Source organism: Nonomuraea ferruginea (assembly GCF_039540635.1).
In the GTDB taxonomy this organism is placed as follows: Bacteria; Actinomycetota; Actinomycetes; order Streptosporangiales; family Streptosporangiaceae; genus Nonomuraea; species Nonomuraea ferruginea.
In genome coordinates this window covers 1-55548 of record NZ_BAABFD010000027.1, presented here as the reverse complement: position 1 = coordinate 55548, position 55548 = coordinate 1, and the positions used below count along the sequence as shown (strand labels likewise).

The 55548-nt window shown below is 72.1% G+C and carries 56 protein-coding genes (1 of these 56 only partly in view); 19 read left to right on the top strand and 37 right to left on the bottom strand.

Annotated elements, in window-relative coordinates; all coding sequences use genetic code 11:
* The 3 genes in view from ABD999_RS38260 to ABD999_RS38250 are tightly spaced (at most 8 nt apart) and all read left to right on the top strand, a layout consistent with a single transcriptional unit that may run on beyond the window.
* Positions 1-1095, top strand: partial view of a prolyl oligopeptidase family serine peptidase gene (locus ABD999_RS38260; RefSeq protein WP_271275577.1) — the 3' portion only. Its footprint begins 969 nt before the window's first position; only the last 1095 of its 2064 coding nucleotides appear in the window; its start codon lies beyond the left edge, outside the window; the stop codon is at positions 1093-1095.
* Between the two features lie 8 nt (positions 1096-1103).
* Positions 1104-1904: a helix-turn-helix domain-containing protein gene (locus ABD999_RS38255; protein ID WP_271275578.1), complete on the top strand. Its 801-nt coding sequence runs from the start codon at positions 1104-1106 to the stop codon at positions 1902-1904.
* A complete protein-coding gene (locus tag ABD999_RS38250; RefSeq protein ID WP_271275579.1) occupies positions 1901-2245 on the top strand; it encodes a VOC family protein in 345 nt (114 codons plus the stop codon). The genes ABD999_RS38255 and ABD999_RS38250 overlap by 4 nt, the downstream gene beginning before the upstream one ends.
* A gap of 238 nt (positions 2246-2483) precedes the next feature.
* On the opposite strand, the gene ABD999_RS38245 is transcribed toward ABD999_RS38250, so the two are convergent.
* The 9 genes from ABD999_RS38245 to purU form a co-directional block, all read right to left on the bottom strand.
* Positions 2484-3284, bottom strand: a complete 801-nt coding sequence (locus tag ABD999_RS38245) for a polyphosphate polymerase domain-containing protein (RefSeq protein WP_271275580.1) — start codon at positions 3282-3284, stop codon at positions 2484-2486.
* Entirely contained in the window at positions 3281-3826 is a 546-nt protein-coding gene (locus ABD999_RS38240) for a DUF4956 domain-containing protein (protein ID WP_271275582.1), read from the bottom strand. Before ABD999_RS38240 ends, ABD999_RS38245 begins: the two co-directional genes overlap by 4 nt.
* Positions 3827-3981: 155 nt before the next feature.
* The gene (locus ABD999_RS38235; RefSeq protein WP_271279718.1) at positions 3982-4560 is read right to left on the bottom strand and encodes a class F sortase; all 579 of its coding nucleotides are present in this window, start codon (positions 4558-4560) and stop codon (positions 3982-3984) included.
* 2 nt (positions 4561-4562) lie between these two features.
* Positions 4563-5144 carry a hypothetical protein gene (locus tag ABD999_RS38230; protein WP_271279717.1) on the bottom strand — a complete coding sequence of 194 codons (582 nt, stop codon included), beginning with the start codon at positions 5142-5144 and terminating at the stop codon, positions 4563-4565.
* Positions 5145-5239: 95 nt separating this feature from the next.
* Positions 5240-5914 (bottom strand): response regulator transcription factor, encoded by a 675-nt coding sequence (locus ABD999_RS38225; protein WP_271279716.1) that lies wholly within the window; start codon positions 5912-5914, stop codon positions 5240-5242.
* Positions 5911-7293 carry a sensor histidine kinase gene (locus tag ABD999_RS38220; protein WP_271279715.1) on the bottom strand — a complete coding sequence of 461 codons (1383 nt, stop codon included), beginning with the start codon at positions 7291-7293 and terminating at the stop codon, positions 5911-5913. Before ABD999_RS38220 ends, ABD999_RS38225 begins: the two co-directional genes overlap by 4 nt.
* A gap of 12 nt (positions 7294-7305) precedes the next feature.
* Positions 7306-7653, bottom strand: a complete 348-nt coding sequence (locus ABD999_RS38215) for a hypothetical protein (protein ID WP_345483140.1) — start codon at positions 7651-7653, stop codon at positions 7306-7308.
* A gap of 70 nt (positions 7654-7723) precedes the next feature.
* Complete coding sequence (locus tag ABD999_RS38210; protein WP_148029907.1) at positions 7724-8587, bottom strand: SDR family oxidoreductase; 864 nt, start codon at positions 8585-8587, stop codon at positions 7724-7726.
* Positions 8588-8628: 41 nt separating this feature from the next.
* Positions 8629-9480: a formyltetrahydrofolate deformylase gene (gene purU / locus ABD999_RS38205; RefSeq protein WP_148029906.1), complete on the bottom strand. Its 852-nt coding sequence runs from the start codon at positions 9478-9480 to the stop codon at positions 8629-8631.
* Between the two features lie 133 nt (positions 9481-9613).
* Between purU and ABD999_RS38200 the strand changes: the two genes are divergently transcribed.
* Together ABD999_RS38200 and ABD999_RS38195 are read left to right on the top strand one after the other, a co-directional pair.
* Positions 9614-10558 carry an inorganic phosphate transporter gene (locus tag ABD999_RS38200; RefSeq protein WP_271279713.1) on the top strand — a complete coding sequence of 315 codons (945 nt, stop codon included), beginning with the start codon at positions 9614-9616 and terminating at the stop codon, positions 10556-10558.
* On the top strand, positions 10555-11205 hold the full coding sequence (locus tag ABD999_RS38195) for a DUF47 domain-containing protein (RefSeq protein WP_261808368.1): 651 nt from the start codon (positions 10555-10557) through the stop codon (positions 11203-11205). Before ABD999_RS38200 ends, ABD999_RS38195 begins: the two co-directional genes overlap by 4 nt.
* A 61-nt stretch (positions 11206-11266) precedes the next feature.
* Here the strand turns inward: ABD999_RS38195 and ABD999_RS38190 are convergent, their stop codons facing one another.
* Complete coding sequence (locus tag ABD999_RS38190; RefSeq protein WP_148029904.1) at positions 11267-12151, bottom strand: TIGR03620 family F420-dependent LLM class oxidoreductase; 885 nt, start codon at positions 12149-12151, stop codon at positions 11267-11269.
* Between the two features lie 34 nt (positions 12152-12185).
* Here ABD999_RS38190 and ABD999_RS38185 point away from each other — a divergent pair, with 34 nt between their 5' ends.
* Both ABD999_RS38185 and ABD999_RS38180 read left to right on the top strand, forming a co-directional pair.
* The gene (locus tag ABD999_RS38185; RefSeq protein WP_271279712.1) at positions 12186-12539 is read left to right on the top strand and encodes an ArsR/SmtB family transcription factor; all 354 of its coding nucleotides are present in this window, start codon (positions 12186-12188) and stop codon (positions 12537-12539) included.
* On the top strand, positions 12536-12982 hold the full coding sequence (locus ABD999_RS38180; protein WP_271279711.1) for an NUDIX hydrolase: 447 nt from the start codon (positions 12536-12538) through the stop codon (positions 12980-12982). The genes ABD999_RS38185 and ABD999_RS38180 overlap by 4 nt, the downstream gene beginning before the upstream one ends.
* Before the next feature lie 53 nt (positions 12983-13035).
* On the opposite strand, the gene ABD999_RS38175 is transcribed toward ABD999_RS38180, so the two are convergent.
* Together ABD999_RS38175 and ABD999_RS38170 are read right to left on the bottom strand one after the other, a co-directional pair.
* Positions 13036-13812 carry a hypothetical protein gene (locus ABD999_RS38175; protein WP_148029901.1) on the bottom strand — a complete coding sequence of 259 codons (777 nt, stop codon included), beginning with the start codon at positions 13810-13812 and terminating at the stop codon, positions 13036-13038.
* A 49-nt stretch (positions 13813-13861) separates the two neighbouring features.
* The gene (locus ABD999_RS38170; RefSeq protein ID WP_271279710.1) at positions 13862-14491 is read right to left on the bottom strand and encodes a TetR/AcrR family transcriptional regulator; all 630 of its coding nucleotides are present in this window, start codon (positions 14489-14491) and stop codon (positions 13862-13864) included.
* 89 nt (positions 14492-14580) lie between these two features.
* Here ABD999_RS38170 and ABD999_RS38165 point away from each other — a divergent pair, with 89 nt between their 5' ends.
* Complete coding sequence (locus tag ABD999_RS38165) at positions 14581-15525, top strand: zinc-binding dehydrogenase (RefSeq protein ID WP_271279709.1); 945 nt, start codon at positions 14581-14583, stop codon at positions 15523-15525.
* A gap of 69 nt (positions 15526-15594) precedes the next feature.
* On the opposite strand, the gene ABD999_RS38160 is transcribed toward ABD999_RS38165, so the two are convergent.
* The 4 genes from ABD999_RS38160 to ABD999_RS38145 form a co-directional block, all read right to left on the bottom strand.
* Complete coding sequence (locus tag ABD999_RS38160; protein WP_271279708.1) at positions 15595-17301, bottom strand: tetratricopeptide repeat protein; 1707 nt, start codon at positions 17299-17301, stop codon at positions 15595-15597.
* Between the two features lie 193 nt (positions 17302-17494).
* Entirely contained in the window at positions 17495-18718 is a 1224-nt protein-coding gene (locus tag ABD999_RS38155; protein ID WP_271279707.1) for a DMT family transporter, read from the bottom strand.
* A 279-nt stretch (positions 18719-18997) separates the two neighbouring features.
* Positions 18998-19477, bottom strand: coding sequence for a GNAT family N-acetyltransferase (locus tag ABD999_RS38150; protein ID WP_271278058.1), 480 nt, complete (start codon positions 19475-19477; stop codon positions 18998-19000).
* Positions 19474-21015: an NsdA family TPR-like regulatory protein gene (locus tag ABD999_RS38145; protein ID WP_271278057.1), complete on the bottom strand. Its 1542-nt coding sequence runs from the start codon at positions 21013-21015 to the stop codon at positions 19474-19476. The genes ABD999_RS38150 and ABD999_RS38145 overlap by 4 nt, the downstream gene beginning before the upstream one ends.
* A gap of 306 nt (positions 21016-21321) precedes the next feature.
* Here ABD999_RS38145 and ABD999_RS38140 point away from each other — a divergent pair, with 306 nt between their 5' ends.
* The 4 genes from ABD999_RS38140 to ABD999_RS38125 all read left to right on the top strand — a co-directional run bounded on the left by ABD999_RS38140 (position 21322) and on the right by ABD999_RS38125 (position 24905).
* On the top strand, positions 21322-21600 hold the full coding sequence (locus tag ABD999_RS38140) for a hypothetical protein (RefSeq protein WP_271278056.1): 279 nt from the start codon (positions 21322-21324) through the stop codon (positions 21598-21600).
* 405 nt (positions 21601-22005) lie between these two features.
* The gene (locus ABD999_RS38135; RefSeq protein ID WP_271278055.1) at positions 22006-22983 is read left to right on the top strand and encodes a mechanosensitive ion channel family protein; all 978 of its coding nucleotides are present in this window, start codon (positions 22006-22008) and stop codon (positions 22981-22983) included.
* A 15-nt stretch (positions 22984-22998) separates the two neighbouring features.
* Entirely contained in the window at positions 22999-23379 is a 381-nt protein-coding gene (locus ABD999_RS38130) for a globin (RefSeq protein ID WP_148029894.1), read from the top strand.
* Between the two features lie 5 nt (positions 23380-23384).
* Entirely contained in the window at positions 23385-24905 is a 1521-nt protein-coding gene (locus ABD999_RS38125) for a glycoside hydrolase family 13 protein (protein WP_271278054.1), read from the top strand.
* On the opposite strand, the gene ABD999_RS38120 is transcribed toward ABD999_RS38125, so the two are convergent.
* Together ABD999_RS38120 and ABD999_RS38115 are read right to left on the bottom strand one after the other, a co-directional pair.
* Complete coding sequence (locus ABD999_RS38120) at positions 24898-26079, bottom strand: MFS transporter (protein WP_271278053.1); 1182 nt, start codon at positions 26077-26079, stop codon at positions 24898-24900. The two genes, ABD999_RS38125 and ABD999_RS38120, sit on opposite strands and share 8 nt — an antisense overlap.
* Positions 26076-26450 (bottom strand): acyl-CoA thioesterase, encoded by a 375-nt coding sequence (locus ABD999_RS38115; RefSeq protein WP_246640532.1) that lies wholly within the window; start codon positions 26448-26450, stop codon positions 26076-26078. Before ABD999_RS38115 ends, ABD999_RS38120 begins: the two co-directional genes overlap by 4 nt.
* A gap of 151 nt (positions 26451-26601) precedes the next feature.
* On the opposite strand from ABD999_RS38115, the gene ABD999_RS38110 reads away from it, so the two are divergent.
* Positions 26602-27507, top strand: a complete 906-nt coding sequence (locus ABD999_RS38110; RefSeq protein WP_148029891.1) for an SDR family oxidoreductase — start codon at positions 26602-26604, stop codon at positions 27505-27507.
* Here ABD999_RS38110 and ABD999_RS38105 read toward each other — a convergent pair.
* Positions 27494-28096: a TetR/AcrR family transcriptional regulator gene (locus ABD999_RS38105; protein WP_148029890.1), complete on the bottom strand. Its 603-nt coding sequence runs from the start codon at positions 28094-28096 to the stop codon at positions 27494-27496. The two genes, ABD999_RS38110 and ABD999_RS38105, sit on opposite strands and share 14 nt — an antisense overlap.
* 104 nt (positions 28097-28200) lie before the next feature.
* Here ABD999_RS38105 and ABD999_RS38100 point away from each other — a divergent pair, with 104 nt between their 5' ends.
* Complete coding sequence (locus ABD999_RS38100; protein WP_271278052.1) at positions 28201-29355, top strand: acyl-CoA dehydrogenase family protein; 1155 nt, start codon at positions 28201-28203, stop codon at positions 29353-29355.
* A gap of 42 nt (positions 29356-29397) precedes the next feature.
* Here ABD999_RS38100 and ABD999_RS38095 read toward each other — a convergent pair whose 3' ends face one another.
* From ABD999_RS38095 to ABD999_RS38030, 14 genes are all read right to left on the bottom strand, one after another.
* Positions 29398-30528, bottom strand: a complete 1131-nt coding sequence (locus ABD999_RS38095) for a thiolase C-terminal domain-containing protein (RefSeq protein ID WP_271278051.1) — start codon at positions 30526-30528, stop codon at positions 29398-29400.
* Positions 30525-30926, bottom strand: coding sequence for a Zn-ribbon domain-containing OB-fold protein (locus tag ABD999_RS38090; protein ID WP_271278050.1), 402 nt, complete (start codon positions 30924-30926; stop codon positions 30525-30527). The genes ABD999_RS38095 and ABD999_RS38090 overlap by 4 nt, the downstream gene beginning before the upstream one ends.
* A 56-nt stretch (positions 30927-30982) precedes the next feature.
* Positions 30983-31492: a VOC family protein gene (locus tag ABD999_RS38085; RefSeq protein WP_271278049.1), complete on the bottom strand. Its 510-nt coding sequence runs from the start codon at positions 31490-31492 to the stop codon at positions 30983-30985.
* Positions 31493-31612: 120 nt separating this feature from the next.
* Positions 31613-33277 (bottom strand): energy-dependent translational throttle protein EttA, encoded by a 1665-nt coding sequence (ettA, locus tag ABD999_RS38080; RefSeq protein ID WP_148029885.1) that lies wholly within the window; start codon positions 33275-33277, stop codon positions 31613-31615.
* A gap of 86 nt (positions 33278-33363) precedes the next feature.
* Positions 33364-34557: a GGDEF domain-containing protein gene (locus ABD999_RS38075; RefSeq protein WP_246640523.1), complete on the bottom strand. Its 1194-nt coding sequence runs from the start codon at positions 34555-34557 to the stop codon at positions 33364-33366.
* Positions 34558-35487: 930 nt separating this feature from the next.
* The gene (locus tag ABD999_RS38070) at positions 35488-36057 is read right to left on the bottom strand and encodes a single-stranded DNA-binding protein (protein WP_148029883.1); all 570 of its coding nucleotides are present in this window, start codon (positions 36055-36057) and stop codon (positions 35488-35490) included.
* A 129-nt stretch (positions 36058-36186) separates the two neighbouring features.
* Positions 36187-37812, bottom strand: coding sequence for a P-loop NTPase family protein (locus tag ABD999_RS38065; protein WP_271278048.1), 1626 nt, complete (start codon positions 37810-37812; stop codon positions 36187-36189).
* Positions 37809-40322, bottom strand: coding sequence for a dynamin family protein (locus tag ABD999_RS38060; RefSeq protein WP_271278047.1), 2514 nt, complete (start codon positions 40320-40322; stop codon positions 37809-37811). Before ABD999_RS38060 ends, ABD999_RS38065 begins: the two co-directional genes overlap by 4 nt.
* An 8-nt stretch (positions 40323-40330) precedes the next feature.
* The gene (gene cobA / locus ABD999_RS38055; RefSeq protein ID WP_148029881.1) at positions 40331-41563 is read right to left on the bottom strand and encodes a uroporphyrinogen-III C-methyltransferase; all 1233 of its coding nucleotides are present in this window, start codon (positions 41561-41563) and stop codon (positions 40331-40333) included.
* Positions 41564-41647: 84 nt separating this feature from the next.
* Positions 41648-42661 carry an agmatinase gene (gene speB / locus ABD999_RS38050; RefSeq protein ID WP_148029880.1) on the bottom strand — a complete coding sequence of 338 codons (1014 nt, stop codon included), beginning with the start codon at positions 42659-42661 and terminating at the stop codon, positions 41648-41650.
* Positions 42662-42698: 37 nt separating this feature from the next.
* Positions 42699-43787 (bottom strand): nicotinate-nucleotide--dimethylbenzimidazole phosphoribosyltransferase, encoded by a 1089-nt coding sequence (gene cobT, locus ABD999_RS38045; RefSeq protein ID WP_148029879.1) that lies wholly within the window; start codon positions 43785-43787, stop codon positions 42699-42701.
* 15 nt (positions 43788-43802) lie between these two features.
* Positions 43803-44651, bottom strand: a complete 849-nt coding sequence (locus tag ABD999_RS38040) for a sirohydrochlorin chelatase (RefSeq protein WP_148029878.1) — start codon at positions 44649-44651, stop codon at positions 43803-43805.
* Between the two features lie 68 nt (positions 44652-44719).
* Positions 44720-45895 (bottom strand): bifunctional cobalt-precorrin-7 (C(5))-methyltransferase/cobalt-precorrin-6B (C(15))-methyltransferase, encoded by a 1176-nt coding sequence (locus tag ABD999_RS38035; RefSeq protein ID WP_271278045.1) that lies wholly within the window; start codon positions 45893-45895, stop codon positions 44720-44722.
* Positions 45896-45958: 63 nt separating this feature from the next.
* The gene (locus tag ABD999_RS38030; protein WP_271278044.1) at positions 45959-47023 is read right to left on the bottom strand and encodes a GNAT family N-acetyltransferase; all 1065 of its coding nucleotides are present in this window, start codon (positions 47021-47023) and stop codon (positions 45959-45961) included.
* A 94-nt stretch (positions 47024-47117) separates the two neighbouring features.
* Here ABD999_RS38030 and ABD999_RS38025 point away from each other — a divergent pair, with 94 nt between their 5' ends.
* A complete protein-coding gene (locus ABD999_RS38025; protein ID WP_187281006.1) occupies positions 47118-47471 on the top strand; it encodes a DUF2795 domain-containing protein in 354 nt (117 codons plus the stop codon).
* A 6-nt stretch (positions 47472-47477) separates the two neighbouring features.
* Positions 47478-48488, top strand: coding sequence for a baeRF2 domain-containing protein (locus ABD999_RS38020; RefSeq protein ID WP_148029874.1), 1011 nt, complete (start codon positions 47478-47480; stop codon positions 48486-48488).
* On the opposite strand, the gene ABD999_RS38015 is transcribed toward ABD999_RS38020, so the two are convergent.
* From ABD999_RS38015 to ABD999_RS38005, 3 genes are read right to left on the bottom strand one after another with little or no spacing between them, the layout of a single operon-like run.
* Entirely contained in the window at positions 48478-49062 is a 585-nt protein-coding gene (locus ABD999_RS38015; protein WP_271278043.1) for a LutC/YkgG family protein, read from the bottom strand. The genes ABD999_RS38020 and ABD999_RS38015 overlap by 11 nt on opposite strands.
* The gene (locus ABD999_RS38010) at positions 49049-50449 is read right to left on the bottom strand and encodes a lactate utilization protein B (RefSeq protein WP_271278042.1); all 1401 of its coding nucleotides are present in this window, start codon (positions 50447-50449) and stop codon (positions 49049-49051) included. Before ABD999_RS38010 ends, ABD999_RS38015 begins: the two co-directional genes overlap by 14 nt.
* Positions 50446-51177 (bottom strand): (Fe-S)-binding protein, encoded by a 732-nt coding sequence (locus tag ABD999_RS38005; RefSeq protein ID WP_271278041.1) that lies wholly within the window; start codon positions 51175-51177, stop codon positions 50446-50448. Before ABD999_RS38005 ends, ABD999_RS38010 begins: the two co-directional genes overlap by 4 nt.
* Before the next feature lie 75 nt (positions 51178-51252).
* On the opposite strand from ABD999_RS38005, the gene ABD999_RS38000 reads away from it, so the two are divergent.
* Positions 51253-51939: a FadR/GntR family transcriptional regulator gene (locus tag ABD999_RS38000; protein WP_271278040.1), complete on the top strand. Its 687-nt coding sequence runs from the start codon at positions 51253-51255 to the stop codon at positions 51937-51939.
* A gap of 3 nt (positions 51940-51942) precedes the next feature.
* Here ABD999_RS38000 and ABD999_RS37995 read toward each other — a convergent pair whose 3' ends face one another.
* On the bottom strand, positions 51943-53367 hold the full coding sequence (locus ABD999_RS37995; protein WP_271278039.1) for a sulfatase family protein: 1425 nt from the start codon (positions 53365-53367) through the stop codon (positions 51943-51945).
* An 81-nt stretch (positions 53368-53448) separates the two neighbouring features.
* Between ABD999_RS37995 and ABD999_RS37990 the strand changes: the two genes are divergently transcribed.
* Together ABD999_RS37990 and ABD999_RS37985 are read left to right on the top strand one after the other, a co-directional pair.
* Complete coding sequence (locus ABD999_RS37990; RefSeq protein WP_148034354.1) at positions 53449-54450, top strand: LLM class F420-dependent oxidoreductase; 1002 nt, start codon at positions 53449-53451, stop codon at positions 54448-54450.
* A gap of 131 nt (positions 54451-54581) precedes the next feature.
* Positions 54582-55548: AAA family ATPase (locus ABD999_RS37985; RefSeq protein ID WP_345483138.1), on the top strand; the 967-nt coding region annotated here is incomplete at its 3' end.

Below are 55548 nucleotides of genomic sequence, written 5' to 3'. Positions count from 1 at the left end.
GACCCGGAGGCGGTGCTGTCCGACTTCGCGATCCTCGACGACCTCGACAGCCCGGTGATGCTGGTGGGCTGGACCCGCCACGCGATCAGCGAGATCACCGTGCACGACCTGGCGACGGGCGAGCGGATCGGCCAGGTGCCGACGCCCGGCCTGGGCAGCATCGGCGGCATCTCGGAGCGGCCGGAGGGCGGCCACGAGGCGTGGTTCGGCTACACCGACAACACCACCCCGCCGACCATCCAGCGCTATGACGCGCGCACGGGCGAGACCACGCTCTGGGCGGCCTCGCCGGGCGCGGTCGACGTGCCGGAGGTGCGCACCGAGCAGGTGGTCTACCGCTCCGGCGACGGCACCGACGTGCGCATGCTCATCATCTCGCCGGCCTCCGGCGAGGGCCCGCGCCCGACGATCCTCTACGGGTACGGCGGGTTCGGCATCTCGATGACCCCCGGCTACTCGGCGTCGATCCTGAGCTGGGTCGAGGCGGGCGGCGTGTACGCGATCGCCAACCTGCGCGGCGGCGGCGAGGAGGGCGAGGACTGGCACCGGGCGGGCATGCTCGCCCACAAGCAGAACGTGTTCGACGACTTCCACGCGGCGGCCGAGCACCTCATCGAGACCGGGGTGACCACGGCCGGGCAGCTCGGCATCTCGGGCGGCTCCAACGGCGGCCTGCTGGTGGGCGCGGCGCTCACCCAGCGCCCCGACCTCTACCGGGCCGTGGTGTGCTCGGCGCCGCTGCTCGACATGATCCGTTACGAGAAGTTCGGGCTGGGCGCGACCTGGAACGTCGAGTACGGTTCGGCCGACGATCCCGAGCAGTTCGGCTGGCTGCGCTCCTACTCGCCCTACCACCACGTCGAGGAGGGGGTGCGTTACCCCGCGACGCTGTTCACGGTGTTCCAGTCCGACACGCGGGTGCATCCGCTGCACGCGTGGAAGATGTGCGCCGCGCTGCAGCACGCCACCGCCGGCGACGGGCCGATCCTGCTGCGCAACGAGACCGAGGTGGGCCACGGCGCCCGCTCGATCAGCCGGACCGTCGACCTGTCGGCGGACACGCTCACGTTCATGGCCAGGCAGCTCGGCCTATAGTCGAAAGCATGAGCGAGCGGGGGCTGACCATGACCGGGTCGGCCCCCGGTCCTGCCCTGCGGCCGTACGTCCACCGCCTGGCCGCCTACCGCGAAGACCACGGCGGGCCGTTGACCCGGGCCGAGGCGGCGGTCACCGGCGGAGTGCTGATCCTGGGATTCGCCGCGCCGATGGAGGTGGACGGCGAGCGGCTGACCTCGTTCGGGGCGGGGCCGTCCGACCGGTTCACGCTCACCCGGATGACCAGGCCGACCGAGGGGGTCGAGGTCGCTCTGACCCCGTTCGGGGCCAGGCGGCTGTTCGGGATGCCGCTGCGGCTCCTGGTCAACCTGGCGGTGCCGGCGGAGGAGCTGCTCGGCCCGTGGGCGGTGGAGGCGGCCGGTCGGCTGGCCGCGGCGCCGTCCGCGCCTGAGCGGCTGGCGCTGGCCGAGCGGCTGCTCACCGAGCGGTTCGCCGCCGGGCCCGATCCCGATCCCGAGGTGCGGTGGGCGTGGGCGCGGCTGCTGGAGTCGGGCGGCGCGGTCCCGGTCGCGTCCCTGGCCGTGTCGCTGGAGCGCAGCCACCGCCACCTGGTGTCCCGCTTCCGCGACCAGGTCGGGCTGACGCCGAAGGCGGCGGCGCGGGTGATCCGCTTCCACCGGGCGGCGGCGCTGCTGCGCTCGGGCAGCGCGATCGCCGAGGCGGCGGCCGCGTGCGGCTTCTACGACCAGGCCCACATGAACCGCGAGTTCCGCACGCTCGCGGCGGTCACGCCCGGTCAGATTTCTCCAAGACCTCAAGCCGGCGGCCGTCCGACACTGGGCCCATGAAGGTTTACGCACTCGCCCGCTACCACGACTGCGCGGCCGCGGTCGACTTCCTCACCGGCGCCTTCGGCTTCGAGGTGCGCGAGCTGTCCAAGAACGACGAAGGCGTGGTCAGCCATGCCGAACTCCTGGTCGGCGACGACGTCATCATGCTCGGCCTGGGCAGCCCGGGCGGCCCGGGCGTCTACGTCGCGGTCGACGACGCCGACGCCCACCACGACCGTGCCAGGAAGGCCGGCGCCCGGATCACCATGGAGCTGGTGGACCAGCCGTACGGGTCGCGCGAGTACGCCGCCGCGGACCCGGAGGGCAACATCTGGTTCTTCGGCACCTATCGCCCGTGATCCGGCCCGGGGGCAGTGATCACGCATGCGCGTGCTCACCATGAACCTCCGGGCCCGCCACGGCGGCGGGGGACTTCGACGCCACGCCCGAGTCGGCGAGGAATACGTGCTGGTGCGCTGCGGGCCGCACGGCCCGCAGCTGCGGCTGGAGGCGTGCTTCCGGGAGTTCGACCGGTGTGGGCGAGCGATCACTTCGGGGTGGTGGCCGACTTCGGGAGGATGCCGTGGATCCGTGAGATCAGGTGGCCGGCGTTGCGTACCGTCCTCTGAAGTAGTGGCGCAGCACCCGGTGCCAGGGGTTGGCGCGGACGTCCAGCAGGGCGGCGACGCCGAGGCAGTACTTGCTGACGCTCACCGGGCGGACGCCCAGGCGGCGCAGCACGCGGTCGGCGGCGGCGTCGCCGTCGGCGGACTTCGACTCCAGCAGGACCCGGTCGCGCCGGGCCGGGAGCGCGCGCCGGCCGTCGTGGCAGACGAGACCGCTGTCGCAGGTCAGCCGCGCGGCACCGGACCGGTCGACCAGCGTGACCCGGCGGTAGTCGGTGGACAGCACCGGGCCGAGCGGCGCCGGGCGGGGCAGCCGCAGGCCGGTGGCCAGGGTGGTCGACAGGTAGTCGAGCGCCTCGGGGGTGAGCGCGTGCGCGGGCGCGCCGTCGTACGGGACGCGGTGCTTGTCGGTGCCGCCGCCCGCGTCCTTCAGCTTCACCTCCAGCCAGCGCCCGCCGCCGTCCAGGTACGTCCGCGTACGGATCTTGAAGCGGCGGCGGCGCTGCTGGCGGTGCTGACGGAACGTGAGCAGGTCCGGCGTGTCGAAGTAGGTGGAGGTGTAGCGGAACTGTCGCCGCCCGCCGATCTCCAGCACCCCGAACCGGTCCCCCAGCTCGCCGGCCAGGCGGGTCATGACCGAGGCGGGCACCAGATACTTGTGGTCCACCCGGGTCATCAGCTTGGCGCGGGCGCTGACCTCCTCCAGCGTGACCGGGTCCAGGCCGGCCGCCACCCCGGCGAGCAGGACTCCCGCGTCGGGCCACTCGGTCATCGCCACGCCTCCGTCCGCCGCTCCGCCGGGACCTCGTAGCGGACGTCCACCACGGTGACGTCCCGTACGTAGTCGACCTGGCTCACCACACACTGCAGCACCCGCCCGCCGAGCCGGCTCTCCAGGTCGGCGCGGAGCAGCGCGGGGTCGGTGTGCACCACGTCCAGCGTCACCAGCTGCTGATGGGTACGGCCCAGCAGGCGGGGATGGTCGGCCACGTACATCACCGCCAGCAGCACCACGTCGAGGAAGAGCGCGGTCAGCGGCCAGCTCGCGGCGATGCCGTTGACCAGGCCGAGCGCGATGGCGACGAAGTAGTACGCGATCTCCTGCTGGGTGATCTCCGAGGAGCGGAGCCGGATGATGGCCAGCACGCCGAACAGGCCGAAGCCGACCGCCAGGTCCACCCGCTGGACCAGCATGAGCGAGACCACGGCGAAGATGCCGGTGTTCAGCGCCACGTAGGCGAAGAGCAGGTCGCGCCGGTGGTGGCGGCGGTAGTACAGGCCGTACGCGAGCGTGACGATCGCGGCCAGGTCCATCGCGAGGGCGAGGAGCGTGGTCGGTCTCAAGAGGTCCTCCCGGGTCTTTCGCTGTCATGAACAGCGTCTCGCCCGGCGGTGAAGCGCCTGTGAGCCGATCGTGAGGACGTTCTCATCGAAGAAGTGCCGCCGGGGGCCCGGCGGCACTTCCGTTATCAGCGGGCGAACACCACGACGTTGTCGCGGTAGCTGCGGCGGGCGCGGTCGAACGTGCCGCCGCAGGTGATGAGGCGGAGCTGGGCGCCCTCGCCCGAGTTGTACACCTCGTCGGGCACGCGGTCCTTGGGGTAGCGGGCCAGGCGTGACACGGTGAAGGTGACGGTGCTGCCGTCCGCCCTGTCCACGTGCACGCGGGCGCCCTTGCGCAGGTCGCGCAGGCGGAAGAACACGGCGGGGCCCGTCCTGGAGTCGACGTGGCCGGCGATGACGGCCACGCCCCGCTCCCCGGGCTCGGGGCCGCCCTCGTGCCATCCCACCCGGTCGAACGGCTCGGGTGCGATCAGGCGGCCCGCCTTGTCCAGTTTGAGCGGGATCACCTTGGTCGAGACGCCGATGGACGGGATCCGCAACCGCACGGGGTTCGCCGCCTGCGGGACGACCGCACCGTCAAGGGCACCCGCCACCTGTGGGGCAGCCGCACCGGCCAGGGCACCCGCCGCTCGCGGGGCGCCGGGGGCGCACGCGACCGTCGCAACGAGAGCACCCGCCACCAGGGCGAGACTCCGGCGCCGCACGCTCACCGCCTGACCAGCCTGCGGCCGGCCCACGCGCCACCGGCGATCAGCACCGCTCCCGCGCCCGAGGCGAGCGCGAGCGGCAACGCCGCCCCCTCCTCCCCACCCATCACCAGCGCCGCCCCACCGGCCCCGGTCTCGACCCCACCGGTCGGCCGATCGTCATCATCGTCGGCCGCCCCTCCGGCGCCGGTGTCCACTCGGCCCTTCGGACGATCGTCATCGTCGTCGGCCACGCCACCGACCCCGGTATCCACCCCACCCCTCGGACGATCGTCGTCGTCGGCCGCCCCTCCGGCGCCGGTGTCCACCCTGCCCCTCGGACGATCGTCGTCATCATCGTCGTCGGCCACGCCACCGACCCCGGTATCCACCCCACCCCTCGGACGATCATCATCATCGTCGTCGGCCGCCCCACCGACCCCCGTCTCCACCCCACCCTTCGGACGGTCGTCATCGTCGGCGGTCGTTGTGACGGTTGACGGGGTGGTGGCGGTCGCCGGGGTGGCGAGGGTGGTGGCGGTGACGCCCATGCCCAGCACGATCCCGATGGCCGCGAGCGCGCGCCGCAGTTCCTGGCTCATCTCGTCCTCCTGGATTCCTCCGCACTCCCCGTGCGGACGACTCCAAGCCTGGGATCCACCGGTTGGCCCCCCGTGAGCACGTGATGAGAGTCCCTTCACCTAGGGGCGCCCTCGGCCTTCAGCCGGTAGCCGGTCCCCCGTACCGTCTCGATGCGGTCGGCGCCGAGCTTGCGGCGCAGGTAGCGCACGTACACGTCCACCACGTTCGAGCCCGGGTCGAAGTCGAACCCCCACACGTGGCTGAGCAACTGCTCCCGCGTCAGCACCTGGTCGGGATGGCGGCAGAACACCTCCGCGAGCGCGAACTCCCGCGTCGACAGATCCACCGACCGCTCCCCCACGTACGCGCGCCGGGTCCGCAGGTCGAGCGCGAGGTCGGCGACCCGCAGCACGGTCACCTCGGGGCTGCGGTCGGCGCGCAGCCGCAGCCGCACCCGCGCCAGCAGCTCCTCGAAGGCGAACGGCTTGGCGATGTAGTCGTCGGCCCCGCCCTCCAGCCCCGCCACCTTGTCGGTGACGCTGTCACGGGCCGTCAGGATGATCACGGGGATGCCGACCTTGGACTCCCTGAGCCGCCGCAGCACCGTGAACCCGTCGCTCAGCGGCAGCCCGATGTCCAGGATGAGCAGGTCGAACGCGCCGCTTCCCGCCATGTCGTAGGCGGCCAGGCCGTCGCTGACCACGGCGGTGACGAAGCCGTTGCCGCGCAGCCCTTTCTCCACGAAGGAGGCGATCCGCGCCTCGTCCTCGGCGATCAGGATCCGGTTCACCGCAACTCCCGCATCGGAATGGTCATCACGAAGCACGCCCCGCCTCCGGGGGCGTCCTCCACCTGGACGGTGCCGCCGTGGGCCTCGGCGATGGACCTGACGATGGCCAGGCCGAGCCCGGCGCCCTCGTGCGTACCGGAACGCTCGCCGGCGCGCATGAACCGCCGGAAGATCCGCTCCCGGTCGGCCGGCGGCACCCCCGGCCCGTCGTCGCGCACCCACAGCCGTACGAAGCCGTCCTGAACGGCGGAGCCGACGGCGATCTGGCCGTCGTCGGCGGTGTGGCGCACGGCGTTGGCCGCGAGCTGCATGAGCGCCTGCGTGAGCCGCTGCCGGTCGGCGGGGATGCGCGCCTCGGCGACCTCGTCGACCCGCCAGCGCCGTTCGCCGAGCGCCCGCGCCTTGGCGACGACGCTGACGGTCAGGTCGGCCAGCTCGACCTCGTCGATGTCGAGGAAGCCGGGCTGTTCGGCCTTGGCGAGCGTGAGCAGGTCGTCGACCATGCGGTTCATCCGGTCCAGCTCGTCGGTGACCAGGGCGAGGGTCTCGGCCCTGTCGTCGGGGTCGTCGCCCATCAGCTCCAGGTGGCCGCGGATCACCGTGATGGGGGTGCGCAGCTCGTGACCGGCGTCGTCGACGAAGTCCCGCTGCACGGCGAAGGCGTGCTCCAGCCGGTCGAGCATCCGGTTGAAGGTGCCGGCCAGCTCGGACACGTCGTCGTCGCCCGGCACGTCGAGCCGTCTGGTGAGGTCGGAGGAGCCGCTGATCCGTTCGGCGGTCTGCCCCACCAGCCGGATCGGCGCCAGCACCCGCCCCGCCACGAACCAGCCGGCCGCGCCGGCCAGCGCGAGCGCGGCCAGCGAGGCGAGGGCGAGCACGCGGATGGCGTTCAGCACCTCCTCGCGGTAGTGGTCGTAGAAGACGGCGATGACCAGCTGGCCCCGGCGGGCGTCGCCGTTCACCTGGACAGGGATGACGGCGTAGCGGACGGTGCCGGCGGCGCTCTCGGTCTCGCCGCTCGCCGGCTCGGTGACCCGCCCCAGACGCGCCACCAGCGCGTCGTCGGTGTCGAGCCGGGCCAGCGGCGGAATCCCGGTGATCTTGTGCGGCCGGTCATCGAGGATCGTGAAGAACGTCTCCCATTCGTCGGGCGGGTTGTAGGAGAGGTATCCGCTGAGCAAGGTGTCCACGTCCCGGACGTCGACGGCGGTCGCGGCGTAGCGGCGCAGCTTCTCCGCCTCGTTGCCGAACTCGGCGTCGATCCGGTCATCGATCAGGCGGTCGAGGATCGCCCAGGTCGCGAAGATCGCGATGAACAGGGCGAGGGAGACGACCGCGAGCATCCAGCCGACGATCCGGCCGCGCGCGGTCACCCGCATGCCGGCAAGCCGTCAGTCGTCGTCATCGTCGTCATCGTCGTCGTCATCGTCGTCGCCGCCCGGCCTGGGCGACGGGGGCCTGACCGGCTCGGCCTTCGTCTCGCGCGGCGACGGAGACGCTGACGGCGTCTTCTCGGCGGTGGCGGGCGTGGCCGTCTCAGCGGCGGCGGACGTCTCGGTCCCGGCGTCCGGCGTCGCGGCGCCGTCCCCGGTCTCCGTGCCCCCCGGCGGCTCGTTCGAGACCACGACGGGCCCGCCGAGCTCGGGGCCGCCGGCCGCGACCCGCATGAACCCGATCGTCACGGCCACGGCCACGAGCAGCCCGGCCAGGATGGCGAGGAGAGGTGCTCGGCTCTTCATACGCTCCAGCATGCCGGGACATGAGGAGAGAGACCTGAGTCTGAGATGAGAGAACTCTCATCTGACGTGGTCAGCCGGGCAGCGTCTCCCCGCCGATCGGGGCCAGCACCTCGCCGGTGTAGTACGACGACATCAGGTCCGAAGCGAAGAACACGTACGAAGGAGCGATCTCGTCGGGGTCGGCCGCCCGCTTCATCGGCACCTGCTTGCCGAACTGCTCGACCTTCTCCTCGGGGAAGGTGGCGGGGATGAGCGGTGTCCAGACCGGCCCAGGCGCCACCGCGTTGACCCTGATGCCCCGGTCGACCAGGTTCTGCGCCATCGCGTAGGTGAAGGCGTTGATCGCGCCCTTCGTCGCGGAGTAGTCGAGGAGTGTCTTGTTGCCGCGCAGGCCGTTGATCGAGGAGGTGTTGACGATGGCCGAGCCCTCCCCGAGGTGGGGCAGTGCGGCCTTGGTGACGCGGTAGTAGCTGTGGATGTTGACCGCGAACGTGTGCTCCCACTGCTCGTCGGTCAGCTCCTCCAGCGAGTCGACCGGCTGCTGATAGGCGACGTTGTTCACGACGACGTCCAGGCCGCCCAGCTCGGAGACGGCGCGCTCGACGACCTGGACGCAGTGGTCGCGGTCCGCCAGGTCGCCGGGGAGCAGCACGCAGCGCCGCCCTTCGGCCTCCACCAGCTTCCTGGTGTGGTCGGCGTCGTCGTGCTCGCTCAGGTAGGCGATCGCGACGTCGGCGCCCTCCTTGGCGAAGGCGACGGAGACGGCGCGCCCGATGCCGGAGTCGCCGCCGGTGACGAGCGCCCGTTTGCCGGACAGCAGGCCCCGGCCCTCGTAGCGGCGCATCTCGTCGCGTGGTTCCGGAGCCATCTCGCCGGTGCCGCCCGGGTACTGCTGGGTCTGCGGCGGTGGTGTGGAGTTCGGTTCTTCAGGCATGTCCAGCGCGTGCCCCGGCTGGGGCACGGCTAACACCGGGGTCAGCGGGGGAACACGATGGTCTTGTGGCCGTCGAGCAGGACCCGCTGCTCGGTGTGCCATTTGACCGCCCTGGCCAGGGTCAGGCTCTCGACGTCGCGCCCGATGGCGGCCAGGTCTTCCGGTGAGTGGCTGTGGTTGACCCGGGCGACCTCCTGCTCGATGATCGGCCCCTCGTCGAGGTGGGACGTCACGTAGTGGGCGGTCGCGCCGATCAGCTTGACGCCGCGGTCGTGGGCCTGGTGGTAGGGCTTGGCGCCCTTGAAGGACGGCAGGAACGAGTGGTGGATGTTGATCGCCCGCCCGCTCAGCTTCGCGCACAGCTCCTCGGACAGCACCTGCATGTAGCGGGCCAGCACGACCAGGTCGACCTGGTAGCGCTCGACCAGCGCCAGCACCTCGGCCTCCTGCTTCGGCTTGGTCTCGGGCGTGACCGGCAGGTGGTGGTAGTCGATGCCGTGGGACTGCGTGAGCGGGCGCAGGTCGGGATGGTTGGACACGACCGCGACGACCTCGAGGTCGAGCGCGCCGCTGCGGACGCGGTAGAGCAGGTCGTTGAGGCAGTGGTCGAACCGGCTCACCATGATGAGCACCTTGGGCTTCCTCGCCAGGTCGCGGAGCTGGAACTCCATGCGGAGGTCGGAAGCCAGGGCGGCGAAGGCGGCCCGCACCTCGTCCTCGCCGACCGGCGAGGTGAACTGCACCCGCATGAAGAACCGCTCGCTCTCGCGGTCACCGAACTGCTGGCTCTCGGTGATGTTGCAGCCGTGCCTGGACAGCAGGCTCGACACGGCGGCCACGACTCCGGGCCGGTCGGGACAGGACAACGTGAGGACGTACTCGGCAACGCTCATGGATCGCTCTCGGTGAGGTCTGCGCGACTGAATCCATCGAGGTTACCGCCCCCGGGAAGCACGGTCTCCCCTGCCTTATGCGCCCGATCTTGGGTAGATATCCGCTATACACAGCTTTTGCAGGAGGTTGCCCATGCCCGCAGACGTCGTCGTGCTCGTCGCGGTCGCAGGGCTGTTCGCGATCGTGTCCGGCATGAACGACGGCGGGGCGCTCCTGGCGACCGGGCTCAAGCTGCCGGCGATGCGACCGGCGACCGGGATCCTCGCCATGGTCGTGGTGATCGCGCTGGTTCCGCTGGCCACCCACCAGGTGGCGCTGACGTTCGTGAACCGGCTGGCCTCCTTCGAGGGGCCCGGCGGGCGGGTGGCGACCTCGATCGCCGTGCTGAGCGCGATGGCCGTGGTCACCTTCCTGACCATGAAGGGCCGCCCGACCAGCCTCACGCTGGCCCTCGTCGGCGGGCTCACCGGGGCGGGCCTGGGCTGGGGCCTGCCCGTCTCGGGGCCGTACGTGGCGCTGGTGCTGGCCTTCGGCCTGGCCGCGCCGATCGTGGGCGGCCTGGTGGCGTGGGCGGTGACGACGCTGGTGGTGCGGTTCGCCAGCGCCGACCGGCTGAGCGGCCTGCACCGCGCCGGGTTCGTGGTGCAGATCGTCGCGTACGCTGCCAACGACGGACAGAAGATGCTCGCCATCTTCATGATCGCGCTGAGCTTCTCCGACGCGCCGCTGCCGTACACGACCCTGACGGCCGTGCTGTTCGGGCTCGGAGCGATGTACGGGCTCCCGAAGGCGGGCCGCACGCTCAGCCGCGAGATCATCGCCTTCCGCCCGCTGCACGGCGTGGCGGCGGAGCTGTCGGCCGGGTCGGCAGTGCTCGGCTGCTCCGCCGTGGGCATGCCGGTCAGCATGACGCAGGCGATCGCCGGCGGGCTGATCGGCGCGGGAGTGGTGCGCGGCAGCGGGCGGGTCCGCTGGTACGCGGCCGTGAAGATCGTGGTCGCCTGGCTGCTGACGCTGCCGGCCAGCGGCGTGCTGGGCGCGGTGGCGGCCTACGCCGGAAAGGGAGTGATGATGTGAAGGGCGGCAGGCTGGTGAGGCGGCTGCGCAGGATCCGTGACCTGCTGACGGGGCACATGGACACCGCGCTGTCGGACGCGCTGCTCGGGCAGTTGAAGGCCACCAAGGAGGGCGCGTGGCTGGCCATGGCGATGATCGGCGGCGAGGTGGGCAGGACGGGCGCGCACGAGCAGATGCGCACCATCGAGCACCTCGGCGACGAGGAGCGCCGCCAGCTCGTCGAGGAGCTGGAGTCGGCCCTGATCACGCCCATCGACCGGGAGGACCTGTTCAGGCTGTCGCGGTCGATCGACGACGTGCTGGACTCGCTGCGCGACTTCGTCCGCGAGTCGCACCTCTATCGCGTGCCCGACCAGATCCGCTTCACCCCGCTGCTCGACCAGGTGATCGTCGGCATCGACGCGCTGGAGACCGCCGTCCGCGACCTCGTCTCCAGCCCGTCGGCCGTGCCGCACGACGCGCTGGAGGCCAAGAAGGCCGGCAGCGCGATCCGGCGGATGTACCAGTATGAGATCTCGCGCATCTTCTCCGGCGAGCTCACGAACGACCGCATGAAGGAGCGCGAGCTCGTGCGCCGTCTGGAGATCGTGGGCATCGCCATCGGCGAGGCGGCCGACGCGATCGCCGACGGCGCGATGAAACGCTGAGTCATGCCGGGCCGCCCGGCGCCCACGCTCCCCGGACCGTCTTCAGGACGTCACAGGCCCCTCACCGCAGGCCGAGCGCGGGGGCGAGGAGCTCCAGCTGGCGCAGGGCGTCGTCGAGGTCGGGGCCGCCGGGCGACAGCGGCTGGATCGCCACGTGGTCGGCGCCCGCGCCGAGGTGCGCCCGCACCCGCTCGGCCACCGCGTCCGGGCTCCCCCAGCCCACGATCGCGTCCACCAGCCGGTCGCTGCCGCCGCCGGCGAAGTCGTCGTCGGTGTAGCCGAGATCGCGCAGGTTGTTGAGGTAGTTGGGCAGGGAGAGGTAGACGGACATGTGGTCGCGGGCGATCTCGCGGGCCCGCGTCGGATCGGTCTCGACGAGCACCGCCTGCTCGGGCATGAGCAGCTTGCCCGGCCCCAGGATCTCCCTGGCCCGCTCGCTGTGCTCGGGCGGCACGAAGTAGGGGTGGGCGCCGTCGGCGCGGTCTCTGGCCAGCTCCAGCATGCCGGGGCGGAGCGCGGCGAGCAGCCGGGGCGCGTCGACCTCCCGGTGGTGCTTCGCCGTCTCGTCCATGCCGTCCAGATAGCGGCGCATCGCGGTGAGCGGCTTGGCGTAGTCGTGGCCGCGCGCGTTGACCAGCGGCGCGTGGCTGACGCCGAGCCCGGCGATGAAGCGGCCGGGGAAGGCTTCGCCCAGCGCGAACCTGCTGCCCGCCATGGCCGCCGCGTCGCGTGACCAGATGCTCGCGATGCCGGTGCCGACGGCGATCCGGCGGGTGGCCGCCAGGAGGATCGCCGCGGACACGAGCGGGTCCTTGCTGCCTGGGCCCTCGCCCACCCAGACGGACCCGTACCCGAGCTCCTCGGCCCGGGCGGCCGCCCGGCCGCCGGTCTCGCCCGGCGCGTTGCCGAAGAGGGGATGCCAGACCCCGACATGTCCGATGTTCACCGCGCGCTCCTCGCGACTAAGATGTTCGATCGAGATGGAACACTACACCGACGTTCGATCCCCATCGAACACGACACGCGGCCCCGTCCACGTCTCCCCCGCCGAGGCGACCCTCCAGGCCGCCCTCGACGCGCTCGGCGACCCCGTCCGCCGTCGCATCGTCCGCGAGCTGGCCGGGGTGCCCGACTGGAGCCGCGCCTGCGCCGCCTTCCACCACCTGCCGGTCGCCAAGTCCACGCTCAGCCACCACTTCGCGGTGCTGCGCGGCGTGGGGCTGCTGGAGCAGCGCGAACAGGGCGCGCGCCGGCTCAACCGGCTGCGCCGGCCCGAGTTCGACGCCCGCTTCCCCGGCCTCCTGGCCCTGGTCATCGACGAGGACGAGACGTGACGGCCGTCAGCGCCCGCCCGGCCGCCAGGGTCGTCTGCCTCGACCGCGACGGCAGGGTGCTGCTGCTCCATTGGCACGACAAGGTCAGCGGCGCCGACCTGTGGGAGCCGCCGGGCGGCGGCCTCGACCCCGGCGAGACGCCCCTGCAGGCCGCCCGGCGCGAGCTGACCGAGGAGACGGGCCTGCCGGGCTCGGCCGTCGAGGACCGCTGGGTCGCCGTCGACCGCGACTTCCCGTGGCTGGGCGTACGTTACGTCAAGAGCGAGCGGTTCTACCTCGCCCGCTTCCCCGAGGCCCGCCCGCCGGTGGACCCCGGCGAGCTCACGGAGGAGGAGCGCGAGGCCTACCTGGGCTGCGTCTGGGCGGAAGACCTGCCGGACAGCGTGCAACCGCCGAACCTGGCGGAGGTGATCGGCGAGCTCACCGGCGTCCGGCCCCGCTGAGGGCCCACAGCTCACCGCCGGCACGGGTTCGGGCGGTGCGACCGTCCGGACGGTCACGCCTGGTAGCCCAGTTCGGTCAGCGACATGGTCAGGAGCGAGCGCAGCAGGGGCCCCGCCACGCGCTCGTGCTCGGCCTCGACGGACAACCCGGCCAGCACGTCGGCGCGGTAGGCGTCACGTTCGCCCGCGTCCGCGTAGGGCTGCGCGGTCAGCGCGACCACCACCGTCGCGCGGGTGTCCTCCGACGGCAGCACCGCCACGGCGTGGGTGCGCAGGCAGGTCTCGTCGGGCTCGCCGAACCACCCGCACTTCACCCCCGACCCGGGCGCGGCCAGCGCCTCCCTGACGCCGAACGCCTGCTGACCCTCCACCTGCCGCATCCACTCCAGCACGTCGCCGGCCACCGGGTCGCCGGCCAGCGCCGCCTGGGCGAGGGCCGCGTACGCGGTGGCCACCTCGTCGGCGGCCACCTCGATGGACCCGAACCTGGAGGGGTCGCCGTTGTGCATCGGCCAGGAGACCCCGGTGCGCTGGTAGATGTCGTCCAGGATGACCAGCGGCCCGACGGCCAGCCACAGGCTGCGGGTGTCGGCGTTGGACGAGATGACCACGGCCGGCTCGGCGTGGCGTCGCCACCGCTCGGCGTCGGGGATGCGACCCGCGGTGACCCACGCGTACAGCGGCTTGAGCAGGGAAGCGCAGCGCAGCCGGTGCGGGCCGGAGCGGACGGCGAGGGTCCGGGCGGGCGGGCCGCCGTGCCCTCGGCTGATGCCCGCCGTCTGCGCGCTCGCGCCCGGCTGGAGATCGCGTAGCAGCTCGTTGAAGCCCACGCACCCACGGTAGTCCCCAAGGCCCGTCCGGGCAGGGCATTCCGATGCCTCACGAGGTGTCGGGGGTCCAGCGGCCTTCGTACCAGTCGAGTGACGGCGGGTCGCCGGGCAGGGGCGTGGCGCCGGGGGCGCGCAGGCCGTCGAGCGCGATGGCCAGGAGCCGCTGCTTGAACCGGTCCTGCAGCTCGTCCGGTGGCCCGGGAGCCGGCCTGCTGAACTGCTCGATCAGCAGCGACACGTCCAGCTCCGTCACGTCAGCCCGCAGCGCCCCGGCCTCGCGGGCCCGCGCGACGAGCCGGCCGGCCAGCTCGGTGGCCTGTCTCGCGGTGCGCGACATCTCGCCGGTGACCTCGATGGTGCCCGCCACCGGCGCCAGCGCCCCGGACCCGAAACCCACGCAGGCCCGCACGTACCCGGCGAACCCCTCCCACGGGTCGTCCTCCGCGAGCCCGGCCGAGGCCGCCTCCACCACCCGCTCCATGGCGATCAGGCACAGCCGCTGCAGCAGCTCCTCCTTGGTGCGGTAGCGGCGGTAGAGGCTGCCCATGCCCAGCCCGGCGCGCTTGGCGATGGCCGACACGGGGGCGTCGAAGCCCTGGGTGGTGAACACCTCGTGCGCGGCCCGCAGCAGCCGCAGGTCGTTGCGCGCCGCCTCGGCCTGCCTGCCGCGCCTGCTCATGCCGTACAGGATAGCCGCCTTGCGGAGCGCAGCGCTCCGATATACCGTCGCGATCGGAGCGGAACGCTCCGGTTGAGGAGAGGTGTGTCATGCGTGCGGTGATGTTGAGGAAGTTCGGCGGCCCGGAGGCGCTGGTCGCCGAGGAGGTGCCCGATCCGGTGCCCGGGCCCGGGCAGGCGCTGATCGAGGTGGCGGTCGCCGGTGTGACATTCGTGGAGACGCAGGTACGGGCCGACCGGGGGCCGCGCACCGCCGAGCTGCCCGCGATCCTCGGCAACGGCGTGGCCGGCACCGTGAAGGCGGTGGGCGAAGGCGTGGCGGGGTCGCTGGTGGGCGCCCGGGTGGTGAGCACGCTGGGCGGCTACGGCGGTTACGCGGAGCTGGCCGTGGCGGGCGCCGGCGACGTGATCCCGATCCCCGGCGGCGTCTCGCCGGAGCACGCGGTGGCGTTGCTGGCCGACGGCCGCACCGCCATCGGCCTGGCCCGCGCCGCCGGGCCGAAGCCGGGCGAGTGGGTGCTGGTGGAGGCGGCGGGCGGCGGCGTCGGCAGCCTCCTGGTCCAGCTCGCGGTGGCCGCCGGCGCCCGGGTGATCGGTGCGGCGAGCAGCGCGGCCAAGCGCGGGCTCGCCGCCGAGCTGGGCGCCGAGCTGACCGTGGACTACACCGAGCCGGGCTGGGCCGACCGGGTCCGCGACGCGGCCGGTGCGCTGGACGTGGTCTTCGACGGGGTGGGCGGCGAGATCGGCGCCACCGCCGAGACGCTGCTGCGCGACGGCGGCCGGATGAGCGTCTACGGCATGGCGGGCGGCCCGATGACCACTCCGGGCCCGCGCGTGACGGCGGTCCCCTGGCCCGCCACCGACCTGCGCGAGCTGTCCAGGGCCGCGCTGGAGGAGGCCGCGGCGGGTCGGCTCCGCCCCACGATCGGCCTGGCGCTCCCGCTGGAGTCAGCCGCCGAAGCACACGCCGCCATCGAGGCCCGCCAGGTAACCGGCAAAACCCTCCTCATCCCCGCACCCTCCGCCGACGCCTGACCAACGCGGCGGGCAACCGGGGGACGCTTTCCCTCGGCGAGGGGACGTGGCAGTGGAGCCGGGGTTGGGTCAGTGGTGGGTCGCGCGGGTTTCGTCGGCTTCGGCCTCTTCGGTGCGGCCGAGTGCGCGCAGGGCGACCGCCCGGTTGGCGTACAGGTCGGGCTGGGGGCCCAGCTCGATCGCCCGGGTCAGGTCGGCGACCGCCCCGGCCGGATCGCCGGCCTCGTACCGGAGGACTCCCCGGTTGCCCCAGGCGGCCACCAGCGAGGGCGCCCGGTCGATCGCCAGGTCCAGCGCCCGGCGCGCCTCCCGCAGCCGTCCCGCCGCGGTCTCCAGTTGGCCGAGCACCGTGAGCAGGTGCGGGTTCCCGGGCGCGCAGGCGAGCCCGGCCTCGACGTCCGCCCGCGCCTCCGCGTCCCGCTCCAGCGCGGCGAGCAGCCCGGCCCGGTTGATGTACGCGTCCACGTAGGCGGGATCGAGCTCGATCACCCTGGCCAGGTCGGCCAGCGCGCCCGTCACGTCGTCCTGGGCGATGCGGAGCTCCGCCCGGTTGTAGTGCGCCTCGGGCAGCGGCGGCCCGGCCGCCAGCGCCGACTCGTAGTCCGCCAGCGCCTCGGCGTGCCGGCCCAGCTTGAACAGCAGGTTGCCGCGGTCCACGTAGTAGTCGGGGAACATCGGGTCGACGGCGATGGCGGCGGAGAAGTCCTCCAGCGCCTCCTTGGTCCGCCCCAGCCCGGCCAGCAGCTGGGCCCGGTTGGCCAGCAGCACCATCCGGTGCACCGGGTGCCGCTCCCCGAGCTCCCCGGCCAGCTCGATGGCCGACTCGACCAGCGCCAGCGCCTCGGACAGGCGGCCCTCGCGCAGCTCGACGAGCGCCAGCCCGTTGCGGTCGAAGCCGAGCTTGAACGCCCGCTGCCCGGGGTCGGGCAGCAGCGTCGAGATGGCGATCGCCTGGTTGATCCACCCGCGCGCCCTGCCCAGGTCGCGCCGCGCCCGGTCGGGGTCGCGGGCGTCCAGCATGGCCAGCCCGTACGCGGTCGCGGCGTGCACGGCCGGGTCCTGACTGGACCGGCGCGCCCCCTCCCACACGACGCGCGCCTCGGCCCGCCGGTCGAGGCCGCCGAGCGCGGTCGCGGTGCGCTGGGCGAGGCGCCACCACGGCTCGCCGCCGGGCCCGGCCAGCGTCAGCGCGCGCTGCCCCAGCTCGGCCACCGCGTGCAGGAAACCCTCCCGTACGCACCGGTCCACGAGCGTCCACAGCTCGGCGGCGTCCCGGGTGTCCGGCGGCGGCTCCGGACCGTCCGCGTACACGGTGATCGCCAGGACGGCCGGCGGGATCCTGCGCATGAGCACGTCGAGCAGCTCGGTGTCGGTGGGGTCGGCGTGGTCCCCGTTGCAGACGACCAGGGCGAGGCCGGGCTCCACGACCTGCCGGACGAACTCGGCGACCCCGTTGGCCAGCCGGAGCGTGCGGCGGGGCGCGGGGACGAGGATGCGCTCCTCGTCGGACAGCCGCGCGTCGAGGGTCACCCGCCTGGCGGGCACGAGATCCGCGAGCGCGGGCGCGACGGCCCTGATCTCGATGTCATGCTCGGCCACCAGCTCGGGGCGCCGGTCGAGGGCCTCCGGCACCAGTCCCCCCAGAAGCGCCGCGCCGACGGTGTAGGGGCCGAGCGGCTGCCGATGACCGTCGATCACGGGCATCAGCAGCCGCGCGTTCCCGAACCGTACGGGCGGACCGCCCGGAGCTCTGAGGTGGGACCGTTCCTCTGTCACCCCTTGTGAATGACGCTGGAGGTCCCACCGAGCCGCGCGGTTCCGGGCTTGCGGACGACGATGCGCTTCATCATGCACCTCTTCACTGGAGTGATATTCATTATTCGGACACTCCAGCGAATATCAAGATATATACCCAATAAGTCAGAGTATAATTACTGAGAAGCGTTCATTATTTCTCCCGCCTATACCCCTATTGTGGCCGAAACCGGCAGGGGTACGTCGCCCCCGATCTTTTGTCGCCGGGTTCGTTCATGAGCTCACACAGGCAACGGCCCAGCCGCGGCTCCGAATCGCAGCACCCCTCCGCGTTCTCGTTCCTGGCCCGGACGATGCGGCTGGCCCGCTCGATGAGCCGCTCCAGGCTCGGCTCCCCCGTCCCCTTGGCCGCACGGCCAGGCCACAGGCACGCGTCGGCGCCCCCGCACGGACCGGGCGGGAGCGCCGGCGGCACCTTGCCGTTCAGCATCAGCGGGTCCCCGCGCTTGACCTTCAGCTCGCCCAGCACCCGGGACGCCCGCCGCGAGACCATGAGCAGGTCACGGCGGCGCGACTGGGGCTCGTCCAGCGCGGCCCCGGGCGACGGCACCGCCAGCAGCATCGCCGCCGCCATCAGCCCGCCCCCGAGCAGCATGCTCCAGCCCAGCTGCTCGCCGAACCAGATCACCGCGATGGCCGCCACCCAGAAGGGCTGCGACGACATCAGCACGGCACTGGGCACCGCCGACACGTACGCCTGCCCGTACGAGCGAGCCAGGAAGCCGAGCGCGCACGACACGACGGACAGGTGGCCGAGCACCACCCAGTCGGACGTCTCGCCAGGCAGCGTGATCCCGTCGCGCACGGCCAGCCCGCCGGTCAGCAGGCCGATGACCCCGAGCTGGATGACCGTCAGCGCGTACGCGTCGAACTGCTCGCCCTTCCTGGACAGGCGGCCCAGCAGCAGCGTGTGACCCGAGTACAGCGCCGCGGCGCAGAGCGTCACCCCGAGGGCCAGGAGCGAGAAGCCGCCGTCCTCGATGCCGCGCAGCAGCGTGAACACGGTCATGCCGGCCATCGCCAGCACCACCCCGATCCACACCCGGTACGGCACCTTGGCCTTGAACAGCGCCAGCGCCATGACCGGTGTGATCACGACACTGCACCCGACGGCGAACCCCGAGACCGCCGCGGGCAGGCTGTAGAGGGCCACGGCCTGCGCGCTCTGCCCCACCCCGAACATGACCCCCAGGATGACCCCGTTGATCCACGTCCGCCGCGACAGCCCCCTCAGGCACCTGGGACGGATGAGGAGCAGCGTCAGAGCCGCCAGCGTGTAGCGCTCGGCGAGCAGATCCTCGACTGGTAAGCGGTGGATGAGATCCTGCATCAGCGGGAAGGCCGACCCCCATGCGGCGCTGACGAACAACAGAAGCACGGCTCCCATGAGGGGTCGGGGAGCGGGCACGACTGCCATGTTCGGAAGCATCTCACTACGGATCACGGCGGCCGGATCGCCGATGGTCTGCGGTGATGTTCCTCTACCACCGGGAGTGAAGAGCCTCACTCGAAGGACCGGACATCCTTATCCTCTAAATCCGGAGATCCGGCAATTCCCCACATACCACCGCCCCCTCTTCGGCCGTATCTGCCAACCGCCCAGCGCGTACATCAAAAGGAGAAAGCGCCCGAAACGGGCGCCTTCTCCGACATATCCTTAAATTTCAGCAGGTGCGGGTGACAGTCGCTTCTCCCCGTAGACGACAGTGAGCTCGCCCACCTGCTCCCGCGCGACCTCCCGCCACCCGTGCCGCTCGTACAGCACCAGCGCGGCCCCCTGGTTGAGCGTGGTGTCACCGCTCAGCCGGCGGAAACCCAGCTCGGCCGCGCGCTGTTCGAGCGCGGAAAGCATGGCGGAGCCAAAGCCGCGCCCCTGGAACGCCGGGTGCACGCGCAGCCGGCACACCTCGGCGGTCGCGCTGTCGACCGGTTTCAGCCCGCCCATGGCGACGACCCTCCCGCCGGTCTCGCCGACCAGGAAGTCGCCCCCGCACGCCAGGTAGATCTCCTGGATGCGGGGGAAGTCGTCGTCGTAGTAGACCCCGTCGCCCGGCACCAGCCCCACCTCGGCGAGGCAGATCTGATGGAGGGTGAGGATGGTGTCGAGGTCAGACCACCGGTAGCGGCGGATCCTCATGCACCGCCGGCCCCTTCTCCCCCGACGGGCTGCGGGGGCCGCAACTGCTCCTCGTAGGCGGCCAGGCCCGGGTGGGCGGGCTCACGGGCCCGGATCGCCTGCGCCAGCGCGAGGGCCGGACGCATGATGAAGTCGGTGCGGTATTCGGGGCCGAGCAGGCGCAGCGCCTCGGTGCCGATCCGCAGCGCCTCGCCCGACTCGCCCTCGATCAGCCTGCACTGCGCCTGGTCCAGCCTGATCAGCGTCTGGTCCAGGATGTGGTCCTGGTACTGGTGGAGCGCCTGATCGAGCACCAGGTCGGCCTCCAGTGTCTGCCCCAGCTTGGTCAGCACGTCACCCTGGTAGAAGTAGAGCTGCTTCTCCGTGTAGCCGAAGGCCATGTCCTCGCGCTCCTTCCCCTTGATGTGGGAGAAGGCGCTGCGCGCCCGCGCTAGAGCGCGCTTGGCCTGGTCGACGACCTCCTTGCGGCTGTCTGTGCCCGAGAGCATGGCCAGCGCCCTGGCCTCGACGACGGGAGCCATGGCCTGCGCCGCGCACGGCGTCTGGCCCGCCAGGTCGCGGCTCTTCTTGGCGAGGTTGAGCGCCTCGCGGGCGTCGCCGTAGTAGAGCGGGACGAGCGCCTCGCGTGCGGTCACCCACGCGCGCAGGGCCCGGTCGCCGGTCTCGTCGGCGGCGGTGCGGCCGGTGCGGAAGAACGACCGGGCGAGCCGGTGGTCGCCCAGGTTGATCATGATCATGCCGCTCAGCCCGGAGAGCTGGGCGGCCATCCGGCACAGCCGCTCCTGCAGGTCGATGGGCTGGCGCCGGGTCATCGCGTTGCGTACCGCGCTCAGCTCCAGCAGCACGTCGCAGAGCAGCCGGAGCGGCGCCGTGGTCGTGTACTGCCGGCCGAACGCGAGCGTGGCCTCCTCCCACTGGTCGAGCATGGCGGGAGAGACGCTGGACGACACGAGCGTGTAGTCCATCCGCCGGCGGATGCCCTCGCAGGCGCCCAGCACCGGGCCGGTGAGCTTGGTCGCCCCGGCGTCGTTGTTGAGCAGGTTGAGGAGTGCGCGCCGGAGGATGTTCTCGTCCTCCTCGCTGTCGACGTTCTTGTCGGGATGCAGCGACGGGGTGCGCAGCTCGGTCGGCTCGGGCAGGGCCGCGCCGTGACGGCCGTTCACGTCGGCGCCGCCCGCGAGGACGCCGGGCATCCGATGGCCGTGGCCGCAGATGCACGGCCCGTCGTAGCCGAGCGAGGGGGGCTCGACGCGGTAGACGGTGCACAGGTAGTGGAGGTATTCGGGGCCGGGGCGTTTCAGCCCGCTCTCGTACGCCGACAGCAGGGTCTCCCCGATGCCCGGGGCCGGCTTCTCGTCGCGTTCGAACAGCGCTCTGACCTGTTCGATGACGTCGGCGAGCGCGATGCCGTAGGCCAGGCGGTGACACTTGATCTTGGTTGTGCCGAACTGCGCGCCACAGGCCTCGTGGATCTCTTCAGCGATCTGGGCAGCGGTGCGGCCGACGGCAAGGCCCTTGGCCCTGATCCGGCGAGCCATTTCCGTTTCCCTGTGCTGTCTGCCGGACATCCCGGCCCCTCTCACGCATGTGTCCCGACCGGCTCATCACCCTAGTCACTGAGAGTAGCGTCCAGGTTGCAGTCCGCCTAGCCTCGACTATGGATTAATGATGGCGTGTTGAAAACGCCTCCTTGAAGGCTAGGGATAAGGATCGTCCTCCGGCGGACTGTTTCTTACATTCCGGGAGTGACAAGGCGACTCCCTGTGAGCATGTATGTCGCGTTGCGCAACCAGCCGACATGAGTCATCTTTGGCCCACCGCAACGATTCGAGGGAGGACGAAAGGTGGGGGACGACAACTTCGGGCATCTTGAGCGCCTGGTGTCGGAGCTCGACGCCCGCGGGTTGCTCGCGCGAGTGGTCCGGACCCAGAGCGGCAGGCTCTTCGTCAGGGTCATCAATCCGAAGGCGACGAGCCTGTCCGAGAACGTCACCTGTCGCGTCGCGACCGACATTCCCGACTGGTGGTACTGCTGGTCCTGGGGGGAACGGCTGCACACCGTCGACGACCCGGCCGGTGCGGCGACCAAGGTCGCCCGCGTGCTCGCCGCGGTGGGAGAGTGACCGGGCGGTGAACCGGGTGGAGCGCAGCCACCGCGGCTCACCGTCATCACCGCGGCTCCACGGAGCCGGCGGGACGGCCGGTGCGGAGAGCCGCGCGCCAGCGCGGACTCTGGCCGTCCCGCCGGTTCCCGTCACTCTGCGTAACCATCGAGACCCGCTTTTCGGCCTCGCCGGAAAGCGCTCGGGGACCCCTCCCCGGAAACGGCACGGGACACGCTTCCGGGTGCGTGACCCGTCCGAGCCGACCGTCATCGGAGCGTCAGGTTCCTCCCTCCGCGGCCCAGGGCCTGATGACCCCGTCTTCCCCGGCGTGATGTGACGGCGGCCGGTTCGACCGGCGGTAAATTTGGGGCGTATCCGGCCCCGTACCGCCGGTCGAATCGTTTTCCGGAGGAGGACCCTTCAGTGTTCCTGCTGTCGCCGCCATCGCCCGAACCGACCACGTCCATGGTCCCGGACCTCGACAAGGTGGGCACCAAGATGGCGGAGATCTGCGAGGGGGACACACTCCTCTGCTCAGTGCTGGCCGGCTGGATGGACAACGCGAGCTGGGCGCCGCTGGTGGCCAGCATGATCACGATCGTGCTGATTTTGATCATCGGCTTCCTGGTCCGCAACGTCGTCAACCGCGTCATCACGCGGGTCATCAACCGGGCCGCGACCCGCCCGGTCGGACGCTTCCGCAAGGGCACGGTCACGGCCGGCGTGGACGCCCTGCTGCACGAGCGCCGCAAGCAGCGGGCCGAGACCATGGGCTCGGTGCTCAGGCACATCGCCACCATCGTCATCATCGGCACGACCCTGCTGACCGTGCTGGACCGGCTGACGATCCCCATCGCGCCGCTGCTCACCAGCGTCGGCATCCTCGGCGTGGCCATCGGCTTCGGCGCCCAGGAGCTGGTCAAGGACTTCATCGCGGGCATGTTCATGCTGCTGGAGGACCAGTACGGGGTGGGTGACGTGATCGACGCGGGCGCCGCCATCGGCACCGTCGAGGCGGTCACCCTGCGCGTCACCCGGCTGCGCGACGAGGACGGCCGGGTGTGGTACGTGCGCAACGGCACCATCACCCGCGTCGGCAACGAGTCGCAGGGCTGGTCGCGCGCCTACGTGGACGTGCCGGTCCCCTACGACAGCGACATCACCACCGTGCGGGTGGTGCTGGAGAACGTCGCCGAGGAGATGTGGGCCGACGCCGAGCTGCGCGAGGCGGCCGTCGTGGAGCCCCCGCAGGTGTTCGGCGTGGAGCAGCTCTCCGACAGCAGCATGGTCTTCCGCCTGTCGGCCAAGACGCTGCCGGCCAGGCAGGAAGAGGTGGCGCGGGAGCTGCGGCTGCGGGTCAAGGCGGCGCTCGACGCGGCGGACATTGCGATGGTCGGCTGAGCATAGGCTGGGGTCGTGACTGAAACCTCCTTCTACGAGGCCGTCGGGGGCGAGGAGACGTTCCGGCGGCTCGTGCGCCGTTTCTACGAAGGGGTGGCGGAAGATCCCCTGCTGCGCCCGATGTATCCCGAGGCCGACCTCGCCGGCGCGGAGGAGCGGCTGCGCATGTTCCTCGTCCAATACTGGGGCGGCCCCGGCACCTACAGCCAGCAGCGCGGGCACCCGAGGCTGCGGATGCGCCACGTGCCGTTCGTGATCGGCCAGCAGGAGCGCGACGCCTGGCTCAAGCACATGCGTGACGCCGTCGACGACCTCGGCCTGACCGAGGAGCAGGAGAGCCGGCTCTGGACCTATCTGGTCAACGCCGCCCACAGCCTGGTGAACTCTCCGACGTAGCGGGCATGACACGCCACATGGACATCCCCTGGTGGCGTGATGCCGTCGTCTATGAGATCTACGTCCGCAGCTTCGCCGACGCCTCCGGAGACGGCGTCGGCGATCTCGCGGGGATACGTGAACGCCTGCCCTACCTGAGAGACCTGGGGGTCGACGCCGTCTGGCTGACCCCCTTCTACCCCTCCCCCATGGCCGACGGCGGCTACGACGTGGCCGACTACCGCGGCGTCGACCCGCTGTTCGGCACACTGGCCGACTTCGACGCGCTGGTGGCCGACGCGCACGCGCTCGGCCTGCGGGTGCTGGTGGACGTCGTGCCCAACCACAGCTCCTCCGAGCATCCCTGGTTCCAGGCCGCGCTGCGGGGCGAGGGCCGCGACCGTTACATCTTCCGCGACCGGCCCAACAACTGGCAGTCCACCTTCAGCGGCCCGGCCTGGACCCAGGTGGACGACGGGTCGTGGTACCTCCACCTGTTCGCGCCCGAGCAGCCGGACTTCAACTGGCGCAACCCCGAGGTCCGGGAGGAGTTCCTGGACATCCTGCGGTTCTGGCTGGACAAGGGCGTCGACGGGTTCCGCATCGACGTGGCGATGGGGCTGTTCAAGGCGGAGGACCTGCCGGACGTGCGCGACCAGTCGTTCATGTCCAAGTCCCCGGTCTGGGGTCAGCCGGAGGTCCACGACGTCTACCGCGACTGGCGGGCGCTGCTCGACACCTACCCGGACGAGCGGATGGCGGTGGGCGAGGTGTGGACCGACACGCTGGAGGACCTGGCGCTGTACGTGCGCCCGGACGAGCTCCACCAGAGCTTCAACTTCGCCTGGCTGCAGGCGCCCTGGTCGGCGACCGCGTTCAGGAAGGTGATCGACGACACGGTGGCGACGGTCCCGTTCGCCACCTGGGTGCTGTCCAACCACGACGTGGTACGCCACCGCACCCGTTACGGCACGGCCGACCCCGGCACCGGCATGGCGCGGGCGCGGGCCGCTCTCCTGGCGACACTTGCCCTCCCCGGGTCGGCATATCTCTACCAAGGGGAGGAACTCGGACTCCCTGAGGTAGAGAATCTTCCTCCGGAGGCGCGGCAGGACCCGGTCTTCAAGCGCTCGAAGGGCGAGCTGCCGGGCCGCGACGGCTGCCGCGTGCCGATCCCGTGGTCCGCTCGGGGCGACTCGTACGGGTTCTCGCCCGAGGGGGTGAAGCCGTGGCTGCCGCAGCCCGACGAGTTCGCCGAGCTGAGCGTGGCCCGGCAGACCGGCGATCCCGGTTCGATGCTGGAGTTCTACCGGCGCGCCCTGGCCTGCCGGCGGGAGCTGGCCCGGACCGTACCGTACGGGCTGGAATGGCTGGAGTCGTCCGAGGACGTGCTCGTGTTCGCGCGCGGGCCGCTGGTGTGCGCGATCAACTGCGGCACCGAGCCGGCGCCGCTGCCGCCGCACGAGAGCGTGCTGCTGTCCAGCGGCCCGGTCGGCGGCAGCCTGCCGCCCGACACGGCCGTGTGGCTCCGGCGCGCCGTCAGCTAGCCCGGGTGGCGCGCTCGTCGCGGACCGGGATGACCGGTAGCGAGACCAGCGCGCACGCCAGACCCGCGGCGAAGGCCGCCCAGTAGCCCGACTGGGTGATCAGCAGTCCGGCGAGGGGGGTGACGGCCAGCGCCACCGTGTTCTGCACCGTGTTGTGGACGCCGAGCACCCGGCCGGCCGCCGCGGGCCCGGCCAGCTCGCCGGCGGCGAGGTAGGCCAGCCCGTTCCCGGCCACGGTGATCACCGCGGCCAGCGCCAGCATGGCCACGCCCAGCCCGGATCCCGCGTACGTGCCGAGCACCAGCAGGGCGAGGGCGGCGAGCGCGGTGAGGGTGAGCAGCCGCAGCGGCGCCATCCGCAGTCCGGTCACGTCGGACCAGCGGCCCGCCGCGACCCGCGTGGCGGCCCCGGCGACGGCCGCCCCCGCGAACAGCTGCCCGGCCGCCACGCCGTCCCACCCGTACACCTCGACCAGGCAGGCGACCCCGTACGTGCCGACGACGACCTGCGGCACCACGTGCAGCCCGCTCGTGGCGTGCACGCGCCAGAGCGCGGGCTGCCGGTACGGGGACCCGGCGGGCTTCCTGGCGGCCCCGGCGACGGCGTGCGGCGGTTCGGCCAGGAACACGCCCGCCAGCACGGCGGCCAGCAGGCTCACGCCCGCGCAGACCAGCATGACGCCGGAGATGCCGTACGCCCGCGCCACGGGCGGCAGCGTGAACCCGGCCACGGCCATGCCGAGCGTGTACGAGACCTGCCGCACTCCCATGGCCACGCCGCGCTCGGGCGGCTCGAACCAGCGCAGCACGATGCGTCCGCCGCCCACCATCGCGGCGCAGCCCGCCGCCCCGGCCCCGGCGAGCAGCGCGACCACCGCCCAGGCGTTCCCCGCGAAGGAGGCTGCGGCTAAGAGCAGGGCGGCACCGCCGACGCCCAGGCCGAGGATCAGCCGCTCGCCGTACCGGTCGGCCAGCGCGCCCCAGGCGACCAGGGCGAGCAGGATGCCGATGCCGGGCGCGTTGGCGATGATCCCGGCCACCGGCAGGGAGACGCCGAAGTGACGCTGGATGTCGGGGATGACCAGGGGCAGCCCGGCCAGGCCGAGGGTGACGCCGGCGTGCGCGTTGACCCCGAGGGCCAGCATGAGCCAGCGCCGTCGGTGCGGGGCGCTCACGCGAAGCGTTTGAGGTACGCCATCTCGTCCTCGGTGAGCCGGCGCGGTGCCGCCCGCTCGGCGTCGTAGGCCACCAGCTTGGAGGTGGCCGTGACGTACAGCTCGTCGTCGTCGAGGATCTCGTACTTCAGCGTGAAGCGCACCGGGCTGATCTCGGTCACCCACGACTCGACCCGGACCGGCTCCGCGCGGAGGCCGAGCGGCCGCAGGTAGTCGATCTCGTGGCGGGTCACGACCAGGCCCTTGAAGGGGGGTTCGCCCGCCTTGTACGGGTCGACGTGGAGCATTCCCCAGCGGGCGTCCTCAAGGTAGTCGAAGAAGCGGACGTTGTTCACATGTCCTTGCGAGTCGATGTCCGCGAATCGCACCATTCGGAGAAAGACGTGCCGTTGCGCCAGGGAGTGTTCGACCACGAGGCAACGGTACCGGTTCGCCGTCAAGACCCCGACAGGGCCTACCATTTCTAGATTTGCTTACTAGAATTTTGTTCGCATCAGTCAGCCGAGGGATCGAGGTGTCGAGATGAGCGGGATCGCCGAGGGCCGCGTGGTGATCGTCACGGGCGCGGCCAGGGGCATCGGCCGGGGGCACGCGCTGGAGTTCGCCCGGCAGGGCGCCAAGGTGGTGGTGAACGACCTGGGCGCCGAGGTGGACGGCACCGGCTCGTCCGGGGCGGCGGCGGAGGTCGTCGCGGAGATCGAGGCCATGGGCGGGGAGGCGATCGTCAACGGCGAGGACGTCGCCGACTTCGACGGCGCCAGGCGGCTGGTCGAGGCCGCCGTCGAGCGCTTCGGCGACCTGCACGTGCTGGTCAACAACGCCGGGATCCTGCGCGACCGGATGCTGTTCAACATGAGCGCCGAGGAGTGGGACGCGGTGGTCCGGGTGCACCTGGGCGGCACGTTCGCCCCGCTGCGCCACGCCGCCGCCTACTGGCGCGAGCAGGCCAAGGCCGGTCGGCCCGTCGACGCCCGGATCATCAACACCACCTCGTCCTCCGGCATCTACGGCAACCCCGGCCAGGGCAACTACGGCGCGGCCAAGGCGGGCATCGCGGGCCTGACCGTCATCGCCGCCAGGGAGCTGGAGCGCTACGGCGTCACGGTCAACGCCATCGCGCCGACCGCGCTGACCCGGATGACCGACGGGATCATCCCGGGCGACGCCGACGCGGACCCCGACGACGTGGCGCCGCTGGTGGTCTGGCTGGGCAGCGCCGAGTCGCGCGGCGTCACCGGCCGGGTGTTCAACGTGCGGGCCGGGCGGATCAGCGTGGCCGAGGGCTGGCACGCGGGCCCGGAGGTGGACAAGGGCTCCCGCTGGGACCCGGCGGAGCTGGGCGCGGTGATCCCGGCGCTGGTGGACAAGGCCGCGCCGAACGCGCTGACCAACGGGAAGATCCCCGGCCGGGAGGCTAGCGGATCCTGAGCGGGTCGAGGCGGCGGATCAGCGTCATCGCCGCCTCGGCCACCTCGCGCGCGTCCTCCTCGGAGTCGCTGGTGGCCACCTCCCGGGCGGCCTCGCCGATGATGCTGGTCAGCACCGTCACGGTGAACCGGTCGAGCGGGTCGCCGCCGGAGCCGAGCAGCACGGCGTTCTGCCGTACCCACTCGCGGTTGCGCGTGCGGCGGATCAGCTCGAAGCCGGGCGGCCCGTCGCCGTCGATGAACAGCCGGACCAGGTCGCGCCGCTCCCACGCGCCGTCGAGGTAGGCGCGGGCACCGGCGATGAGGAGCTCGACCGGGTCGGTGACGCCCTCCTGCTTGGCCCGCGCCACGCTGGCGCCCGCGGCCTGCTCGTGGGCCGCCTGATGGTCCTCGTAGAGGGCGAGGAACAGCTCGGTCTTGCCGCCGAAGTGGTGGTAGAGGCTGCCGACGCTGGAGCCGGCGCGGGCGACGACCTCGGAGACCCCGGCCTCGGCGAAGCCGTGCTCGCCGAACACCTCCCGCGCCGCCTGGAGCATGCTCTTGCGGGTCTGCGCCGTACGGCTCCATTCCCACGAGGTCTTGCGTGCCATGCGAACATCTTAGAGGCGAGAAATTCTAGAATCATATTCTTGACAGCCTGCCGCCCGAGAGCCGAACCTTCTCCTAGAGGTTTGTTCTAGGAAGTGAGGCGGCCGTGGACTTCTCGCTCAGCACCGAGGAACGGCAGATCAGGGACACCGTCCGGGCCTTCGTGGAGAAGGAGATCATGCCGCTGGAGCCGGACGTGCTGCGCAACGAGCGCGCCGGCCGCCCCGCGCTCGACCCCGGCGTCACCCAGGAGCTGCGGGACAAGGCGCGCAAGACCGGCCTGTGGGGCATCAACACCCCCGAGGAGTACGGCGGCGCCGCGCTCGGCCCCATCATGTCGGCGATCATCGCCATGGAGGTGGGCCGCACGTTCGTGCCGTTCACCTTCGGCGGCAGCGCCGACAACATCCTGTACGCCGGCACCGACGAGCAGAAGCGCCGCTACCTGATCCCCACCATCGAGGGCGAGCGCCGCTCCTGCTTCGCCATCACCGAGCCGGGCGCGGGCTCCGACGCCCGCAACATCAGCGCCAGGGCCGTACGCGACGGCGCCGAGTGGGTCATCAACGGCGAGAAGACGTTCATCACCGGCGGCAGCGAGGCCGACTTCGTCATGGTGTTCGCCGTCGCCGAGCCGTACGGGGTCACCTGCTTCCTCGTCGACCGCGACATGGGCTGGACGTCCGAGCCGATCCCCACGATGGGCGAGTGGGGGCCCGCGTCGCTGGTGTTCCAGGACGTCCGGGTGCCGGAGGAGAACATCCTGGGCGAGCTGGGCAAGGGCTTCGAGCTGGCCATGCAGTGGATCGGCCAGGGCCGTTACATGATCCCCGCCAGGGCCATCGGCTCGGCCGAGCGGATGCTGGGCATGGCCGTCGAGTACGCGAAGATCCGCAAGTCCATGGGCCAGGCGATCGCCGGATACCAGGCGATCCAGTGGATGATCGCCGACTCGCAGGTGGAGATCGAGGCGGCCAAGTGGCTGACGCTCTACGCGGCCTGGCGCGTCCAGCAGGGCATGGACGCCCGGCACGCCTCCTCGATCGCCAAGCTCAACGGCGCGGTCATGGCGAACCAGGTGGTCGACCGGGTGCTGCAGATCCACGGCGGCATGGGCTACACCAAGGAGCTGCCGATCGAGCGGTGGTACCGCGAGCTGCGACTGCTGCGCATCTTCGAGGGCACCGACGAGATCCAGCGCCGCACGATCGCGCGCAACCTGATCAAGGGCCACGCCCGGCTCGGCACGATCGGGGAATGACCCTGCCCAGGAAGCGGCGGCGGACCACCGCTTCCTGAAGCCTCACGGCAGCCGGTTCGACAGCACCAGCGTGGCGGCCGAGGCGAACATGCCGCCGTTCCCCAGCACGACGCTCACCTCCACCCCCGGCACCTGCGCGGCCGCCTCGCCGCGCAGCTGCCGCACCGCCTCCTGGATGGCGAACATCCCGTACATCCCGGTATGCGTGTACGACAGGCCGCCGCCGTTCGTGTTCAGGGGCAGCCGCCCACCGGGTGAGGTGTGGCCCTCGGCGATGAACGCGCCGGCCTCGCCCCGCTTGACGAACCCCAGGTCCTCCAGCCCGTAGATCGGCACGTGCGCGAAGGCGTCGTACACCATCAGGTGGTCCACGTCGTCGTGCGAGATGCCCGCCTCGGCGAACGCGGCCTCCCCCGACAGGCGGAACCCCTTGGCCGTGGTGAAGTCCTCCATCTGCGAGATCATCGGCGAGTCCATCGCCTCTCCCGAGCCCAGCAGGTAGACCGGGTCGTCCCGCCGGGCCAGGTCCTCGCTCGTGACGACCAGCGCGCCGCCGCCGTCGGTCACCAGACAGCACTCCAGCAGGTGGAACGGGTAGGCGACGATCCGCGAGGCCAGCACGTCGTCCACCGTGATCAGGTCGCGGTGCATGGCCCGCGGGTTCAGGTGCGCCCAGCGCCGCTGCGCCACCGCGACCTCGGCGAGCTGCTCGTGGGTGAGGCCGAACTCCTTCATGTAGCGCAGCGCCGTCAGGGTGAACGTGGTCGTCGGGCCCATCACCCCGTACGGCATCTCGAACTGGCCCATCAGCGAGTCGGGCGCCATCGAGAACCGCGGCGCCCCGATCCGGGACCGGCCCGACTCGCCGTGCGTGATCAGCACCGTACGGCAGAGCCCCGCCCGGATGGCGGCGGCCGCGTGGCGCACGTGGAACAGGAACGACGAGCCGCCGACCCCGGTGCCGTCGAGCCAGGACGGGGTGATGCCCAGCGCGTGGGCGACCTGGATGGGGCCCGGGGTGCCGACGGTGGCGATGCCGTCGATGTCGTCCTTGCTCATGCCCGCGTCGGCCAGCGCGTTGCGCGCGGCCTCCAGGTGGAGCTCCATCGTCGAGTGGCCGGGCAGCCGGCCGACCTCGTCGGTCTCGGCGGCGCCCGCGATCACCGGCTTCACCGGCCACCGCCCGCGGGCTCGAAGAGGGGCACGTGCACCTCGCCGCGTTCCTCGAACGTCACCCGCAGCGGCATGTCGAGCTCCAGGTTCTCGGGCGCGGGCTCGACGCCGACCAGGTTCGTCATCATCCGCACCCCCTCCTCCAGCTCCACCACCGCGATCGCGTACGGCCCCTCGAACCCGGGCGCCGGCCGGTGGTTGATCACGTACGAGTAGAGCGTGGCCCTGCCGCTGGCCCGCACCCACTCGACGGAGCCGGAGCCGCAGCGCGGGCAGCTCGGCCGGGGATAGAAGTAGTGACGCTCGCAGGCCAGGCAGCGCTGGATCCTGAGCTCTCCGGCCGCCGTCCCGTCCCAGAAGGGCTGGGTGTCGGGAGTGGGGCGTGGTACGGGCTTCATGGGGCTCCCGCCTCTCGGTTTTAGAACCCCACTCTAGATTTTTCTTCTGCGTTTGCTCAAGGGCTCGGGATCCCGTTCCCGTTCCTGCCCTCGCCGGCCAGCACCTGCTCCAGCGTCGCCCTCGGCCCGTCCGGGCGCGGACCCACCTGGGCGAGCTGGATCAGCACCCCGTGCGCCTCCTTCGGGTGCAGGAACACCTCCCGCCAGCGGGGATCCGACAGGTTCAGCCCGTGCAGGCGGTAGCCCTTCCCCCTCAGCTCAGCCACGGCCGCGTCGATGTCGCTCACGTGGAAGTTGAGATGGTGCACGCCGCCCCTGCCCCGGGTCAGCTCGAAGAAGCTGTCGAAGAACGTCGAGCCGGGCAGCGGCTCCATCAGTTCGATCTTGCTCCCGTTGGTGTAGGTGAGCTGCAGGGTCCGGTATCCGGCCCGCCGGTTGTCGCCCCCGCCCCCGAGGTGCCGCCCACCGAGCAGGTCGCGGTAGATGGGCAGCAGGTCCCTGATGCGCGGCGCGGCCACGGCCGTGTGGTCGAAGGCCACCTCGACGCCGTCCAGTTCGAGCTCCACCCGGACTCCTTCCCCTCAGCGAATCTAGAATCTGATTCTAGACATCTCTCGTACACCCCGGAAACGCGAGATCCCGCACGGAGACGGTCTCCGTGCGGGATCTCGGGTGGAACCACGCGATCAGTCGCGGTGCAGCTTGCGGTAGGTCACCCGGTGCGGGCGGGCCGCGTCGGCGCCCAGCCGATCGATCTTGTTCTTCTCGTAGTCGGCGAAGTTGCCCTCGAACCAGAACCAGTTGGACCCTTCCTCCCACGCCAGGATGTGCGTGGCGATCCGGTCGAGGAACCACCGGTCGTGGGAGGTGATGACGGCGCAGCCCGGGAACTCCAGCAGCGCGTTCTCCAGCGAGGACAGCGTCTCGGTGTCGAGGTCGTTGGTGGGCTCGTCGAGCAGCAGCACGTTGCCGCCCTGCTTGAGGGTCAGCGCCAGGTTGAGCCGGTTGCGCTCGCCGCCGGACAGCACACCCGCCTTCTTCTGCTGGTCGGGCCCCCTGAACCCGAACGCGGCGATGTAGGCGCGCGACGGCATCTCGACGTTGCCGACCTTGATGTGGTCGAGCCCGTCGGAGACGACCTCCCACACGTTCTTGTTGGGGTCGATGCCGCCCCGGCTCTGGTCGGCGTACGAGATCTTGACGGTGTCGCCGACGGTGATGGCGCCGCCGTCGGGCTGCTCGTCACCCGTGATCATGCGGAAGAGCGTGGTCTTGCCGACGCCGTTGGGGCCGATGATGCCGACGATGCCGTTACGCGGCAGGTCGAAGGTGAGCTTCTCCATCAGCAGGCGGTCGTCGAAGCCCTTGGTGAGATCCTCCGCCCTGATGACCGTGGTGCCGAGGCGCGGGCCCGGCGGGATCTGGATCTCGTCGAAGTCGAGCTTGCGGTGCTTGTCGGCCTCGGCCGCCATCTCCTCGTAGCGCTGGAGCCGGGCCTTGCTCTTGGTCTGGCGGGCCTTCGGGTTGGACCGGACCCACTCCAGCTCGTCTTCGAGGCGCTTCTTGCGCTTGACGTCCTTCTGGCCCTCGACCCTGAGCCGGGCCGCCTTGGCCTCTAGGTAGGTCGAGTAGTTGCCCTCGTAGGCGAAGGCACGGCCGCGGTCGAGCTCGAGGATCCAGGTCGCGACGTTGTCGAGGAAGTAGCGGTCGTGGGTGACGGCCAGGACGGTGCCGGCGTACTTCTCCAGGTGCTGCTCCAGCCACTGGACGCTCTCGGCGTCGAGGTGGTTGGTCGGCTCGTCGAGCAGCAGCAGGTCGGGCGCCTCCAGCAGCAGCTTGCAGAGGGCCACGCGGCGGCGCTCGCCACCGGACAGCGTCGTCACGTCGGCGTCGGGCGGCGGGCAGCGCAGGGCGTCCATCGCCTGCTCCAGCTGGCTGTCGAGATCCCAGGCGTTGCGGTGCTCAAGCTGCTCCTGCAGCTTGCCCATCTCGTCGAGCAGCTCGTCGCTGTAGTCGGTGGCCATCTGCTCGGCGATCTCGTTGTAGCGCTCGAGCATCCTCATCGTCTCGGCGACGCCCTCCTGGACGTTGCCGAGCACGGTCTTCTCCTCGTTGAGAGGCGGCTCCTGCTGGAGCATGCCCACGGTGAAGCCCGGCATCAGCCGCGCCTCGCCGTTGGACGGCTGCTCCAGACCGGCCATCATCCGGAGCAGCGTCGACTTGCCCGTGCCGTTGGGCCCCAGGACACCGATCTTGGCCCCTGGCAGGAACGACAGGGTGACGTCGTCAAGGACAACCTTGTCGCCATGCGCCTTGCGCACGCGCTGAAGCGTATAGATGTACTCCGGCATGGTATCTAGCTTAGGGGCTCCCGCCCGAGCTTCCGAACGGGACGGCGAAGGGCCTTCCTGGCCGGGCCTGCCGGGGAGCCGCGAGGTCAGCCGGCCGGGTCGCCCTGGAGACGGGGCGGGACGGCGGGGACGCAGACGCGGTTTCTGCCCAGCTCCTTGGCCCGGTAGAGGGCCAGGTCGGCGGCCGCCAGGAGCTCGATGAGGTCGTCGCCGTGCTCGGACATCAGGGCGACGCCCGCCGAGACCGTGACCGAGATGACCGCCTCGTCGGCGGGGACGGACATGCGGCCGATCCGGGCACGCAGACGCTCGGCGACCCGGCGGGCCTCGTGCAGGTCGGCCCCCGGCAGCAGCACGACGAACTCCTCGCCGCCGAAGCGCCCCACCAGGTCGTAGTCGCGCAACTGGCCGCGGAGCACGTCCGCCACGTTGACCAGCACCAGGTCTCCGGCCAGATGCCCGTGGGCGTCGTTGACCCGTTTGAAGTGGTCGATGTCGATGATCAGGAGCGCGAGCGTCTCTCCCGTACGGCGCGCGCGGACGATCTCGGTGTCGGCCTCCCGCTGCCAGGCGGCGGCGTTGAGCAGGCCGGTCTTCGCGTCGGTGCGGGCCGCCGCCTGCAGCTGGGCGTGCAGGAGGCTGCGCTGGAGCAGCACGACCGGGGGGAGGGCGAGCAGCAGCAGGATGGGGTGCAGGCCGCACCCGACGGTCACCGTGACGCCGAGGCACAGCTCCACCACGTCCAGCGTGAAGCTCTCCCGGTCCCAGAGCACCGCGCGCCAGCCGAGGTCGGGGTTGGCGGTGTGGGCGGCGATCGCGATCAGGGCGGTGTTGATGAGCGCGAACACCACGGCGGCCAGGATAGCCAGCATGATGGTGGCGCTGTCGCTCCCCGAGAGCGGCCAGGCTTCCGGGGCCAGCCCGTGGAACAGCAGGGACGCCGCGCACCCGGCCAGGCCGATCGCGGCCGCGCTGAACACCCGCCGGTGCAGCACCGCCGCCCGGACCCGCAGCTGCAGCAGCGTCTGCAGCACGATCGGCGCGAGCAGCGCGTACACCGGCGGCAGCAGCAGCGCGACGGGCAGCCACCAGGCCGACAGCAGGTCACGCGACACCCCCGCCGGCATGCCGAGCCGTCGGGTGGCCTCGATGCAGACCGCGCCGCAGCCCATCAGCGCCGCGAAGACCATCAGGCTGCGCCAGTGGAAGGGGGTGGTGAGGGCCGTCGCGGCGATCGCGGCCAGGTCGGCGACGACGATCACACTGATGTAGGCGACCAAGGCCCGGCGTTGGCCGAGAAATGGCCATCGGGAGACCAATGCGGACAGACCGTCACGTCGCTTTATCGAGGTGTGACTGGCCGCCGCCATGTGGTCTCCCCTCCCACTAACGATGTGTAACACAATAGTTGCGGAGTGTGCGGTGCGCGATGGGAAACGATAGCTTTGCCAGAGAAACCGCAGAGCTTATGTGGTTGGCTGGATGTGGACACGGTTCGCTTCCGCGAACAAGCCACTGCGAAGGGAGCACATCATGATGCGGGGCGTCATCTGGACTTGACGACCGCCCTTGCCCTCCACGCGGGCGACCCATCGGCCCCGGCGCTCACCACTCAGCGCGCCACCGATGCCCCCTCCCCCCACCTTCCCGGGGCCCGGTTCGTCTTCCCGCATCCCTCGTGTTCCAGCATCACCCGCGCGACCTCTCGCCAGCGCCGAGGTCATCTCATCGACCTCTTCGGGAAACCCCCGGGCTAGGCACCGTGAGGCATGCCCCCGGCCCGCTCATCCCGCCGTCACCCCGGAGAGCCTGCGGAGAACCGGGGAGGACCCGGCCGGACGCCCGCCACCGGCTACGCGACATCGGCGCGCCGTTTCCGGCGCGGGACCTCCTGGCGGGACGCCAGAGGCGGCGCACCACCGCCAGCGGCCGGACCTCCTGACGGGACGCCGGGATCGGCGCGCCACTTCCACCACCGGACCACCTGGCCGGACGCCGGAGCCGGCACGCCGTTTCCGGCGCGGGCCCTCCTGGCGGGACGCCGGGGCCGGCGCGCCACTTCCAGCGCCGGATCACCTGACCGGACGCCAGGATCGGCGCGCCACCGCCAGCACCGGACCACCTGACCGAACGCCACGGTCGGCGCGCCACCGCCGGCACCGGACCACCTGGCCGGACGCCGGAAATGGCGCGCCGCCATGGACGGGGCATCAGGCTGCGGCTCGCTCTTCCTGTGGCCACTCGGCGTCTTCGGACTCCTTCTCGTTGTCGTCGGCGCCGATGATGCGCACCGCGGCCTCGTCCGCCGGGATCTCCCTGACCACCATGCCGGGCCCCTTGCGGGCGGCGCCCATCGCCCAGTCCTGGGTCTCCTCGTCGAGGCGGTCGCGCATCTCCCTGCTCACCGGGCCGCCGCCCGCCCGCTCGGGCTTGACGAAGGTGCCGGTGCCCCAGCGCAGGTCGTGGCCCACGGCCGAGGCCTCGACCTCGGGCATGAAACGCCGGTCACCCTCCGGGCCGAACTCGCGGATGCGGAGCTTGCCCGACACCACCACCGGCTGCCCGACCCGTACGGACTGGGCGACGTTGTCGCCCAGCGCGCGCCAGCAGCGCACCGCGAAGCAGACCTTCTCGCCGTCGGCCCACTGGCCCGACTTCCTGTCGAAGTAGCGATGGGCGGTGAGCACCCGGAGCGAGGTGACCTTGGACCCGTCGTCGAAGGTGTATTGACGCGGCTCCGCCGCGACGTTGCCGGTGAGCGTGACGTAGATGTCGTTCATCCGTTGCCTCCCCTGTGGCGGGCCGGACGCCCGCGACCTGGGACCACGGTGCCGACCACGGCCCGCCCGCGAAGCCGCCGAGCGGTGTTCTGGGGATGACCGCCCGGCGGGCGCGGAGGCTGTGGAAGGTCAGCTCGACAGGCCGCGCATCGCGGTGTAGAAGGCGTGGTGGCGGGCGAGTTCGCGCTCCACCGGCTCCACCACCATCTTCTCCGCGATCGCCGCCACCCGCCGCCGCATCTCCCGCTCCAGCCGCTCCCGCTCGCGCGAGGCGCCCAGCTCGACGAAGTTGCGTGAGGCGATGCCCGACAGGGCGCCCAGCCCGAGCACCGACACCGTCATCAGCGCCGCCCACGGCAGCGCCGCGGTGTCGCCCATCAGCTCCAGCGCCGGCGGCAGCGCGCCCGGTATGAGCAGCCCCAGCAGGAGCCAGAGCACGCCGCACCCGAACGCCGCCACCAGGGCGTACTGCCACGCCTTGAGCAGCCGCCACCAGGCGGGCACCCGGTCGAGCTGGGGCGCGACCTCGGTGAGGTCCTCGGTGAGCGCCGACGGCACCTTGCCCAGCCGGGAGCGGGCCGCGTGGTGGAGCGACGACCGCCACACCGGGTGCATGGTGCCCGACAGCCCTTCGGCCAGCGCCTGGACGGCGTTGGTGACCTCGGCCGCCTGCGCGGTCACGGTGCCGGCCGCGATGCCCTTGATCTCGTCGCTGACGTCCTCCAGGCGGAGGCTCTTGATCGGGTCGGGGCGGAACCGGTCGGCCCAGCGCGGGAACGGCCAGCCCACCCACTGGTTGGAGCGCTCGACGTAGATGTTCTCCATGGCCTCGCCCACGGCCGGCACGCCGACGGCGTCGCAGAGCGCGTCCACCAGGCCCATCTTGCGGGCCTCGTCCACCGCGGCGGGGATGGCCAGCGCCTCCCCGACCGGCATGGCGGCCGTCATCCGCTGCTCCAGCTTGCGGAGGTCGGCCTCCAGCCTCTGGATCGCGGCCCGGCGGCGGAAGACGGCCGCCGCGACGACGCTCTTGAGGCTCTCGACGCCGCGGCCGGTGACGGCCGAGGTCGGCACGACCGTCGGGTGCTCGACGCCTTCGCGGCGGAGCAGGTCGTTGAGGTCGATGACCAGCTCGGCCAGTTCCTCGGTGGAGAGCCGGTCGGCCTGGTTGAGCGCGAACACGGTCACCGCCTCGTGGCCCGCCAGCTCGGTGACGTAGCGGCGGTGGGTGGAGGCGTCGGCGTACTTCTGCGGGTCGAGCACCCACACCACCAGGTCGGCCAGCCCGATGAGCCGGTCGGCCTCGTTGTCGTTGAGCGCCCTGATCGAGTCGTGGTCGGGCAGGTCGAGCAGGATGAGCCCGTGCAGCTGGCTCTCGCCCTTGTCCAGCGCGCTGGCCCGGGCGAACCGGTGGCGCCACTGGATCTGCAGCCAGTCGAGCAGCGGCGCCGCGCCTTCGAGCCCCCACACGCAGGCGTGGGTGCGGGCGGTGGTGGGCCGCCGCACGCCGGTCGGCGACAGCTCCAGCCCCGAGACGGCGTTGAACAGCGACGACTTGCCGCTGCCCGTGCCGCCCGCGAGGGCGACCACGGTGTGCTCCGACGACAGCTTGAGCCGGTCACCGGCGCGCAGCAGCAGCGACTCGGCCTCCGACATCAGCTTGGGGTCGAGCCGTCCGGGGCCGAGCTCCACGACCTTGGACAGCGCGGACAGCCGGGACGAGAGCCCCGGCCTGGGCGTGGTGACGGTGGTCATCGTGCGACCTCAAGGTTGTACGTGGCCTGGTAGAGCCGCGTCGCGGCGGACTCGTCGGGGATGCCGGCCGAGTCGAGCGCTTGCACGTATCGCATGGACTCCTCGTCGAACAGCATGCTGATCCTGGCCCGCAGGTCGCTCAGCGCCTTGGCGCCGATGCCGCGCAGCGACTCGGCGCCCAGCAGCGCCTTGACCAGCCGGTGCGGCACCCCCTCGACATGGCCGCCGCTGAACATGGCGACCATGAAGATCAGCGACAGCGAGTCGGCGTCGAACGACACCAGCTTCGACACCGTCCGCTTGGCCACGCCCTCGGTGCGGACCAGCTCGGTGACGTGTTCCTGCCAGGCCGCGACAGCCCGGCCGGCGTGCCGTACGAGGTCGTCGGAAGGTCGCTCCAGGCCGTCGGCGAGCGCCGCCCCGACCTCGGCGCGGTGCCGCCAGCGAGCGGTCACCTCCTCAGCCGCGCGGGTGGCGGCGGCCACGATCACGGACTCCAGGCCGGCCCGCAGCGCCGCCCTGAACGCGATGATCCGCTCGGGCGTCTGCCTGCCGCTCCTGGCGCGCTTGCGCAGCTGGAGCGAGCGCATCAGGTCGCCGGAGCCGGCGAAGTCCTGCCAGCGGGCGAGCACCTCGCCGTGGATCAGCGCACCGCTCCTGAACGCCTTGTCGAGGTCCGTGAGGGCGCCGAGGTAGGCGGCCTCCACGTCGCCGCGCAGCTCACCGCGGAAGGCGACCTGCGCCTCCAGGTGCTTGGCCAGCGCCGGCACGCGGGTGCGGAAGCTGTCGAGCACGCCGTTGAGCGTCTCCTTGACCGCCTGGGCGCGGCGGGCCCCGTCGACGGACAGCTCGGCGAGCCACAGCCGCACCTCGGTCACCTCGCTGTCGGGCAGCCGACCGTCGGCGACCTTCGACTCGCTGATGACGAACCGGTCGATCTCGCCCAGGCCGTACTCGGTGAGCATCCGGACGAAGTGCTTGAGCACCACCTCGCGGGCCCTGTCCTGGACGCGGGAGAGCACGATGGCCAGCCTGGCGCCGCGCTCCTTGGCCAGGCGGAGCAGGTTCCAGGCGGGGGCGTCGGCGTAGCGGGCGGCGGTGGTGACGAAGATCCACAGGTCGGCGGCGTCGAGCATGCGGTGGGCGATCTCGTGGTGCTCCTCGACGACCGAGTCGATGTCGGGGGTGTCGAGCAGCGCCACGCCCTGGGGCAGCTTCTCCGTGGCGCTGATCACGATGCCGCGCTGGCCCGCCTCGGGCCTGGCCTGGTCGAACCGTCGCAGGCCGCCCAGCAGCTCGCCCTCGGCGAACCACTGGCGGTCGTCGGGATGGCAGACCAGGACGGGCACGCCGGTGGTCGGCCGCCGCACGCCGGTGCGCGACACGTTCTTCTCGGCGAGGGAGTTGACCAGCGTGGACTTGCCCGCGCCGGTCGAGCCCGCGACCACGATCAGGGCGGGCGCGGTGTTCATCCGCACCCTCGGCAGCACGTAGTCCTCAAGCTGGGCGAGCAGCTCGCCGCTCGCCTTGCGCGCCTCGCCGGCGCCCGGCAGGTCGAGCCCGAACCGCAGCGACGCCACACTCTCGCGCAGCGCCCCGAGCGCCGCCGCCATCGCCTTCACGGTCTCAGGCGGCAACTCCTCCTCACGTACGCCCTCCGCCTCGGGCCCCTCGGATACGGACTCCGCCTCGGCCTCAGGCTTGTCAGGTACAGAATCCGCCTCGGGCCCCTCGGATACGGAGTCCGTCTCGGTCTCGGTCTCCTCCGGTACGGAGTCCGTCTCGGTCTCGGTCTCCTCCGGCACGGAGTCCGCCTCGGTCTCGGGACTCTCCCGTACGGAGTCCGGCTCGTCGCCGAAGTCCTCCGGTACGGACTTCGCCTCGGGCTCCTCCGGTACGGAGTCCGCCTCGTCTTCGTCGGCGACGGCCTTCTCGTCAGCGCTGTCCCCGGGTGCTTCGGCCGGAAGGCCGGACTCGGCGGCCTCGGATGCGTCGGACTCGGCGGGTGCCTCCGGCTCGGAGTCCTCGACGGCGACCGGTTCGCGCTTGGCCGCAGGAGTTCCCTCCGGAGCCTGGTCCGTCTCCTCCCCGGTCGCGGGCTCCGGCTCGGCAGCCGCGGCCCCGGAGCCTCTGACGACCGGGCCGAAGGCGTCGAACTGGGGCTCAGCGGGCGCCTCGGGACCCGGCTTCGAGTCCCCGGAGGCGAACGGCGTGAAGGCATCGAACTCGGGCTCGGAGCGCTCGGCGACACCCGGCTCACGCCTCCCGGCGGGAGACTCCGGCTCGGAGCGCTCGCCGGCCCGGCTCCCGGCAGGAGAGTCCCGCCCGGGTCGGGCGGCGGAGCTCTCCGGCGGGCCGGTGGCTTCGCGTTCCGGCTTCGCGCCTGGCGGGCGGCCCGCAGCCCGCTTTGGCTCGGCGGGTAGGTCCGCCGGAGGGCCCGGGGGCGCGTCGGTAATGGCGGGGAGGCTCAGGGTCTGCTCCCCTGGCCGCTCTCCGCGCCCGTCATCCATGGCGGTGTTCAAGGCAGGCGCTCCGCTCGAACCATCTCGACCTCCTGGCCGACCTCGACGACATCGCCGACGACGATGATCGCCGGTGGCCGTATCCCAGCCGCGGACACGCGTTCGGCCACGGTGGAAAGCGAAGCGGTGACCGCCCGCTGGGTCGGAAGGGTACCGTCCTGCACCACCATTACGGGAGTCTCCGGTGGACGTCCGTCTCGGATGAGGGCCTCGGCGACCGCGGGCAGCCGCTCGACGGCCATCATGAGCACCAGGGTGCCACGGGAACGCGCCAGGCCGGGCCAGTCGACGGTGGACCGGGGGTCGTCCGGCGCGACATGCACCGAAATGACGTGGAACTCCTGGCTCACCCCGCGGTGCGTGACGGGGACACCGGCCGCGGCGGGCACCGCGACGGCGCTGCTGATGCCGGGCACGACCAGCACGGGGATGCCGGCCCGGGCGCAGGCGATCATCTCCTCGCCGCCGCGCCCGAACACGAACGGGTCGCCGCCCTTGAGCCGGACCACGAACTTGCCCTCTCTGGCGCGCTCCACCAGCAGCTCGTTGATCTTCTCCTGGGAGAGGGACCGGCCGTAGGGCACCTTGGCGGCGTCGACCAGCTCGACATCGGGGGCCAGCTCGTCGAGCAGGGCGCGGGGCGCCAGCCGGTCGGCGACGACCACGTCGGCCTGCGCGAGGAGCTGGCGCCCGCGTACGGTGATCAGCCCGGGGTCGCCGGGCCCGCCGCCGACGAGCGCCACGCCCACCGGCTTGGTGCGGTTGCGCCGGGCGTCGACGGTGCCGTCGCGCAGCGCGCCCACCACGGCGTCACGGATGCCGGCCGCCCTGCGCGGGTCGCCGCCCGCGGTGACGGCCACGCTGATCTCGTCGACCCGGCCGGAGGCCGGGGTCCAGGCGGCGGAGGCGTCCTTGTCGTCGGCGCGCACGCACCAGATGCGCTTGGCCTCGGCCTCGGCGGCCACCGCGGTGTTGACCGGCCGGTCGTCGGTGCACGCCTGGACGAGCCAGGCGCCGTCGCAGTCGCCCACCTGGTAGGGCCGGGCGTGCCAGGTGACCCGGCCCGCGGCGATGAGGTCGTCCAGAGCGGGGGTGACGGACGGCGAGACCACGGTCACTTCCGCGCCGGCGTCGAGCAGCGCGGGCACCCGCCGCTGGGCGACTCTCCCGCCACCCACGACGAGGACCCGGCGACCGGAAAGCCGCAGGCCGAGGAGGTAGGGGCCCATGGTGGGTGAATCTCCCGTTCGCGAACGTTGTGTGCTAGGTGGATAAACCTACCGGCTCTCAACGCGTCATTTGTTGCGCAGGGGTCAACGGCCGTCGAGCAGAGGCCGGCGGGGGTCCCAGCGCTCTCCGCCCGCTTCGTCGGCGCGCCGTCTGGCCATCGCCGAGAGCGCCTCCAGGACGACCCTGTTGCCGAGGAGCGCCGTGATGTCGGCGTGGTCGTACGGGGGCGCGACCTCGACGATCTCCATGCCCGCGACGGGCAGCTCGTAGCAGATGCGCCGCACCGCGTCGAGCAGTTGCCGGGCCGTGAGCCCGCCCGGCTCGGGGGTGCCGGTGCCGGGCGCGTGGCCGGGGTCGCACACGTCGATGTCGATGGACAGGAAGATCTGGTCGCACTCGTCCAGGGCGATGCGGAACGCCTCCGTGAGGCACTCCTCCAGGCCGCGGGCGACGATCTCGGTCATCTCGTAGGAGCGCATGTCCTGCCGGGCCATCCACTCCAGCGTCTCCGGCTCCGGCCAGTAGCCGCGCAGCCCGATCTGCAGGAACCGGTCACCGCGGATCGCGCCGGACTCGATCAGCCGGCGCATCGGCTGACCGTGCCCGTACAGGTGGCCGAAGGAGATGTTCCCGGTGTCGGCGTGCGCGTCGAAGTGGATCATCGAGGTGCGGCCGGGGGCGTGCGCGCGGGCGGTGCCGCGGGCGTCCGGCAGCGCCACCGTGTGGTCGCCGCCGAGCACCACCGGGACGGCGCCGGAGGCGGCGATCCGGTGCACCGCCGACTCGATGGCCTCCAGTGAGCCCTCCACGTCGCCCGAGTAGCACTCGACGTCGCCGGCGTCGAGCACCCGCAGGTCGCGCAGGGCGTCCACGCGCAGCGCGAGGCTGGGCCTGGAGCCGTCCTGCGGCAGGTAGCAGGCCTGGCGCAGGGCCATCGGGCCGAATCTGGCGCCGGGGCGGTGGGAGGTCCCGCCGTCGAAGGGGGCGCCGAGGATGACGACGTCCGCGTCCGCGTAGCTCGCGGGGTCGTCGACGTCGCAGCGTTCGACGCCGAGGAAGGTGAGGTCCGGGCCGTACATCGGTCCGTATCTGGGCACTGGTCACCTCATCGGGTGGTTCCTGTCCCTTTCATCATCACATGTGCTTCTCGGTGACTCCGGCCGAGTCGAACGTGGCGACCTCGTGCATGACGCGGACGGCGGCGCAGACGAGCGGGTGGGCCAGCAGCCCGCCGGTGCCCTCGCCGAGCCGCAGCTCCAGGTCCACCAGAGGGCGCAGGCCGAGGTGCTCCAGCGCGGCGGAATGACCGGGCTCGGCGGAGCGGTGGCCCGCGACGCAGTGGTCGACGGCGGCGGGTGAGAGCGCGGCGGCGGCCAGCGCGGCGGCCCCGGCGATCACGCCGTCGAGGATCACCGGCACCCGCGCCGCCGCCCCGCCCAGGATGAAGCCGGCGATGGCGGCGTGCTCGAACCCGCCGACGGCGGCCAGCACCCGCGACGCCTCCTGCAGCTTGAGCCCGTGCGGATCCGGCCGGCCCTCCATGAGGATGCCGTTGACCTGGAGCGCCTCGCGGACGACGGCGATCTTGCGGGCGTGGGTCTCCTCCGTGACGCCGGTGCCGAGGCCGGTCACCGCGGCGGGGTCGCGGCCGGTGAAGGCCGCGATCAGCGCCGCCGAGGCCGTCGTGTTGGCGATGCCCATGTCTCCCGTGATCAGGCACCGGGCGCCGGACGCCACCAGGTCGCGGGCCACGCCGATGCCCGCCTCCAGCGCGCGTACGGCCTCCTCGCCGGTCATCGCGGGGCCCCGCGACAGATCGGCGGTGCCGTACGCGATCTTCCGCTTGACCAGGCGGGCGTCGTCGGGCAGGTCGGCGGCGACGCCGACGTCCACCACGGTGACCGACGCCCCGATCTGGGCGGCGAAGGCGTTGGCCACCGCCCCTTCCGCCAGGAAGTTGTGCACCATCTGCACCGTGACCTCCTGCGGCCACGGGGTGACGCCGCGGGCGTGCACGCCGTGGTCGGCGGCGAAGATGGCCAGCGCGGCCGGCTCCGGCATGGGCGGCGGGCTGACCCCGGCCGCCCCGGCGAGCCGCACGGCGACCTCCTCCAGCGCGCCGAGGGACCCGCGCGGCTTGGTGAGCCGGTCCTGGTGGGCACGCGCGTCGGCGATCGCGCGGGGGTCGGCGGGGCGGAGCGCGGCGAGTGTCTCGGCGAGCACGGAACCTCCGGGGGTTCAGGGGACCAGCTGCTGGAGGGCTTCCTCGTAGCGGTCGATGACCACGTCGGCCAGCGTCTCACAGTCGCCGATCACCTCGGCGCAGCGGATGTCGAGCTCGGGGTGGCCGGCGCCGTACGCGAGCGCCTGCGCCCACACGCGCTCCAGCGTGCCGCCCGCGAACAGCAGGTAGGGCACGACGATGACGCGCTTGGCGCCGAGGCGGCGGCAGCGCTCCAGCCCGCCGGGCACACCGGGCGGGGTGAGGGAGACGAACGCGGTCTCCACGGTCATGAAGTCGTACGCGTGAGTCTCCCAGAACAGCCGGGACACGCGGTGCACGTCGGCGTTGGCGGCCGGGTCGGTGGAGCCGTCACCGACCAGCACGACGGCGGTCTCACCCGGCTCGACGTGCGGCGGGACGCCGTCGGACGCGACGCCGTCGACGGCGCGCAGCCGAGGGCGGGCGCCGACCAGCTCCAGCGGGCGCGGCCTGGGCATCTCGGTGGCGGCGTCGTTGAGCCGCTCGGCGAGCAGCGCGAGCACGCGCGGGTCGGGGCCGACCGGCCGGCCGTGGTCGTACACGAGGGTGGGGTGCCGCTGCTGCTCCAGGGCCAGGGCGGCGGGGAGTTCGCCGTTGGTCCGGCTCAGGGTCAGCGGCAGCGCCACCAGGCGGTGGTGACCGCGGGCGACCAGAGAGGCGACGGACTCGCTCAGCAGGGGCGTGGCCCGCTCGAGGTAGCCGCCCGACACGTCGGCGGCGGTCTGGTCGAGCCGGCAGCGGAGCCGGTGCACGAACCTGCCGAACTCGGCGGAATCGGCGTCGTCGTTGGAGCCCTGCCCGACAAGCAGGAGCGGCGGCTTCATGGGGAAGGTTCTCCGGTGCGTAGAAGAGGACACGCGAGGATAACCGATGTGCGGCGCTGAGCGACAGGTCAGGAAGTGCCCGCGGGTGTCGCGTGCACGACGAAGACCGGGTCGGCGGAGCTCAGGCTGTGCGCGCCGTCGGGGCCGATGACGAGCCCGGAGGCCAGGATCTGGGTGCCTTCGGCGCGGTAGCCGTGCTCGCGCAGCAGGTCGAGCACGGCGGACACGCGTTCGACGGTCTTCAGCGCGCACACCAGCGAGCGGGGCCGGCGGGCGGCGCAGGCGACGATCACGTCGGGGCCGCCGCCGCCGACGAAGACGGCGTCGGGGTCGGGCAGCGGTTCGAGCGCGGGCGGCGCCTGCCCCCGGGTGAGCGCCACCTTGACGCCGTGGCTCAGGACGTTCTCGCGCAGCCGGGCGCAGGCGTCGGCGTCGCGCTCGACGGCCATCACCGCGGCGCCGAACCTGGCGCACTCCACCGCGATCTCGCCGTTGCCCGCGCCCACGTCCCAGACCAGGTCGCCGAGCCGGGGCCCGAGCTTGGCGAGCACGTACGCGCGCACCTCGGCGGGCAGCCTGGACTCCAGCGGCAGCGCCCATCCGGCCGGTCCCGGCTGGGCGCCCGCCACCCAGCCGGGCTCCTTCCGGCGGTGCAGCGGGTCGATCACGAGCACCACGTCCGGGTCCTTCCACGGCCGGGTGGTGGCCTCGCCCATGCGGCTGTGGGTGACGCGCTCGTCGGGCCCGCCGAGGTCCTCGCAGACGACGAGCGCGCGCGGGGTGGTGGGGGCGAGCTCCCTGGCGATCTCGCCGGGGCCGACGCCGGGGGTGACGAGCAGCGCGACCTTGGGGTGCGCCCGGCAGGCGTTGACCACGCGGGCGAGCTGGTGGGGGCCGGCCGGGGCGACCACGAGGGCGTCGTCCCAGTCGAGCCCGGCGCAGGCGAAGGCACGGGTGACGATCGAGGTGGCGGGCAGCACGTCGGGCTCCAGCCCGTGGCCGCGCAGCGTGCGCACCACGCCGAAGAAGCCGGGGTCGCCCTCGGCGATCACGACGGCCGGGCCCTCGCCCCGCTCCATGTGGGCGTCGAGGGCGTCGAGCAGGCCGCCGGGATGGGCCGTGGCGGCGGACGGGGCCAGCCGCCGGGTCAGGTGGTCGGGGCCGATGACCAGCCTGGCGGCCTTCAGCCGGTCGGCCGCCTTGGCCGACAGCCCGGAACCGTCCCACCCGACAACCGTGATCATGGGCCTCACCGTCCTCACCCACCAGATTGACGGTTGCACCACCGTTTCACCAAGAGGTCCCGCTCAGGAAAGGTCGGACGGGATCAGGCTGAAGACGACGAGGTCCTCGCCGCGCAGCGCGTTGCGTTCGACGCCCTCGCGGACGAAGCCCGCCTTCTCCGCGACCCGCTGGGAGGCGGGGTTGGACACCGCGGCCCGCAGCTTGAGCCGCTGGAAGCGCTGCTCGCGCAGCAGCCAGCGGGCGATGGCGGCGACGGCCTCGGTGGTGTAGCCCCGGCCGCGCGCCCACGGCGCGGCCATGTAGCCGATCTCGCACGACCGGTTGGCCCAGTCGACGTTGGCCGCGAACCGGCCGCCGGCCAGCTCTTCCACGGCCCAGGCGATGCCGTCGCCGCGCAGCCGCATCCGCTCGGAGGTCGCGACGAAGGCGCGGGCGTGGGCCTGGCCGTAGCGGCGCGGCACGCCGGTCATGGCCTGGGTGAGCGGGTCGGCGCCGGTGGCGGCCAGGTCCGGCACGTCCTTCTCGGCGGGCGGGCGGATGAGCAGCCGTTCGGTGCGCAGCTCGGCCCTGGGCAGGGTCTCGCCAGGGGTCCGGCCGTCGTCGCGGAGCATCCCGAAGATCACCAGATCGTGCGGCCCGTCGTCTTCGAGCACCGCGGCGCGCAGCACGCCTTCCCAGGTGAAGCCAGCTTTCCTGGCCACGTGCAGGGACGGCAGGTTGTCCAGGTTGGCCGTCAGGTCGACGCGGCGCAGCGTGGTCTCGGCGAAGACGTACGCGACCAGCCCGCGCAACGCCTCGGTGGCGAACCCGCGCCCCCGGTGGAGCGGGTGCACGCCGTAGCCGACCTCGGTGGTGCCGGCGCCCCACGCGGTCTTGAACAGGCTGATGGCGCCGACGATGAGCCCGTTCCCGTCCGTCATCGCCAGGTGGATGCCCTGGCCTGAGCGCTGGAGTTCGTGCACGCCGTTGGCGAGCCACTGGGAGACGGACGCCAGGTGACCCGGGGCGCCGGGGGGCAGGAACCGGACGCCCGACTCGACGACGGATCTGATCCGGTCCACGTCCGAGAGGCCGAACGGGCGCAGAACGAGCCGCTCGGTGGTGATGGTCAGCCGGGGATCGAACACGTCGGCAGCGTACACAATCAGCCATGTTTGCCCACGAAAGCGGGGGTAGGGGGGCGCAACGGGAGGAGCGATGATGAAAGAGCACAGCCCTCGCATGGACGAGCAGCGAAGGCACGAGCCGGACGGGTTCGACGGTCCCGACGGCAACCCACGCGGCGTCGGGACGGTGCCCGCCGAGGAGTGGCGGGAGCCCGAGCCGGGCCAGCTGGAGCGCGTGCACCGCTACACGCCCGGGCAGGGAGGCCCGGCAGGCGTCCGCGGCGACCTGGCCGCGTGGCTGAGCGACGCCGACTTCCCCGCCACCCCTTACGACCTGATGCGGCACGCCGAGCGGATGGGCGCCCCCGACGAGGTGGTCACGTTGCTGCGCGCGCTGCCGGCCCGCCGTTACATGACCGTGCCCGAGGTGTGCCGGGCCGTGGGACCCGGCGCGGCAAGGCGGAGGTGATGACACGTGCGACTCGACTTCATCCGGCCGCTCTACGAGCGCCCGGGGCCGTACGCGTCGGTGTACGTGGGCGGGCTCACCGCGCGGGACCGGTCCGCCCTGTGGACGAGCCTGTGTGACGAGCTGGAGCGGGCCGGCGGCACCGAGTCCGAGGCGCTGCGTGAGGAGGTGCTGAGCCCGGGACCGGGACGGGCGGTGTTCGCCGTGCACGGCGACGTGGTGCTGTCGGAGCCGCTGCCGGAGGCGCCCCGCCCGCTGGCGGCGTTCTCGCCGCTGCCGCTCGTCACTCCGATGCTGATGCAGCGGGGCGAGAGTGTGCCGCACCTGCGGGTGATCATCGACCACGCCGGCGCGGACGTCTCGGTGCACGGGAACGGCTCGCCGCGCAAGACGACCGTCGAGGCCGAGGAGTGGCCGCTGCAGAAGACCGCGCAGGGCGGCTTCTCCCAGCGGCACTACGAGAAGGCGGTGGAGGAGACCTGGGAGAAGAACGCCGTGGCCGTCGCCCAGGAGGTCGACGAGCAGGTGCGGCGCACCGACGCCCAGCTCGTGCTGGTGGCGGGTGAGCCGCATTCGCGCTCGCTGCTCTGCGACCACCTCGGCCCCCGGTCCACCGGCCGCATCCAGATGCTGGAGCGCGGCCACCGCAACGCGACCGGCGGGTTCGAGCAGGACGTGGAGACCGCGCTCGGCGGCTGGCTGGACGACCGCAGGGCCGAGCTGCTGAACCGCCACGGCGAGCAGGACGGCCCGACCGGGGTGGCCCGGGTGGCGCAGGCGCTGCGCGAGGGCCGGGTGCACGCGCTGCTGATGCCCGGCGAGCTGCCGCGCACCGTCTGGATCGGCGAGGGCGCGACGCAGGTGTCGCGCGACGCCGGGGAGCTCCGCACGTGGGGGGTGGAGCACCCGGTGCAGGAGCGCGCCGACTCGGCCCTCGTCAGGGCGGCGGCGATGACCGACGCCGAGATCTGGTTCACCGACCAGGTGGAGGACGTCGCGGCGGTGCTCAGGTACTGACGATCACTTCCAGGGTCCTGGGGCCGTGCACGCCTTCGACCCGGTTCAGCTCGATGTCGCTGGTGGCGGACGGGCCGCTGATCCAGGTGAGGGGGCGTGACGGGTCGAGACGGGCCACCGCCTCGGGGACGCCCGCCACGATCTGGCCGGCCCGCACCACGCACAAATGGTAGTCGGGCACCAGCGTCTGCGCGCGGGTGCCCTGGCCGGGGCCGGTGTCGAGGACGATGGTGCCGGTCTCGGCGATGGCGACCGCGCAGCCGGTCACGACGCCGTCGGCGGCGTCCAGTTCGGCCAGCGACCCGCCGGCGGGCTCGGCGCCCCCCGACCATTCGGGCGGGAGTCCGTCGGGGATCACCATGCGGCGCCCCCGTACCAGCTCGGTGATCGCGGCGGGCACCTCGGCGGCGGGCAGCACGTGCACGATGGCGCGGTAGTCGCGCACCCGCTCGGCGAACAGGCCGGCCAGGTCGTCCACCGGCGGCGCGGTGCGGTAGCCGCGCGGGATCTCCACCTCGGGCGCGCCGCGCACGGCCTGCCGGATCCGGCCGAGTATCTCCTCACGGGCGCCCATGCCGCTCCTCTCTTTCCCACCAGTCCCTGAACGGTTCTTCCGGGATGTCCGGCAGGTCGCGGGTGTCGGTCCAGGCCGACAGCGGGCCGGGCAGCCTCTTCGGCACCAGCTTGCGCAGCCGCGAGGCCAGGCGCTGGACCCCGGCCAGGCGGGCCCGGTCGCCGAACACCCAGCCGGCCAGCCGCATGCCCGCGCGCTCCGCGGCCCCGTGCGGGGCCTCGGCACGCAGGTGGACGAGCACCTCGGGGATGTCGATCGCCACCGGGCAGGCCTCGAAGCAGGCGCCGCACAGGCTGGACGCGTACGGGAGCGAGGCGTCCAGGTCGGAGCCCATGCCGCGCAGTTGCGGGGTGAGGATGGCGCCGATCGGGCCCGGGTAGACCGAGCCGTAGGCGTGGCCGCCCGCCCGCTCGTAGACGGGACACACGTTCAGGCAGGCCGAGCAGCGGATGCAGCGCAGTGCCTGGCGGCCCACCTCGTCGGCGAGCACTCCGGTGCGGCCGTTGTCGAGCAGCACCAGGTGGAACTCCTGGCCCTCGGCCGAGCCCGTCCAGGTGCTGGTGTAGGGGTTCATCCGCTCGCCGGTGGAGCTGCGCGGCAGCAGTTGCAGGAACACCTCGAGGTCGCGCCAGGACGGCACCAGCTTCTCGATGCCGACCACGCTGATGAGCGTCTCGGGCAGGCTCAGGCACATGCGGCCGTTGCCCTCGGACTCCAGCACCACGAGCGTGCCGGTCTCGGCGACCATGAAGTTGGCGCCGGAGATGGCGACCTTGCTCCTGAGGAACCGTTCGCGCAGGTGGAGGCGGGCGGCCTCGGCCAGCGCGGCGGGCTCGTCGGTGAGCCCTTCGGGGGCGTCGCCCATCCGGTCCAGGAAGATCTCGCGGATCTCGGCCCGGTTGCGGTGGATGGCCGGCACCAGGATGTGGCTGGGGAAGTCGTCGCCGAGCTGGACGATCAGCTCGGCCAGGTCGGTCTCGTGGGCGGCGATGCCGTGCTCGGCCAGCGCCTCGTTCAGGCCGATCTCCTGGGTGGCCATCGACTTGACCTTGACGACCTCGGTCTCGCCGGTGGCCTTGACCAGATCGGTGACGATGCGGTTGGCCTCGGCGGCGTCGCGCGCCCAGTGCACGTGGCCGCCCGCGTCCGTGACGGCCTCCTCCAGCTGGAGGAGGTAGCGGTCGAGGTGGCGCAGCGTCTCGTCCTTGATGGCCTTGCCGGCCGCGCGCAGCTCCTGCCAGTCGGGCAGTTCGCCGACGACGCTCGCGCGCCTGCCTCGGATCGTGTGGGTGGCTTTGCGGAGGTTGTAGCGAAGCTGCGAGTTTTGTACGGCTTTTTCGGCGTTTTTCGGGAAACTCCCGGGCATGCCGAGGAACGTGGCGCTCATCCGCCCGCCTCCGTGGCGGCCAGGATCTCCGCGATGTGCATCACCCGTACCCCCGTCTTCTGGCGGGCCAGCGTGCCGCCGATGTGCATCAGGCAGGAGTTGTCGGCCGCGCACAGCACCTCGGCGCCGGTGCCGAGCACGTTGCGCGCCTTGTCGGCGCCCATGGCGGCGGAGACGGCCGCGTTCTTCATCGCGAACGTGCCGCCGAAGCCGCAGCACTCCTCGGCGCCCGGAAGCTGGACCAGCTCCAGCCCGCGCACCCGGCCCAGCAGCCGCACGGGGCGGTCGCCGAGATGGAGCCCGCGCAGCGAGTGGCAGGTCGGATGGTAGGTCACCCGGTGCGGGAAGTAGGCCCCCACGTCCTCGACCTTCAGCACGTCCAGCAGGAACTCGGTCAGCTCGTGCACCCGCGGCACCACCCGCCCGACGGCCGCCGCTCCCTTGCTGCCGGGCTTGACCAGCTTGGGGTACTGCTCCCGGATCATCGCGGCGCAGGACCCGGAGGGGACGACCACCGCCTCGTAGCCGGCGAAGACCTCGGTGAAGTGGCGCGCCAGCCGCACTCCCTCCTGCGGGTAACCGGTGTTGAGGTGCATCTGCCCGCAGCAGGTCTGCGTGGCCGGGAAGTCGACCTCGCAGCCCAGCCGGCGCAGCAGCGACACGACGGCCTTGCCGGTGCCGGGGAAGAGCGTGTCGTTCACGCACGTGAGAAACAGGGCGACTCGCACGCTTCTCCTTCCGGGTATGGTCTGACCACAGTATGGTCGGACCATAGAGGAACGCAATCCTCGAAGGAGGTCCCGTTGCCTGATACCCGCCCGAAGCGGACCCGCACGTTCGAGGACGTGCTCGCCCAGCTGGAGCGCCGGATCGCGGACGACGGGCTGACGGCGGGCGACCGGCTGCCCGCGGAGCGGCAGCTCGCCGAGGAGCTCGGCGTGAGCCGCTCGTCGGTGCGCGAGGCGATGCGCGTGCTGGAGACGCTCGGCGTGGTGACGTCCCAGGTCGGGCGGGGGCCGGACGCGGGCGCGGTGCTGATCTCCCGGCCCGACCACACGCTGACCGACCTGCTGAGGCTGCACCTCGGGCTGGCCAGCCTGGAGCCGCGCGAGGTGATCGACACCCGGCTGATGATCGAGCGCTGGGCGGCCGCCCGCGCCGCCTCGGCCGGCGCGGACACCACCGCGCTCGCCGTCGCGCTGGCGGGGATGGACGCGGCGCGGTCGGCGGAGGAGTTCGTCGAGCACGACACCGCCTTCCACTGCGCGATCGCGGACGCGTCCGGCAACCGGCTGATCGCCGCGTTCATGCGCTCGCTGCGCGACTCCATGCGGCGGCACGCGGTGGAAGCCGTCGAACAGCTGGGCGACACGACGGTGCTGCGCGCCGGGCACGTGCGCATCCTCGCCGCGATCCGCGCGGCCGACCCGGAGGAAGCCGCCCGCGCGGTCGCCGACCACCTGGCGGACGCCTACCCGTCGCTGTTCTGACAGTCAGCCGGGGGTCAGGGTGTCGGCGACCCGGCAGGCCGCGCCCGAGCAGGAACGCATCGCGTCCAGCCGGGCCCGCAGGTCCTTCAGCAGCCCGGGGTTCGCGCAGGCGGCGAGGTTGTGCAGCTGGTAGGGGTCCTCGCGCAGGTCGTAGAGCTGCTCCTCCCCCGTCTCGTACGCGACGTAGAGGTGGCGGCGGGTCCGCACGGCACGGTAGCCGGGCACCGGCGTCTGCGCGGCCGAGCGGCGGTTGGCCGGTCTGGCGAACTCGACGAGCACGTTCTCCCGCCACCCGGCCGGCCGCCCGCCGCGCAGCAGCGGCGTCATCGACCGGCCTTCGGCGAACGACGGCACCCGCGCCCCGCCCAGCTCCGCGATGGTGGGGGCCAGGTCGACGGTGGCGCTGAGCTCCCCGGCCGACGCCCCGGCCGGCACGCCGGGCCCGCGCACCACCAGCGGCACCCGGATCGCCTCCTCGAACGGCGTGGTCTTGCCCTGGGCCAACCGGTGCGTGCCCAGGTGGAACCCGTTGTCGGAGGTGAAGAACACGTACGTGTCACGCAGCCGGCCCGTCTTCGCCAGCGCGTCCATCACCGAGCCCACGAGGTCGTCCACCCCCAGCATGGCCCGCAGCCTGGTGCGGTACAGCTGGTCGGCCCTGTCCATCTCGCTCTGGCTCAGCGGGGGCCGGTCGCGCAGCCAGGCGGGCTCCTTGCTCACGTCCTCCTGGTTGAACGACGGCGGCCTGGGCGCCGTGGCCTCGGTGAACGCCTCCGCGTGCCGTACCGGAGGGTTGGCCGGCAGGTGGGGCGCGACCGGCGCCAGGAAGAGGAAGAACGGCCGCCCGTCCGCGGCGATGAAGTCGCTCGCCTTGCCGGCCAGCACGTCGGCGAGGTGGTCATGCTCGCCCCAGCCGTACTCGACCGGCCGGCCGTCGCTGTTGAGCCGGTAGCCGTACTCGTTGTAGAGGCCGCGCACGGGCACGTGCCAGGTGTCCCAGCCGGGCGGCACGTACGTCTCGGGCATCGGGCCTGGGTAGTGGTTGAGGTACTTGCCCATGTACGCGGTGCGATACCCGGCATCCTGCATCCAAGTCCCGATAGTGGAACGTTCCAGACCCAAGCCGTTGAAGCGCTCAAATCCCCCTTCCGGGGCGGTGTTCGTCCATACGCCATGACTGTGGACGTACTGGGAGCGCAGGATGGACGAGCGCGACGGACAGCACCAGGAGTCGGCCGTGAAGAACCGGTCGAACGACATGCCCTGCCGCACCAGATGGCGGGTGATCTGGGGAAAGTGCGCGAGGGTCCCGGCCTCCAGGTCGTCGGCCATGATGACCACGATGTTCGGCGACCTCCGGGAGGCGCCCGTGGGCTCGGCCGCGAGCGACAGCAGGAGCAGGACGCAGGCCAGACAGCGCAGGAGCACAGGGTCAGGCTTCCCCTGCCGACGACGCATTGACACCCCCGCCGCGGCCGGGGGTAATAGAACTAGATTCCGGAGGTGTCGATGAAGCTCGGCCTGAACGTCGGTTACTGGCAGCGCCACGCCGACGACGCGACCGAGTCGGTGCTGGCCGCCGAACGGCTCGGCTACGACTCGGTGTGGACCGCGGAGGCGTACGGCACCGACGTGTTCACGCCGCTGGCCTGGTACGGGGCGCGCACGTCGCGGATCAAGCTGGGCACCTCCGTCGCCCAGCTCTCCGCCCGCCCGCCGGTCACCACGGCCATGACCGCCATGACCCTCGACCACCTGACGGGCGGCCGGCTGCTGCTCGGCGTGGGCGCGTCCGGGCCGCAGGTGGTCGAGGGCTGGTACGGCCAGCCGTTCGCCAAACCGCTGGCCCGTACGCGCGAGTACGTCGAAATCATGCGGAAGGTGTGGCGCCGCGAGGAGCCCGTGACCAGCGACGGCCCGCACTACCCGCTCCCCCTGCCCGGCGGCCTGGGCAAGCCGCTCAAGCTCATCACCCACCCGCTGCGCGAGGACATCCCCGTCTACCTGGGCGCCGAGGGCCCGAAGAACGTCGCACTCGCCGCCGAGGTCGCCCAGGGCTGGCTCCCGCTCTTCGCGTTCCCTTCCAAGATCGAGGAGATGTACGGCGACGCGCTCGCCTCGCGCGACCCCGACTTCGACATCGCGGCCATGGTCATGGTGATCATCTCCGACGACGTGCGGGCGGCGCTCGACGGGGTCAAGATGATGCTGACCCTGTACATCGGCGGCATGGGGGCCAGGCACCGCAACTTCCACGCCGACATCATCGGCCGGATGGGCTACGCCGAGGCCGCCGAGCACATCCAGGCCCTCTACCTGGCGGGCCGCAAGGACGAGGCGTTCCGCGCCATCCCGGACGAGCTGGCCGACGGCATCTCCCTGGTCGGCCCGCCGGGGCGGATCAAAGAACGCCTGGAGCCGTGGCACAAGTCGCCGGTCACGTCGCTGCTCGTGATGGGCCCGCGCGACGAGCCGTCCCTACGGACCATCCGCGACCTGGTGCTCGGCTGAGCGGAGGACCCCACCGCAGCGGGCTGAATCGTCATCGCTCAACACAGGAGTGATGACAGTATGTGATTATGCGCGCACCCCGAGCGAAATCTTTCAATACCGCGGGCCCGTGTGACCCCCGGCTCCACTACATGATCCCGCCCACGCCCCGGCTTCCCGAGGCTCGGACGCTGATCGACACGGATCGCTACTTCGTGGTCCACGCGCCCCGGCAGACCGGCAAGACGACGGGTCTGCGCACCCTGGCGTCCGAGTTGACGGCCGAGAGGGACATCGCGGCCCTGGCGTTCTCCTGCGAGCGCGCCAAAGTGGCCGGTGACGACTACGCGGCCGCGGAGTCGATCCTGCTGCAATCCATCCGCGAGGCCGCCGAGCGATCGGGCTGGCCGAAGAAACTGCTCCCGCCGGACCCCTGGCCGCAGGCCACGCCGGGCACCCGATTCGGTACGGGCCTGAGCGCGTGGTGCCGCCGCAGTCCGCGCCGGATCGTGCTGCTCTTCGACGAGATCGACGCCCTGCAGGGCAACAGCCTGGTCAGCTTCCTCTGCCAGCTCAGGGACGGTCACAACGCCCGCCCGGACGGGCACCCGTTCCCCGCGTCCGTGATCCTGTGCGGGCTGCGCGACGTCCGCGACTACAAGACCGCCGTGGGCGCCGACCCGGGCCGGTGCAACCCCACCAGCCCGTTCAACATCGTCACCAAGTCGCTGCGCCTGGGCGACTTCACCGCCGGCCAGATCGGCGAGCTGTACGGCCAGCACACCGAGGCGACCGGCCAGGAGTTCACCAAGGACGCGGTGGAGCGGGTATTCGAGCTGACGCAAGGACAGCCGTGGCTGGTCAACGCCGTGGCCCACGAGATCACCTTCGAGATGGGGGTGACCGGCGCCGTCACCGCCGGGCAGGTGGACGAGGCCAAGGAACGGTTGATCAGGGCGCGCGCCGTCCACCTGGACTCCCTGGCCGCGCGGTTGCACGAGCCCCGGGTCAAGCGGGTGATGGAACCGATCGTGGCCGGCGACCTCTACACCGACTCCGCCTTGTCCGACGATCTGTCCTACGTCCGTGACCTGGGGCTGATCAAGCAGAAACCCCCGC

Excerpts from the sequence above, each read along its gene's own strand:
- ABD999_RS38255 (WP_271275578.1), top strand. The coding sequence starts at position 1,104 with ATGAGCGAGCGGGGGCTGACCATGACCGGGTCGGCCCCCGGTCCTGCC.
- ABD999_RS38250 (WP_271275579.1), top strand. The coding sequence starts at position 1,901 with ATGAAGGTTTACGCACTCGCCCGCTACCACGACTGCGCGGCCGCGGTC.
- ABD999_RS38245 (WP_271275580.1), bottom strand. The coding sequence starts at position 3,284 with ATGACCGAGTGGCCCGACGCGGGAGTCCTGCTCGCCGGGGTGGCGGCC.
- ABD999_RS38240 (WP_271275582.1), bottom strand. The coding sequence starts at position 3,826 with ATGGACCTGGCCGCGATCGTCACGCTCGCGTACGGCCTGTACTACCGC.
- ABD999_RS38230 (WP_271279717.1), bottom strand. The coding sequence starts at position 5,144 with ATGAGCCAGGAACTGCGGCGCGCGCTCGCGGCCATCGGGATCGTGCTG.
- ABD999_RS38220 (WP_271279715.1), bottom strand. The coding sequence starts at position 7,293 with ATGCGGGTGACCGCGCGCGGCCGGATCGTCGGCTGGATGCTCGCGGTC.
- ABD999_RS38215 (WP_345483140.1), bottom strand. The coding sequence starts at position 7,653 with ATGAAGAGCCGAGCACCTCTCCTCGCCATCCTGGCCGGGCTGCTCGTG.
- ABD999_RS38210 (WP_148029907.1), bottom strand. The coding sequence starts at position 8,587 with ATGCCTGAAGAACCGAACTCCACACCACCGCCGCAGACCCAGCAGTAC.
- purU (WP_148029906.1), bottom strand. The coding sequence starts at position 9,480 with ATGAGCGTTGCCGAGTACGTCCTCACGTTGTCCTGTCCCGACCGGCCC.
- ABD999_RS38200 (WP_271279713.1), top strand. The coding sequence starts at position 9,614 with ATGCCCGCAGACGTCGTCGTGCTCGTCGCGGTCGCAGGGCTGTTCGCG.
- ABD999_RS38185 (WP_271279712.1), top strand. The coding sequence starts at position 12,186 with ATGGAACACTACACCGACGTTCGATCCCCATCGAACACGACACGCGGC.
- ABD999_RS38170 (WP_271279710.1), bottom strand. The coding sequence starts at position 14,491 with ATGAGCAGGCGCGGCAGGCAGGCCGAGGCGGCGCGCAACGACCTGCGG.
- ABD999_RS38165 (WP_271279709.1), top strand. The coding sequence starts at position 14,581 with ATGCGTGCGGTGATGTTGAGGAAGTTCGGCGGCCCGGAGGCGCTGGTC.
- ABD999_RS38150 (WP_271278058.1), bottom strand. The coding sequence starts at position 19,477 with ATGAGGATCCGCCGCTACCGGTGGTCTGACCTCGACACCATCCTCACC.
- ABD999_RS38145 (WP_271278057.1), bottom strand. The coding sequence starts at position 21,015 with ATGGCTCGCCGGATCAGGGCCAAGGGCCTTGCCGTCGGCCGCACCGCT.
- ABD999_RS38125 (WP_271278054.1), top strand. The coding sequence starts at position 23,385 with ATGACACGCCACATGGACATCCCCTGGTGGCGTGATGCCGTCGTCTAT.
- ABD999_RS38115 (WP_246640532.1), bottom strand. The coding sequence starts at position 26,450 with ATGGTGCGATTCGCGGACATCGACTCGCAAGGACATGTGAACAACGTC.
- ABD999_RS38110 (WP_148029891.1), top strand. The coding sequence starts at position 26,602 with ATGAGCGGGATCGCCGAGGGCCGCGTGGTGATCGTCACGGGCGCGGCC.
- ABD999_RS38105 (WP_148029890.1), bottom strand. The coding sequence starts at position 28,096 with ATGGCACGCAAGACCTCGTGGGAATGGAGCCGTACGGCGCAGACCCGC.
- ABD999_RS38090 (WP_271278050.1), bottom strand. The coding sequence starts at position 30,926 with ATGAAGCCCGTACCACGCCCCACTCCCGACACCCAGCCCTTCTGGGAC.
- ettA (WP_148029885.1), bottom strand. The coding sequence starts at position 33,277 with ATGCCGGAGTACATCTATACGCTTCAGCGCGTGCGCAAGGCGCATGGC.
- ABD999_RS38070 (WP_148029883.1), bottom strand. The coding sequence starts at position 36,057 with ATGAACGACATCTACGTCACGCTCACCGGCAACGTCGCGGCGGAGCCG.
- ABD999_RS38065 (WP_271278048.1), bottom strand. The coding sequence starts at position 37,812 with ATGACCACCGTCACCACGCCCAGGCCGGGGCTCTCGTCCCGGCTGTCC.
- ABD999_RS38060 (WP_271278047.1), bottom strand. The coding sequence starts at position 40,322 with ATGGATGACGGGCGCGGAGAGCGGCCAGGGGAGCAGACCCTGAGCCTC.
- cobA (WP_148029881.1), bottom strand. The coding sequence starts at position 41,563 with ATGGGCCCCTACCTCCTCGGCCTGCGGCTTTCCGGTCGCCGGGTCCTC.
- ABD999_RS38040 (WP_148029878.1), bottom strand. The coding sequence starts at position 44,651 with ATGAAGCCGCCGCTCCTGCTTGTCGGGCAGGGCTCCAACGACGACGCC.
- ABD999_RS38035 (WP_271278045.1), bottom strand. The coding sequence starts at position 45,895 with ATGATCACGGTTGTCGGGTGGGACGGTTCCGGGCTGTCGGCCAAGGCG.
- ABD999_RS38025 (WP_187281006.1), top strand. The coding sequence starts at position 47,118 with ATGGACGAGCAGCGAAGGCACGAGCCGGACGGGTTCGACGGTCCCGAC.
- ABD999_RS38015 (WP_271278043.1), bottom strand. The coding sequence starts at position 49,062 with ATGGGCGCCCGTGAGGAGATACTCGGCCGGATCCGGCAGGCCGTGCGC.
- ABD999_RS38010 (WP_271278042.1), bottom strand. The coding sequence starts at position 50,449 with ATGAGCGCCACGTTCCTCGGCATGCCCGGGAGTTTCCCGAAAAACGCC.
- ABD999_RS37990 (WP_148034354.1), top strand. The coding sequence starts at position 53,449 with ATGAAGCTCGGCCTGAACGTCGGTTACTGGCAGCGCCACGCCGACGAC.